A 56,552-nucleotide genomic window follows, 5' to 3' on the forward strand; every position below is an offset into this window, starting at 1 on the left:
GCGGATGTGATTGCCGGTGGCGCGAGTAAAATCTTTACCAATGTTCCGGCAGGAAGGGTGATCCTTGGCAGCCCGGCGGTGAAGATGGAGACCCAGATTGAGATCAATAAATCCCTCCGTCGTCTGCCGCGCTTTATGGCAAAGATGGAGGCACTCCATAAATCCCTCACCGCCAAAGCCCCGGAAGGCCCGGAGCAGGCATGACGGCTGAGGCGCGCATTCTGTCGATTGTGGCGGCCCAGTGCCGGCGGTCTGTCACGGAGTTGCGTCTCAGCGATACGCCCGAGACTCTGGGCCTCGACAGCATGGCGCTGGTGGAGATCCTCTTCGCGCTGGAGGAGGATTTCGGGCTTTCGCTGCCCTTTAACGCCAATACGCCCGAGGCCGGGGGGGTGGATTTCTCCACCCTCGCCGCGCTGATTTCCGGGGTTGAGGCGCATCTGGCAGAGGCTGCGCCGTGAGGCGGGTGGTCATCACCGGGGCAGGGACGGTCAATGCCCTGGCCCGCGATGTGAGGGGCACCTTTGAGGCCTTTCGCGCCGGGCGCTCGGGCATTGGCCCTTTGGAGCTGCCGGATCTTGAGCGGTTGCAGATCCGCATCGGCGCGCAGATCCGCGACTGGCAACCCGAGGCGCTGTTTGCAAAAGCAAAGCTCGCGCTTTACGACCGCTTCACCCAATTCGCTCTGGTGGCCGGGGCTGAGGCCATGGACCAGGCCGGTCTGGTGCTGAATGAGGCGCTTTCGCACCGCGCGGGGGTGATCCTCGGCTCGGCGGGCGGTGGGCTGACCACCTCGGATGCCGCCTACCGCGAGGTCTATCAGGAGGGGCGGGCGCGGGTGCATCCCTTTACCGTGCCGCGGCTGATGAACAGCGCGGCCGCCAGCCATCTCTCCATGGCCCAGGGGCTGAAGGGCCCGGTCTTCTCAGTGGCGAGCGCCTGTGCCGGCTCTAACCACGCCATGGGGCTGGCTTTTCAGCTGATCCGCGGCGGGGCGGCGGATGTCATGCTCTGCGGCGGTGCAGAGGCGATGCTGAGTTTCGGCGGGCTGAAAGCCTGGGAGGGGCTGCGCGTCATGTCCCCCACCGGCTGCCGCCCCTTCAGCGCGGATCGCGACGGCATGGTGATGGGTGAGGGGGCTGCGGTCTTCGTCTTTGAAGAGCTGGCGCATGCCCGGGCGCGGGGGGCGGAGATCCTGGCCGAAGTCGCAGGCTTTGGCATGACCGCCGATGCGGCCGAGATCGTGTTGCCCTCCGCCGAGGGGGCTGCGCGCGCGATGCGGGCCGCACTCCAGGACGCCGGACTGCGCCCCGATGAGATCGGCTATATTAACGCCCATGGCACCGCGACCCTGGCCAATGACCGCAGTGAATCCACGGCCATTCGTGAGGTCTTCGGGGACAGCCCGCCCCCGGTTTCCTCGACGAAATCCATGCATGGTCACGCCATGGGGGCCACGGGTGCGATTGAGCTGCTGGCCTGCCTGCTGGCGCTGCGCGAGGGGGTGCTGGCCCCGACACTGGGCCACAACGCCCCGGACGGGGAGTGCCTGGCCGATGTCGTCGCCAATCAGGCGCGTGTCGCAAAGCCCCGCGCCACGCTGTCCAACGCCTTTGCCTTCGGGGGCTTAAATGCGGTTCTGGCGCTGAAGGCCCTTTGAGCGAAAAAGGGCGGCGGCTCTGCAGCCACCGCCCCTTTCTGTCAGCACGTTCAGTGCCTTAGTTCTTCGGCGCGGCCTGGGCCTTGGCCGCTTCCTGAGCCGCTTTATCGGCCGCTTCATTGGCCTTGATCATCGCATCCCAGGCGGCCGTGAAGCCCTTGAGCGAGAGGGTGATATCCACCTGCTCATCGGGCAGCATCGCCGGGACGATGGTCACGGTGCCTTTATTGCCCTTGCGGAAGCTGTCCACTTCAGCGGCGGTAAAGCCCACGCGCGACACGCAGCCGATCGGCGCGCAAAGCGTGAAGGGGTAGCGCTTGGGCTGTGCGCTGTCGATGCGCACGGTGACCTGAGCGGTCAGCAGCGTCTCAAGCGGCGTCACGATGGAGGCACCGGCCACGGCCTGGCCACCGGGCGGCAGGTTGAAGAGATTAATCTCTGCCACCGAATTGCCTTCCGAGTCCTTCATCAGCTGATAGGCTTGGCAGGGATCAGCGCCGGTTTCCGTGCGGATGCAGTTCAGCTGCCAGTCGCCGAAAGTTTCTTTGACATATGTGGTGCCGTTCTGGGCGGTTTCTTCGCCCATCGACATGCCACCAGAGGCTGCCGGAGCAGCGGGGGGAGTGCCTTCCGCAGGCGCTTCAGCCGGAGCCTGAGCGGCCGGTGCCTCAGGGGCGGCCGGGGCTGCAGGCGCGGTCTGCGCTGCCAGAGGCGATGCCAGGGCCATGGAAAGGGCCAGGGCGAAGAACGTTTCGGTCGATTTCATGTCAATCCCGCAAACATTTGGATCTGCCTCGGGGGTATCACGCGGGTCAGGGTAAGTCAGTCCCCTAAGACGGGAGATGGCGTAATCCCGCCGGAACCCCCGCATTTGTGATCAGACCCCGGCGGCTGGTGAGTGCTGATAACGCTTTGTCTCAAATGCGGAAAAGGGCCGAGGGGCCCTTTTCCATGATCTTTTTGCTCCCTGTCGGACTGGCCGACTTATATGTCCTGACGCTAGGCGGCCTGCGACAATCCGTCAACAAAGATTTACAAAGTTCCTGCAACTAAAGGCTGTCACACTCCCGCAGAGGCTGTCTGCTGAGAAAAAAGGCCGCGCCATCGGGGCGCGGCCAGTCTGACAGGGAGGAGTGGCACCCCCAGGCAGACAGAGGGTGCCGAAACCCATAGTGGCGCGACAGGATTAAGAGAGTATGCTGCCAACCGGGGCGAAGACCCTGAAATGGTGACATTCCTTCGGCGGGGCACGGGGATCGGATGACAGATCGAATTTTTGCCGGTGGCGGCGGTGTGGATTATGCGGAGCCTCAGTCGCTTTTGCTGGGCTATGCCAACCGCCACGGGCTGATTGCGGGGGCAACGGGCACCGGAAAAACCGTCACGCTGCAGATCCTGGCCGAAGGGTTTTCGGCGGCCGGGGTGCCGGTGGTTCTGGCCGATGTGAAGGGCGACCTGTCGGGGCTGGCCAAGCCGGGCCTCGCCGAGGGCAAGCTGCATGAGGCCTTCGTGAAACGCGCTGAGATCATTGGCCTTGATCTTGAGTATAAAGCCTTTCCCGTCGCTTTCTGGGACATCTGGAGTGAGCAGGGCCACCCGCTCAGGGCCACTGTGGCCGAGATGGGGCCGGTCCTGATCGCGCGGATGCTGGAGCTGACCGAGCCGCAGGAGGGGGTCTTGAACATCGCCTTCCGTCTGGCGGACGAACAGGGCCTGCCGCTTCTGGATTTCAAGGATCTGACCGCCGTTCTCGCTTTTCTGGCGGAGAATGCAAAGTCGGTCAATCCGTCCTGGGGCTATGTCGCCCCGGCCTCAATCGGGGCCATTCAGCGCCGTCTTCTGGTGCTGGAGAACCAGGGCGGTGCCGCGATGTTCGGCGAGCCGGCGCTTGAGCTGTCGGACCTTCTGCGCAGCGATGCGCAGGGCCGGGGCGTGATCAACATCCTGGCGGCAGACCGGTTGATGAACACGCCCCGGCTTTATTCCATGGTGCTGCTCTGGATCCTTTCGGAGCTTTTTGAAGAGCTTCCGGAGGTCGGCAACCCGGAGAAGCCGAAGCTGGTCTTCTTCTTTGATGAGGCGCATCTGCTGTTTGACGGCGCGCCCAAAGCCCTGATCGACCGGATTGAGCAGGTGGCCCGGTTGATCCGCTCCAAAGGGGTCGGGGTCTATTTTGTCACGCAAAATCCGGCGGATGTCCCGGAGGTGGTCCTCGGCCAGCTGGGCAACCGGGTGCAGCACGCCCTGCGCGCCTTCACCGCCAAGGACCAGCGCGAGTTGCGGCAGGCGGCGCAGAACTACCGCGCCAATCCGCGCTTCAACATTGAAGATGCGATCCGCGAAGTCGGTACCGGTGAGGCCGTGACCTCTTTTCTGGAGGCAAAGGGCGTGCCGGGTGTGGCCGAGCGCACGCTGATCCGCCCGCCCTCGTCCTTTAACGGTCCGCTGACCCTGGCCGAGCGGCAGCAGGTCATCGCGGCCTCGCCGATTGCCGCGAAATATGCCCGCGGAATTGATCGCGATTCGGCCTTTGAGATGCTGGCGCGCCGTGCGGCCCAGGCCGCAGAGGAGGCCGCCGCTGCCCCGGAGGAGGCGGCCCCGGAGGCGGGCGGCGGCTATAATCGCGCGCGCCGCTATGATCCGACGCCGCGGTATAAAAAGCCGCAGGCTGAGGCGGCTGCGCCCAAACGCAGCAGCACCTCGTCGCGCTCTGATTCGGTGACGCAGACTTTCGCGAAAAGCTTTGCGCGACAGCTGGGTACGAAAAGCGGCCAGGCCCTGGTGCGCGGCATCCTCGGCACGCTTTTTCGGGGGAAATGAGGCTGGTCGGCCTGCAGCCCGCACGTCAGCCAAAAAGGCGCTCCCTCGGGAGCGCCTTTTCCTGATGTCCATCCGTTCGGCCTGATCAGAACCGCCCCGATGCTCCGCCACCTGAGGAGGAGCCCCCGCCAAAGCCGCCCCCACCCCCGCCACCGGCCTCCCGGTCAGACGGCCTGTCGCCCTCGCCGCCCGCAGTGTCATCGCGCCAGGCTTCCCAGCGGCAGGTGGTGCAGAAACGGCGCACCGAGCGTCCGGACTGCCCGGGGCGTCGGCGCTTTTCGGTGCGGATGGATGAGGTGCCGCACTGCGGACAGGGACGGCGACGGGCCAGCGCATCGCTGATCTCGCCCCGGTTTGAAGCCAGCGCAAAGATCCCGACGATCCCCGCGAAAGCAAGAAACATCGCCAGATCATGGGTTTGCTCTGCCGGGGCCTCTGGCATGCCTTCGGTGGCGTTGAAGCTGACGCCCTGGGAATAGGGCCGCGCGATATAATCGGCGATGCCGGTCACCCCGGCCTGCAGCCCATCAGCGTAGCGCTCATCGCGCAGCAGGGGCACCATCAGCGCGTCGATCACCCGCTGCGCGCGGTTGTCCCAGACCGGCTCATAGCCCGAGCCGAGCGCGATGCGGATCTCGCGGGTGTCGGTCGCCACCAGGATCAGAATACCGTCATGGCGCAGGCTGTCGCCGATCCCCCAGTCATTAAAAAGCGCGGTGGCAAAAGCAGGCAGGTCCTGCGGGCCGGTATAATCCGTGGGGCTTCGCAGGGTGGCCACCACCCCGTGGATCTGCGTCTCGTCCCGCAGGTTCAGAAGGCGGCGGCGGAGATCCTCTTCGGCCTCATCCGAGAGCACCTCTGCGAAGTCATTGACGTAGGTATCGGTTGCCGTCGGCAGATCGGCGAGGGCCGGAAAGGGCACAAGGCAGACCGCAAGCACAAAGCCGCGCAAACCCTGCCGAAGGCGGATCATCCCAAAAGCTCCGACAGGACCTGATGGACCATCATCACATCCTCTTCCGTGCAGTCAAACTGCCCGACCTGAACCCGGATCACCAGGCGGTTTTGGTGGCGGGTCTGCGTCAGATAGATCCGGCCGTCGTCATTGACCTTTGCCAGCAGCGCCTCGGTGGCGCTGTCGCCATCGCGATGCGCGAAGGTGAAAAGCGACAGCGCCGGGGCGGTGACGATCTCCAGATCCGGCAGTTCCGAGAGGGTGGCGCAGAGCTGGCGGCTCCAGTTGACGTGGTTGCGGATGCGGTTCCGCAGATCCTCAAGCCCATGGGCGCGCAGCAAAAACCACAGCTTCAGCGCACGGAAGCGGCGGCCCAGCGGCACCGTCCATTCGTTGAAATTGACCACCTCATCTTCGCCGGGGGTCTCAAGATAGCTCGGGCGCAGGCCAAGGGTTTTGATCTGCTCCTGCGGGTTGGCGATGAACTGCACCGCGCAGTCAAACTGCGCGCCCAGCCATTTATGCGGGTTGAAGACGATGGAATCCGCGCCCTCAATCCCTTCCCAGAGCAGGCGAAACTCGGGGCAGATCATCGCTGACCCGGCCCAGGCGGCATCGACGTGCACCGGAAGGCCCGCCTCTTTGGCCACGGCGATCAGTTCTGCCACATGATCAAACGCCCCGACCGAGGTGCCGCCGACGCAAAGGATCACACCCGCAGGCATCATGCCCGCCGCGCGATCCGCCGCAATCGCGGCCTCCAGCAGATCCGGGCGCATCGACAGGCTGTCGTCGGTCGGAATTTTCACCAGGTTCTGCTGGCCAAGGCCCGCCACCCGCGCGGCCTTATCGACGGATGAATGGGTCTCGCCGCTGGCATAAAGCCTGAGCACCGGCATGCCCGACAGCCCCGCCTGCAGCCCATGCCAGTTCAGCGCCCGCTCGCGCATCGTCAGCACCGCTGAAAGCGTCGCGGTGGTGGCGCTGTCGTGGATGGTGCCGGTGAAGCGATCAGACAGCCCGAGCGCCTCGCGCAGCCAGACCATCATGGCCTGTTCCACCTCTGTCGCTGCCGGAGAGGTCTGCCAGATCATGCCCTGACAGGCCATGGCATTGACCAGCTGCTCTGCCAGCATCGAGGCGGGAGCGGCATTGGCGGGGAAATAGGCAAAGAAGCGCGGGTGCTGCCAATGGGTCATGCCCTGGGGGATCAGCCGGTTAAAATCGGCCCAGATCTCCTCCATGCTTTCGGGAAGTTCAGGTGCCCGAACGGGCAGCGCGTCGCGGATTGCATTGCGCGGCGTGCGGGCCCGGACGGGGCGGTCGCGCAGATCCAGATGATAGTCATGCGCCCAGTCGGCCGCGATTTTGGACCAGTAGCGCAGCTCATCATGGTTCATACGGAGGTCTCCGGCGCGGTGAAAGCCAGACCGCGCACCGCTTCGGGCAACCCGGCAAAGCTGTCAAACTTCAAAGCAAAGGTGAGCCGCTCCTCGGGAAGATGGCAATAGCCCCCGGTGAAAAAGGCAAAGGGCAATGCGGCGCGGCGGGCGGTCTCTTCATCGACCTCACTGTCGCCGATATAAAGGAAGGGCGTGCCGCCAAGGGCTGCAAAAGCGGCCTGAAGGGGGGCGGAATCGGGCTTTTTGACCGCAAGGCTGTCGCCGCCGATCACCACCTCAAAAAACTCAGCCAGACCGCAGGCCGCCAGCACCTCATGGGTGGGGCCGAGGTTTTTATTGGTGCAAAGCCCCAGACGGTAGCCCCCGGCCTTCAGGCTGCTCAGCGCCTCGCGCACACCGGGGTAAAGCCGGGTCTGATCGTGGCGGTAGCAGCCCAGCATAGCGGCCAGCATGACCTCCTGGCGCGCATCTGAAAGGCCGTAATGCGTGCGCGCTTTGGCGATCAGCGCGGGGATACCATTGCCGATAAAGCCGATCACCTGGGCCAGGCTGAGGGGGGCAAGCCCCTCATCTTTCAGCACCTGATTGAGGGCGGCGGCGATATCGGGGGCGCTGTCGATCAGCGTTCCGTCAAGATCAAAAACGAGAGAAGGCATGGCAGAACTCCGGCGGACCTGCCCATGTTGTGCCCCCTCAGGCGGGGGGCGTAAAGTGAATTTGCCATGAAAAAACCGCGCCCTCCGGGGTGGGAGGGCGCGGTCTGTCTTCACCTGTGGCTGAGATCAGCCCTTTTTCAGGCAGCGTTTGCCCAGCACTTCAGCGATCTGAACCGCGTTCAGTGCCGCACCTTTGCGCAGGTTGTCCGAGACGCACCAGAAGTTCAGGCCGTTCTCAATGGTATTGTCCTGACGGATCCGCGAGACATAGGTGGCATCTTCGCCGGCCGCTTCGACCGGGGTCATGTAACCACCGGCTTCGCGCTTATCGATCACCAGAACGCCGGGCGCTTCGCGCAGGATCTCGGTGGCTTCTTCCCAGTCGAGGAAGTCTTCGGTCTCAATGTTGATCGATTCCGAATGGCCCACAAAGACCGGAACGCGCACGCAGGTGGCCGAGACCTTGATCGAAGAATCGAGGATTTTCTTGGTCTCAGCGACCATTTTCCACTCTTCTTTGGTATCGCCCGAGTCGAGGAAGACATCGATATGCGGGATCACGTTGAAGGCGATCTGCTTGGGATAAACGCTGGGTGCGACGTCCTGGCCGATGACGAAGAGGCCCTTGGTCTGGTTCCAAAGCTCATCCATCGCCTCTTTGCCGGTGCCCGAAACCGACTGATAGGTCGAGACGACAACGCGTTTGATCTTCGCGCGGTCATGCAGCGGCTTCAGCGCCACAACCATCTGCGCGGTCGAGCAGTTCGGGTTGGCGATGATCATGCGCTTTTTATAGCCGTCGACGGCCTCGGCGTTCACTTCCGGCACGACCAGCGGCACGTCGTGGTCATAGCGGTAGAGCGACGAGTTATCGATAACCACACAGCCCGAAGCGGCAGCCCTCGGCGCATAGATCTTCGTCGCATCCGAGCCGATCGCGAACAGCGCGATATCCCAGCCGGTGAAATCGAAAGTGTCGAGGTCCTTAGTCTTCAAAGTTCGGTCGCCGAAAGACAATTCGGTCCCGAGCGATTTGCGCGACGCCAGTGCCACGATCTCATCAACCGGGAATTCACGCTCAGCAAGGATCGAGAGCATTTCTTTGCCCACGTTCCCCGTAGCGCCCACGACAACGACTTTGTAGCCCATCATGGCCTCCTTAAAGACATAAGCCCCGCCGCACGATCGCCGGGGCAGGGAGGGGCTTAACCGAAGGGGACCCCGGGGGGAAGGGGAACTCCGGGAGAGCGTCTAACAAAATGACGAAAAACACAACATTTCGCCGGTTCGCTCGTCAGATCGCAGCAAAGCGCCGACAGGGGCTGCTTTGAGGCGGGATCTGCATAAAAATCAGGCGTTCTCTGCCGGGGAGGCCTGATCCTCGGCGGTTTCGGCCGCCTTGTCGTCGTCGATGGTGAAGTGAAATCCCTTGGGCAGGCGCTCTGAAAAGGCGATGTGATCGGGGATCACGCCTGGGCCTGCGGTGAAGACCGCACCGCCAAAATGCGGGGTCAGACGGGAGAGACGCTTCAGCCGCTCTCCCGTAAGGTCCTGGTAGAATTCCTCAAATTTCGCGGTCGCGCGCAGCTCTGCGATTTTGGCGCGGTGGGCGCGCACCGCATCTTCATGGGCGGCACGGGTTTCGGGATCGGCCATCAGCCGGTCCCATTCGGCCTGCAGCATCGGCAGGCGGCTGTGCAGGCTTTGGTCCTCAACCACATTGTGGTTCATCCGAAACCAATAATGCAGCCCCTGATCGCGGTCGACGTGGTTCACCCGGCCCCGGTCGCGTTTCACGAGAAAGCTTTCCGCCGAGCGGACGGCATAATGGTTCAGCTGCACCCAGTCATAGCCCCAGGTCTCATTGGTCGAGCGCCAGCCGTTGCGGTAAATCTCCTTTGGCATCCGTTTGCCCGAGCCGGTGAGCCAGGTGATGCGGTCCCAAAGATCCGGTCGCAGCCCCTTGGGGCGGTGGACGCCCAGCTTTTTGAAGATGTCGATATTGCGAAAGAGCGTCTTAAATCCCCAGGCCTGATGCGGCTTGCGGATCAGCTCCGGCGCGCAGAGCGGGAATTGCCCGACCATAAAGCGGTCCTCAAACTCTGCCACATCACCATTGCCAAACAGCCGCCAGGTCAGCGAGATCATATTCGCACCGGGGGCGGCCTCCTCCATCGCCGCAAAAAGCGTCGGCAGGCGGCCATCGCCGAGTTTGATATTGATGAATTCATCGACATCCATGCAGATCGCCCAATCCGCCTGACGGATCACCGGCTCACTTTCCGCAGCCTGAAGCGCGGCGTGCTGCGGCTTCAGCTCGCCGCCCGGCACCCAGGGATTGGCGCGGTGCTGCACCAGGCCCTTGCGCTGCAGCATCTCCAGCAGGCTATCGGTGCCGTCGGTGCAGTCGTTGGTATAGACCAGAAAATCCGTGACGCCGATGGCGCGGTGCCAGGCCAGCCATTCCAGAATGAAGGGCGCTTCATTCTTCATGGTGGTGACAATGGCGGTGCGCGGCTCACGGAGGGGCAGAAGGGCGGGGGGCTCAGAAACCGGGGGGCGCACGGGCTTATGGCCAAGACGTGCGGTCGAGATTTCCAGCAGCACCGGATCCTCAACCAGCGAGGTTTTGGGCGCCAGTTCGCCCGCGCCGCGGTCGGGGATGCGCAGGGCCATGGCGCGCAGGAAAGGCGCCACCAGGCTGCGGTCCGGCCGGGCATAGGCCACGCGCCGGATGCGCCAGGTTTTCTCCAGCCCCGCGCGTTCGGGGGCGACGGTCCAGCGCGCGACAGCGTGGCGGGTGTCAAACTGACGGCAGATGTGATCGCCAAAGACAGGCTCTGCCCCCGGACGGATGCGCCAGGGATAAATGCGCTGCCCGATCAGCAGGATGACGCCCTGCAGGGCCTCGGTGGTGCGGGTGAAAAGATCAGCCTCTCCCGCCGCGCGGGGGGGCAGGTAGTCGCAGGGATCCAGCAGCGCCACCGCCCGCGCCTGGCGCAGAAAGCGCCATTTCAGCGCCTCGGGCAGGGCCATTTCACCTAAGGGGGAACGGAAGGGGTCCGGCTCGGGGGGCGTCATACGGTCTTTGCCCGGCGCATCGGGGGCGAGGAACGGGTGGCTTTCAGGCCCGAGATCGGGCTTGCCGGTCGGAAAATCCGGCTCAACCAGCAGGATGCGCAGGGGGACACCCTGCAAAAGCGCCTCCAGCTCCGCGGCAAAGCGGTCAGTCTCGCTCCCCGGCGGGGCGCGGTTGACGATCAGCGCGCCGCTCAGCCCGTGATGCTCTGCGTGCCACAAAAGCCAGTCGCGGATCATGGTGGCGGTCTCGGCCACCCGAAAGCCCAGCACCACATTGCAGCCCGCAAGAACCCCGCGCTCATCGGGGCTGTCGCCGGGGGGCGCAGCCTCCAGATCGGCGAGCCAGCTTCCGGAGATCTCCCGCAACTCCTTCAGTTTCGCCGCCCCTGGCAGGGCCGCACGCACCTGATCTTCGGTGCTGCCGCGCCCGAAAATCAGCCGCAGCCGTCCTGGCTCCCTCGCATCCGCGATGCGGTCCAGCAGCACCGCCCCCGAGGGGCAGGGCTGCGCGCGCAGAGGGCGGCGCAGAAAGAGGGCGGGGTCAGGATTTTGAGGCATTGCGCAGCGTCCGGGCTCGTGTCTCACTCAGAGTTGCACCCGGAGCGTTAACGAACCAGTGCGAAAATCAGAACCTGAAGACAAATTCCTGCCGAAATCCGGCGATATCAGGTCAGAAATACAGGCGGAGGCAGGGAACGGATGGTCAGGGACTACAGAATCGGTGCGCTCTGGATCGGCGGCAATCTGAGCTATCTTGAGCAGCTTTGTCTGAAAAGCTTTATCGATGTCGGTCAGCATGTGGTGCTTTACACCTATGAAGGCATCACCAATGCCCCCGAAGGGGTTGAGATCCGCGATGCCGCGGAGATCCTGCCGCTGAACGGTTTTCTGCGTCATGGCCGCACCGGCTCGCCGGCCCCGCATGCGGATCTCTTCCGCTATCATATGCTGGCCAAACAGCACGATATGATCTGGGCGGATACCGATGCCTATTGTCTGCGGCCTTTCACCACAAACAACGGTCATTTCTACGCCTGGGAAAGCGATCATGGCCTGGCCAATGGCGTGCTGGGTCTGCCCCCCGACAGCGAGACCCTGCGCGGGCTGCTGGACTTCACCTCTGACGAATATGGCATCCCGCCCTGGTTCAGCGCGAAGGAGCAGGATCGTCTGCGCGCTTTGCGTGATGCGGGCACCCCGGTTCATGCGGCCGACCAGCCCTGGGGTGTCTGGGGTCCGGCGGCGCTGACGCATTTTCTGAAAGCAACGGGAGAGGTGAAATACGCCCTGCCGAGTGACGCGCTTTACCCGTTCCGCTACCGCGACCGGCGGCAGATGCTGAAGCCGGGGGTGCGGCTTGAGGATTATGTCACGGAAGAGTGTTTCTCGATCCATTTTTACGGGCGTCGAATGCGGTCGCGGATCTTGTCCGCAGAACCCGGAGGGGTGCCGAGGCCGCGCTCTGTCATCGGGCGACTGCTGAAGGCCCATGGCATTGACCCGGCGGCCGCCCCGCTGCGCCGACCAGAGGGCGATGCGCCCCCCGCAGAGAATGCCGCAGAGGCTGAGACCTCATGGCCGCCGCTCTGGTGGCCGGAGGCGGGACAGCGCTCTGTGGCATCGGTCGCGGATGTGACGGGCGTTGCCGTTCCGGAGCTTTTCGACCTTTGGCAGCAGTTTCGCTGTGACATCACGCTTCTCTCACCCGGGGCGGAGGGGCCGTTCACAGGCGCGGGCCCGGCAAAATCGGCGCGCAGAGAGCTGATCGCCCGCGGGGTGCCGCGCGAGAAGATCCAGATCCCCGCGCAGCCCGGCGATCTGCGTCCGGTCGATCTGGTGCTGAATATCGCGGGCTTCGGGGCGCGCTGGAAACGGCCCCTGCCGGAGAGCCTCTCGCGCTCGCTTTGCCACTCCGACACGCTGATGCTCAGTGATATCCGCAAAGGTTCGGGGGCCTGGGGCTGGCTGAAGGCGCTGGGACCGACCGAGGCGCTGGGCCCCCCGCAGGGAGAGATGACCCGGGTGCAGACGCGCATCGCCCCGCCTGCGGATCAGGCAGGCTGGGCCGGTCTTGCAAGGGAGCTGGCCGGAAGCGGGGGCTTCTTTGAGGATCTGGGCGAGCACAGCTTTCTTTACATCCCGCGCTCGCCCAAGGTGCTGGTTGTGACCTTCGACAATCTCGATATCGCGATGAACAAGCGGGAAGATCGCCGCCCCTGGGGGTTTGATTTCATCGAAAAGCAGGGCTGGGCGATGCTGGGGGTGATGGCCGGTGGCTGGACCTGGTATCGCGACGGCGCGGTCAGCGCCATGTTTGAGCGGCTCCGTGATGAGGGGTTCTTCAGCCGTTTTGAGCGGGTGGTGTTTTATGGCGCCTCGATGGGCGGTTATGCGGCAGCGGCGTTTTCCGGCGCGGCACCAGGGGCAGATGTTGTGGCGATCTCGCCGCAGTCGACCCTTGATCGCGGGCTTGTGCCCTGGGAGAGCCGCTATAAAACCGCCTGGCACCGCGATTTCTCGGGGCCCTTTGGCGATGCTGCCGAGGTCAGCGACAAGGCCGCCAGAATGGTGCTGCTTTACGATCCCTTTGAACCGCTGGACGCCCGCCATGCGGCGCGGTTCAGCGGCGATAATGTCATGCGGCTGCCTGCGCCGCTGATGGGGCACCGGCTTGGCTCGTCGCTTTTGCAGATGGGGGTGTTGACGGAGATCATTCTGGCAGCCCTTGACGGTACGCTGACGCCGCAGGCCTTCCGCACCACCCTGCGCGCGCGGCGGAGTTTCCCGCGCTATCAGCGCGAGTTGTTTGAGAAGGCCATGGCGAAGGGCCACCGCAAACTCGCCCTGCGCATGGCCGAGCGGGCGCTGCAGCTGACCGACAACCGCCCCCTGCGCGTGGCCCTGCGCCGCGCGCGCCGGGAGGGCGGGGGCGGAAGCGCCTGAAGGAAACGCGGGCAATGTCTTGCAAAGGCCAGCTCCGCAGGGCGCATCGGCCCGGCCCACAGGGCCGGGCGCTTGCCGGATCCTGCGCAGAGGACATGAAAAAACCGGCCCGCAGGGGCCGGTTTGGATGGCTCTGATGCCCTGTCAGCCGCCTGAGGCCGAGCGCAGGCTGTCGGCTGCCGAGGTCGCCCCTGTCAGCGCGCTGAGCGTTTTTTGCCACTGCACATAGGGCGCTTCGGTGACATAGACGGTGTCGCCGTCGCGCACCACGAAATCGCGGGCGTGGAACATCCCCATGGGCTGTGTGAGATCAAGCACATAGACCATGCGCTGGTCGCCCTGCAGATCGCTGCGGCCAAGGACCTTATTGGCGATGCCCGCCGGTTCATTGCGGAAGACGAAGACGCCGGTGGGATCGGCCAGATAGGTGTTGAGACCACCGACCTGCGCAATCGCTTCAATGGCCGAGAGGGTGCGGGTGTCAAAGGGCACGCGGGTCTGGGTGCCGGTGGCGCCCAGGGCCACATAGGCGCGGCGGTCCTCTTCGACGACGATTTTATCTCCCGCGCGCAAAGCGATATCGGCCTGCGGGTTTTCATAGATATCCTGCAGCCAGACCTTGCGGGTGGTCGCGCCGCGCGTCACCCGGACCTGAGCCACGGAGGGCTGAATGGCGACGCCCCCGGCGCGCGACAGCATCCCCAGCAGTGAGCGGGTCGGGCGCTCAATCGGATAGACGCCCTGGGCCGCCACGCCGCCTGAAACCGAAACGGTCGAGCCATCTCCTGCCGCGCGCGCGACCATGACCTGAGGATCCGGGGTCTGGCTTTCCAGCTCTTTGGTAATGGCCGTGCGCAACTGATCAGGGGTGCGCCCGGAGGCTTTCACCCGACCGGCATAGGGCACAAAGATATAGCCCTGATCGTCCACCTGCACATCGGTCAGCACCGAAAGACGCTCTCCCGCGACCGAGAGCAGCGGCTCATCTTTGACGTTCTCAAAGATACTGAGGCTCACCACATCGCCGGGATTAATGCGATCAGCGGTCACCCGTCCGGCCGCGGCAAAGCTTTGCGGAAAGCTCAGATCCGGCACGACGGCGGTGGCCCGGGTGACACGGTCATTGACCGAGACCACAAAGGCATCGCCCTGTTTCATCACGCTGCCGGCAAAAATTTCATTCTTACTTGGCCCTGAACGTGGCAGGCCGCAGCCTGCAAGGGCGATCACACAAAGGCTCAGCGCCAGAAAGCTGGCCCCGGATCTGACTTCTGATCTCACTGCTCGGTCTCCATCGCCGGACCTGTTTTATCTTTTGCGGATAACGCTAACCGCTTATGGCGTTTCGATCCAGCCCACAATGTCGCAGCCGGAGCCGCGCTCAGGTGATGAGATGCAACTGTTGCCCTGGTGCCGCGCAGCCGGTGAACCGGGTCTCACAGAGATCCTGCGGTGCGGGTATCCTGTCCACCAGCTGTCGCAGCAAAGCGGGCTGCCCGCGGGAGGAATGGCCGGGGCCGCCTTTCGGAGAAAGCGGCTGCCGCGCTCAGGTGATCAGGCGTAACTGCTGTCTTGGGGTCGCGCAGCCGGTGAGCAGGGCCTCATAGGGGTCCTGCGGTGCGAGCATCATATCCACCACCTGCCGCAGCACAGCGCGCCGCCCGCGGGAGGAGTAATAGCCCCCCACCAGCTGGCTCGTTTCCAGAAGAAAGCGGCGGTAATCGCGGTAGGCCTTCAGGTCGGGGCGGCGGGGGGCGTGAAAGAAGTCCGCCAGCGGCTGGTCGCTCAGAAACTCGGTCTTTTGATAGACCGCCCGGCCAAAGGCCTTCAGCGGCATGCCGCGCCAGAGCGCCTGCTGCGCGGCGGTGGAATTGACCGTCACTGCGGTACGGGCATGGTTCAAAAGCCGCGCAAGCTTACCGCCGCCAACGTAATGCACGCGTGCGGAAAGACCCAGACGGCTGGCCTCCCGGGTGATGGCCGCCTCAATACCGGCGCGGCCGTCTTCCAAGGGGTGGGCTTTGAACACCAGATGATGATGGAGCGGCGCGCCGGCGGCAAAGCCCTCCAGCACCAGGGTGATGAACTCGGACATCGAGGAGAAGGGCGAATGCATCCGGAAGCTTGAATCATGCTCAAGCTGCAGCAGCACCAGGTGATAGGGAAAGCCACCCTGACTGATCGCGCGTTCCGCCTGCCAGCGCCGCAGCCGGTGGACCGGCATCAGCACGAGGCGCTTGAGATAGAGGCGGAACTCCTCCAGCACGGTGATCGAGCGGTGCGGGCGGAAATTGCGGTAGCGCCCGTTCAGCGCCATGACAAAGAAATGATAGGCCGCGCCGTAAAAGATATGCTGGCGCAGATCGCCCCAGACGGCGGGCACCTCCGGGACCTCGTCCTCGGCCCGGGTCAGGGCCTGGCGCATCTCCTCAAGGCTGAGATCCATCAGGCGGGAATGGCCGTTCGAGCCCCCGCGCTCATAGGTGACCCAATAGGGACGCAGATAGCCTTCCTCAAAAATATGGATGGAAAGCCCGGCGCTGCGGGCGATCCCGATGGCCCGGGCATGGATCGGGCGGGTATCGCCATAAAGCACCAGATCGGTGATGCCCTTATCTTCGAGGATCTGCGCGAAAGCCGCAGGCCAGTCTTCCGGGCGGCCCAGCCAGGGGAGATAGCTTGCCTGGTCCGGCCAGAAGACCTGATCGCCGCGGTTGAACCCCACCCGCCAGACCTCGCAACCCGCGGCCTTCAGCTGCACTGCCAGCTTTGCAAAGAAGGGTCCGTGCGGGCCCTGAAGCAGAAGAAAGCGGCGGTGCTGCGCCGGAGCGCGGGGGAAATCAGACATCTTAAATACCACTCATACCCGGGAAATTCGGGAAGCCTGGGCCAGGCGGACGATTTTTCTGCAACGCGTCGGGAACAAACGGGTTGCGTGCTCACAGAGGGAAAGATCACAGCCCTGTGGCACGATCAAGGCAGGGTGATGGCAGGCTCCTTCCCTCAGCGCGGCGGATCGTTTAGGGAAAGGCATCATTTCCCAAGGCGGAGGCTGTCCATGTTCACGGGGATTATCACGGATATCGGTGAGGTCGTGTTGTCTGAGCAGCGCGGCGATCTGCGGGCGCGGATCGCAACGGCTTATGATCCGCAAACCATTGATCTGGGGGCTTCAATTTCCTCGGATGGGGTCTGCCTGACCGTCATTGCGCGCGGCACCGAAGCAGGTCGCAACTGGTATGACGTTGAGATCTCGGCCGAGACGGTCAGCAAGACCAATATCAGCCAGGACGGCTGGATGCCCGGCAAACGTCTGAACCTTGAGCGCGCGCTGAAGGTCGGGGACGAACTCGGCGGCCATATCGTCTCGGGCCACGTCGATGGGGTGGCAGAAGTCATTGCCATGCGTCCTGAGGGCGACAGCCTGCGCGTGACCTTCCGCGCCCCGCGGGATCTCGCGGGTTTTATCGCGCCGAAGGGCTCGGTCGCGCTGAACGGCACCTCGCTGACCGTCAATGAGGTGGATGGCACCGATTTTGGCATCAACTTCATCCCCCATACCCAGACGCAGACCACCTGGGGCACGGTGAAGGTCGGCGATAAGATCAACCTCGAGATCGATACCATGGCGCGCTATGTGGCGCGGCTGCGTGACTGGGCCGCGGCGGGCAACTGACGGATGCTGCCGGTCGCAAAGCTTGAACAGATCCTCTCGCGCTTCGATTTTCTTGAAGCGCAGCTTGCGGCCGGACCGCCGTCAAACCAGATCGCGCAGATCAGCCGCGATTATTCTGAGCTGAAGCCCGTGGTGGTTGAGATCAACCGCTGGCGGCAGATCCTGGACAGCATCTCTTCGGCTGAGGAGATGCTGTCGGATCCGGAGATGAAGGCGCTGGCGGAGGATGAGTTGAACGCCCTGCGCGAGGAGCTCCCGCAGGTGGAGCATGGTCTGCGGCTGGCGCTTTTGCCCAAAGATGCCGCCGATGCCCGTCCGGCGATTCTGGAGATCCGCCCCGGCACCGGGGGCGAGGAAGCCGCGCTTTTCGCGGGCGATCTTTTGCGGATGTACCAGCGCTTTTCCGAGAACGCGGGCTGGCAGTTCCAGCTTCTGGAGCTCAGCGAATCCGATCTGGGCGGCGTCAAAGAAGCCATGGCCCGGATCGCGGGCGAGGGGGTCTTTGCGCGGATGAAGTTCGAATCCGGTGTGCACCGCGTGCAAAGGGTGCCGACCACCGAATCGGGCGGACGTATTCACACCTCTGCCGCCACCGTCGCCGTTCTGCCTGAGGCGGAGGAGGTCGATATCGACATTCCCGCCCAGGACATCCGCATTGATACCATGCGCGCTTCGGGTGCGGGCGGGCAACACGTGAACACCACCGATTCGGCGGTGCGGATCACCCATATTCCCACCGGGATCATCGTGACCTCGTCTGAGAAATCGCAGCACCAGAACCGCGCCAATGCCATGGCGGTGCTGCGCGCGCGGCTTTACGACCTCGAGCGGCAAAGAAGCGATCAGGCCCGGGCGGCGGATCGTAAGACGCAGGTCGGCTCGGGTGATCGCTCTGAGCGCATCCGGACCTATAATTTCCCGCAGGGCCGTCTGACCGACCACCGCATCAACCTGACGCTTTATAAGCTGGATCAGGTGATGCAGGGCGATCTGAGCGAGGTCATCGACGCGCTGGTCGCCGAAGATCAGGCCGCCCGTTTGGCAGAGGCCTCACAATGAGCCACGCATCGCTCTCAGAGGCCATGGCAAAGACCCTGGCCCGCGCCCGTGATCTGTTGCCGGACGGTCCGGATCAGATGCTGGATGCGCGGATGCTGCTCGCCCATGCGGCGGGGCTGACGCGTGACAAATTGCACCGGCTGGAGCTTTCGGATTTCACCCCTGAGTTTGACGCCCGCTTTGCGGCGCTGCTGGCGCGGCGGGCAGGGGGGGAGCCGGTCTCAAAGATCCTCGGCCATCGCGACTTCTGGAACTACCGCTTTCACGTCACCCCCGATGTGCTGGACCCGCGTCCCGAAACCGAATGCCTGATCGCGCTGGCGCTGCAGGCGCCCTTCTCGCGCGTGCTCGATCTGGGCACCGGCAGCGGCGCTATTTTGCTGACGCTTCTGGCGGAGCGTCCGCAGGCGCGGGGGACGGGGGCGGATCTCTCGGCTGCCGCTTTGCAGGTGGCCGCGCGCAATGCCGAAGCGCTGGGCGTGTCGGACCGCGCCACGCTGATCACCTCGGACTGGTTTTCAGATGTGGAGGGCGAGTTTGATCTGATCGTCTCAAACCCGCCCTATATCGCTGCGGATGAAATGGCGGGGCTGTCGCGCGATGTGCTGGGCTATGATCCGCGCATGGCGCTGACCGATGAGGGCGACGGGCTGAGTGTTTATCGGCTGCTGGCGGCGCAGTCCGGGGCCCGCCTGCAGCGCGGCGGGCGGATCATCGTTGAGATCGGTCCAACCCAGGGCGAGGCCGTGCGCGGATTCTTTGCAGCGGCGGGATTCTCCGGCGTGCGTGTGCATCCCGATCTGGACGGGCGCGACCGCAATGTGAGCGCAATCAAAGGCTGACTTCCGCCCAAAGTTGAAAAATACGCCGGAGAATCCGTAAAAATCACCGGAATTTTCCAAAAACCGCTTGCGCCGACGGTTCTGGCGTGCTTTCACAACTTCAGCGCAGGCAGAGACCCTTCGGTCCTGTTGCGCGTTACAGCCCGCAAAGCGTCGACCCGATTGCCCGTTTACCGGGGCTCAGCTTCAGGACAGCCTGTGCAGTCCGGGTCAGCCATATCAAGGCCGGAATACAGGACACATGAGATCCTCCAAGTCCCGCTCGCGTTCGAAACAGAACCGCCCGCGTACTATTGGTAATATCGTCAACCGGGTGTTCGACAGTTCGGGCCCCGATGGGAAGGTGCGCGGCACCCCTCAGCAGATTATTGAGAAGTATCAGGCGCTTGCGCGTGATGCTCAGCTCTCGAATGACCGCGTTGCGGCCGAGAATTTCCTGCAGCACGCAGAGCATTACACCCGTATGCTCGGCGAAGCGATGCGCGAAATGGCGGCCGAACAGGAAGCCCGTCGTCAGTTCCAGGGCCAGAACGGCAATGGAAACGGCAATGGCAATGGTAATGGCGGTGGTCATTACCAGGGCGGCGGACATCAGGGCGGTGAACGCAGCTCCTGGCAGCCGCAGAATCGTCGCGAAGACCGCGTGCCGGATGAACAGCCCGAGATCGCTCCGGTTCCGGTATTCCCCTTCGAGGACGCCGAGAGCAGCACAGCCGATGTCGGTCTGGTTGAGACGCCGGAAGACCGTGCAGTGGTGCCGGCCGCCCCCGTCGCAGCCGCTGACGAGCCGCAGCCCCGCGAAACTCGCTCGGGTGAGCGTCAGCCGCGTGAACAGCGTGAGCCCCGGGAACAGCGTGAACCCCGTGAACCCCGCCCTGAAGGCCAGCGCCGTTCCGCCGCGCCCAAGCGCGAAGACGACCGCCGCGAACCCAAGCGCGATGGCCGCCGCAAGGAAGAGCGCCGCTCTGACGAGCGCAAGCCGCGTGAGACCGAAGCCCCTGCGGTCGAAGTGACCTCAGCAGAGGCCCCGGTCGCAGCGACAGAGAAGGCACCGCGCGCAGCACCCAAGCCGCGCCGCGCGCCCGCAACCCGCCGGGCCAAAGTGGCCGATGCGGATGCGGCACCGGTGTCCTCCACCGAAGAATAACGGCGGCGAAAGCCCCGCGCCAAAAAACGGGCCCCTTCGGGGCCCGTTTTGCGTCTCAGGCCTCAGCTTTTGACCAGGCGCAGATGCGGATGGGCCGCTGCGGCAGGCCGCGCCGCGCGGATCTCCTGAAACTCAGCCGCTTTCGCCTGCGGCGGATGTGCCGGGATCACGCCGCGTTCGGGCTGCGGGATCTCGCGAAGGCGGACCTGATCAAGCCCGAAGCGCAGCACCCGGCCCGCCGGGGGCGCATCGCTGATCATACAGGCCAGCGCGCGGTCACAGGCGCCGTCACGACCTGTCATCGGCAGCACCAGAAGCCGGGTTTGGACCGTCGGGCGCAGCAGACCGGCAGGGGCAGAGAGATCCATCTCCAGCACGGCGGGGCGGCGGAAAACCTCTTCCAGACGGGCGGCAACAGCGCCGCGGCTTTCCGGGCTGATCAGAGCTGTCAGCGGCATCCCCTCGGGGCTGAGCCCAAAAAGATCACCGACCGACTGCCCGGCCAGACGCACGCGGACCTGTCCCGGGGCGATACGCTCCAGCAGCATCAGGTTGTTGAGGATATCGGCGACGCCGCGCGGATCAAAGCGGCAGCGCTCGGGCAGCAGGCGGCCTTCCCCGCGCAGCGCCAGCCAATAGGCTTCGGTCTGCGCAAAAGCCCCTGCGCGCGGCACAGGCGCACCGCCCTGCAGCAGCGTGAAGGTCTGACCCGATCTGCCGGTAAATCCGCGCATGATAACTCTCCGGAACACGCGGCCCGACCGCAGAGGCGACAGGGCAGCACACTGATAAAACCTGCCCGCTGTGATGCTGCGGGTATGGATCAGATTATAGCCGGATTTCTCGAAAATTCTTCACAATTCCGAACCTTTGGTTAACCCCTGTGGCAGCGGGCAGAGCAGCAGGGGGCAGATGGCAGCCTGTCCCCGGACGGCGCCCCCTTGCTCTGGCCCGTGCGGCGGGCCTATCTGAGCGCAAAGGAGATCCGCCATGAGCCTTCAACTGACCCTTCATCTGCCCGATATGAGCTGCGGGCATTGCGCAACGGCTGTCACTCAGGCGCTGAAGGCGCTGGATGCGGCCGCTCTCGTTGCGGTGGATCTGACGCAGCGCCGTGTCACGGTGACCACCTCGGCGTCTGAGCAGGCGGTGATTGCAGGCCTTGACGGCATCGGCTTTGAGGCGCGGCCTGCGGTCTGAGACCGCTGCGCCAAAGCCTCCGTAACATGATCCGGTGCCGGTGTTGCAATCGGCATTTCCGAAATCTTGCGGGCAGGTTACCCCTGCGCGTCAGGAGAGCAAAATGACCGATTCGACCTCTGCCCGCCGCCCTGCGGATCGTGACGATCCGCGCGGCTTTGCCTTTGCGCTGGCCTGTTATGCCTTCTGGGGGCTGATGCCGCTTTATGTGGCGCTGCTGTCGCATATCCCTTCGCTGGAGGTGCTGGCGCATCGGGTGCTGTGGTCGCTGCCGCTGGCACTGGGGGCACTGGCGCTGATGGGCAAGCTGGGCGCGCTGGCTCAGGCGCTGCGCGAGCCGCGCACGGTGATCATGGCGGGTCTGGCCTCGGCGGTGGTGACGGTGAACTGGGGCGTCTATATCTACGCCATCCATATCGGCCAGGCCATGCAGGCGGCGCTTGGCTATTATATCAACCCGCTGTTTTCGATCCTGCTGGGCTATCTTTTGCTGGGAGAGCGGCTGAACCCGTTGAAATGGCTGGCGGTGGGCTTTGCCTTTGCCGCCGTCGTCGTGCTGGCGATCGATGAAGGAGAGCTGCCCTGGATTGCGCTTTTGCTGATGCTCAGCTGGGGGTTTTACGCCTATTTCAAGCGCTCGCTGCCGGTCGGCCCCAATGAGGGCTTCGCGCTGGAGGTGCTGCTGCTCTTTCCCTTCGCGCTGGCCTATCTGGGCTATGCGGAGGTGCAGGGCTGGGCGCTGTTCCCGCACAGCGGTTTTGGCGATTTCGCGCTTCTGTTTGGCATGGGGATGTGTACCGCGCTGCCGCTGATCCTTTATGCCAATGGCGCCAAGCTGCTGCGGCTCTCCACCATTGCGATCATGCAGTATATTTCGCCGACCTGTATCTTCCTCGTGGCGGTCTTTGTCTTTGGGGAACCCTTTGGCCGCGCCAAAGCGATTGCCTTCCCGCTGATCTGGGTGGCGATGATCCTTTATGTGGTGGCCCTGGTGGTCGAGGGCCGCGCCCGTCGCCGGGCGATCTGAGGCTCAGGGGCGGCTGATCTGTCCGCCGCCCACCGCCGCCGCAACCCCGGTCGTCCCGGGGGCCGAGGTGGCCAGGCCCCGCGCCACGCGCACCGCAAGGAAAGCGAAGGCCTGGGCCTCCAGCATATCGCCGTCAAAGCCCGCCGCCTCAACCGGCTGAACCGGGCAGGGCAGGCGGGCGTTCAACTCTGCCATCAGGACCGGGTTCAGCCGCCCGCCGCCCCCTGTCAGCACCCGGCACGGCGGCGTGGGCAGCAGATCCAGGCCTGCGGCGACAGCGGCGGCGGCGGCAGCCGTCAGCGTGCGGGCGGCATCGGCGTCGCTGAGACCCGCCACGCTGTCGCTGAGGCCCGCAAAGGCATCGCGGTCGAGCGATTTGGGGGCCATGCGGAAGAAGAAGGGATGCTGCAGGAACTCTGCGATCCGTTCCTCATCGGCGGTGCCGCCGGCGGCAAGGGCGCCGTTTTCATCACGGTCCAGCCCCAGTCGCTTTTGCATCAGATCATTGATCGGCGCATTGGCGGGGCCGGTGTCAAAGGCAAAGACCGCGCCCGGCGCCTCGGGGCCCGGGGCAGAGGGATCGGCCCAGGTCAGATTGCCGACGCCGCCAAGGTTGAGAAAGACCACCGGGTCACTCCCGAGACGGCGTGCGAGTGCAAAGTGGTAAAAGGGCGCCAGCGGCGCACCCTGACCCCCCATGCGCACATCATCTGAGCGAAAGTCCCAGACCACCGGAAGCCCGAGCGCTTCCGCCAGCAGGCCGCCATTTCCGGACTGATGCGTGCCGCGCCCGCCGGGGTCATGGGCCAGGGTCTGGCCGTGAAAGCCCACCAGCTCGGCGCCGTCAAAGCGCGACAAAAGCTCCGCATGGGCGGCCTCGGTCACCTCGGCGGCGGCGCGCACTTCGGGGCTTCCGGGCCAATGGCCGAGGGCGGCGCGCAGAACGGATTGCTCCTGCAAAGAATAGGGCCGGAAGGCCGTGGGGCCGAAGTCAAAGATCGTCTCGCCATCGGTCAGCAGCATGGCCGCATCGACCCCGTCGAGCGAGGTTCCCGACATCGCGCCAAGTGTCCAGACCGGCTTTGCCTTCAACATCTGCTTTCCCTTGTGGCTTTGGACGGCTATACCCTGCCGCACCCGAAATATGGATGATCTTGCCATGACCTACCATGCCAAATCCGAGTTCCTGCGCGTCCTGATTGAGCGCGGCTATGTGGCCGACTGCACCGATTATCAGGCGCTGGATGAAGCTCTCATGACAGGCGTGGTTCCGGCCTATATCGGCTATGATGCCACGGCGGCCTCGCTGCATGTCGGGCATCTTTTGAACATCATGATGCTGCGCTGGCTGCAAAAGACCGGCCATAAGCCGATCACCCTGATGGGCGGCGGCACCACCAAGGTGGGCGATCCCTCGTTCCGCGCTGATGAGCGTCCGCTGCTGACGCCGGAAAAGATCGACGAGAATATCGCCGGCATGGGCAAGGTCTTTGCGCGCTACCTCTCTTACGGAGAAGGGGCGGGCGATGCCATCATGCTCAACAATGCGGAATGGCTGGATCATCTGAACTATCTGGAGTTCCTGCGCGACATTGGCCGTCACTTCTCGGTCAACCGCATGCTGTCGTTTGAGAGCGTGAAATCGCGTCTCGACCGCGAGCAGTCGCTGTCCTTCCTTGAGTTCAACTATATGATCCTCCAGGCCTATGACTTCCTGGAATTGAACGCGCGCTATGGCTGTCTGCTGCAGATGGGCGGCTCGGATCAATGGGGCAATATCGTCAACGGGATCGATCTGACGCGCCGCGTGAATGACACTTCGATCTTCGGGCTGACCTCGCCGCTGCTGACCACCTCGGATGGCAAAAAGATGGGCAAATCGGCCAATGGCGCGATCTGGCTCAATGGCGATATGCTGAGCCCCTATGAGTTCTGGCAGTTCTGGCGCAATTCGACCGATGCCGATGTGGGGCGCTTCCTGAAGCTTTACACCGAGCTTCCGGTGGCGGAATGCGAGCGTCTGGGCGCGCTGCAGGGCTCGGAGATCAATACCGCCAAGATCATCCTCGCCAATGAGGTCACCACGCTGCTGCATGGCGCAGAGGCCGCAGCGGCCGCAGAGGCCACGGCGCGGGAGGTTTTTGAGAAGGGCGGCATCGGGGAGGATCTGCCGACCATCCTGATCCCGGCCTCAGAGGCCGCGGAGGGGATTTCGCTGGCGCAGCTTTTCGTGCGCGCCAAGCTGGCGCCCTCGGGCAAAGAAGTACGGCGTCTTTTCCAGGAGGGCGGGGCGCGGGTCAATGATGAGGCCGCGGCCGATGGTGGCCGGATGATCGGGGCGGAGGATCTGAAAGAGCCGCTGAAACTCTCGGCGGGCAAGAAACGCCACGCGCTGGTGATGCTCGGCTGAGGCGGGCTTTGGCTGTCATGAAGACCCCCGGCGCATCAGGATGCGCCGGGGGTTTTTTCGTATTGGCGGCCCGCCTGTCATCGGCGGTGAAAAGAGGAGTATTTAAGAAAAGCCAAAGACCGGCGCCGGGGGCAGGTCGCGGAGATCAGGATTCTGCGGCGAGTGTGGCTTTGGCCTCGGCCAGAAGGCTGGTCATGCGGTGGCGGATCGTGGCCTCATCGACGCGGCCGGCGAGATCGGCGTGGATTTTACGAAAGACGTCCTCGTCGCCGGCTTCCTGGAGATCGGAGCGGGCGACCTCCCGGGCATAGGCCTGAGCGTCGGGGCCGGTTTTGCCAAGGACCCCGGCGGCCCATTCTGCCAGCAGCCGGTTTCGCCGCGCGCCGGCGCGAAACAGCATCTCGGCATCATGGGCAAATTTGCTTTCAAAGGCCCGTTCGCGATCGTCAAATGTGGTCATGATTGCCACCTCCTGAGACTTCACGTTTTAAATATGAGAAGCCTGCCGCCCTGCTGCAAGGGGCCGTGCCTTGCAGCAGGGCGGCATCTGCACTATGAGGGCGCAAAAGGGGGGATCCACTTCCCGGGTCCGAGGTTTTATGGCACGTCGCAAAAAAGTCTACGAAGGCAAGACGAAGATCCTTTATGAGGGGCCGGAGCCGGGCACCCTTATTCAGTATTTCAAGGATGATGCTGCCGTTCAGACCTCGAGCCGGCCGGCCCCTGCGGACGGGCGCGGAGTGCTGAACAACCGCCTGTCGGAATTCTTTATGAACGGCTTGAATACGGTCGGGATCCCGACCCATTTCATGCGCCGTCTGAATATGCGCGAGCAGCTGATCCGCATGGCGGAGATCATCCCGGTGGTGATCACGGTCCGCAATTATGCGGCGGGCGATCTGTCGACGCGTCTGGGCATCCCGGAAGGGGCGGCGCTGCCGCGTCCGATCGTGGAGTTCAACTTTAAAGACGACAAGCTGGGCGATCCGCTGGTGACCGAAGAGCATATCATTGCTTTTGGCTGGGCGGCGCAGCAGGACCTCGATGATATGGTGGCGCTGGCGCTCAGGGTGAACGACTTCCTGTCGGGCGCCATGCTGGCGGCGGGCATTCGTCTTGCGGACTTCCGTCTGGAAGCGGGCCGCGTCTGGGAGGGGGATTTCATGCGTCTTGTGGTCGCCGATGAGATCAGCCCCGACAGCTGCCGCCTGTGGGATCTGCGCCAGGGCGATACCGACCGCGACGGCAATGTGCGCGAGCCGGGGCCGCTGGCCGATGTTTATACTGAACTGGCGCGGCGGCTGGGGGTTATGCCCTCCAACGTCACCCATACGACCAAACCTACGCTCATTAACTGAAAGGCCCGCGGCGATGTCCCTGAAAGCCACCGTTCATGTCATGCTGAAAGACGGCGTCCTCGATCCGCAGGGTGAGGCTGTGCGCCACGCGCTCGGCACCCTTGGTTTTGCCGGTGTTGATGCCGTGCGTCAGGGCAAGGTGATCGAGCTGGATCTGACCGCGACCGATGCGGCGGCCGCTGAGGCTGAGGTCAAAGCGATGTGCGAAAAGCTGCTCGCGAACACCGTGATCGAGAAATACACCGTCACCATCCGCTGAGGCGGTAAAGGACGCGAAGATCCGGGGCGGCAGGGCAACAACCTGCCGCCTCTTTGCGTTTGGCGTTCCGCGGGGCCTCAGCGAAGTTTCGGGGGGGCGTCTTTGTTGAAGTTGACGCAGAGAAGGCCGGTGTCGCAGGCGGCCAGCACCCTCGACATACAGGCGCAGAAGGCACTTTGTGGTGCGCCCTCAAAGTGGCGGCAGTCGTGGCAGGTGCCAAATGAAGGCGCCTCGCGCAGGGCGGCAAGAGTGCTGACCAGCTTTGGCAGCGCCTGGCCGAGGCAGTCACGGGTCGTCTCATCAAGGCCCGCGACGGCGCGGATCAGATCGCGCAGCGGATCGGCGGAGAGAAGGCTGCGGCCCTCTTCGGTCAGGTCATAGCAGACGGCGCGGCCGTCACTGAGCCCCGCTCCGCGGCAGATCAGGGCCTTGCCTTCCAGGGCTTTCAGCGTCTGGGTGGCGGTGCCGCGGGTGGTGGCGTGAAAGCTTGCGAAGGCCGAGGGAGTGCGCGAGGCCGTATTGGCGCGCGACAGATAGCGCAGCGCCGTCCACTGTGCGGGCGTCAGCTGGGCATTCTGATCCTCCGCGCGGGCAGCACGTCCAAGATGGATCAACAGTTCGGAGATTTCTTCAGGGCTCACCATGCGAAAGTAGTAGCGTTTCGAAACTGGTTTGACAATCTGATTTAAGATGATAGTTTCGATTCGAAATCAAATGGTGTCTGAGATGAACCGCCCAATCCTGCCGAACCGTCATCTGAACTCTGCCTCTCCTGTCCGCGCGGCGCCCAAGCGCCGCAGCGGGGGCTTTACTGCGGAATTTCTGGATGCCGAGACAGAAGCACGGCTGGCGCGGGCCTGGCGCGACACGGGTGACACCCGGGCGCGGGACCGGATGATTCTGGCGCACCGGGCGCTGGCCTATAAGGCGGCCGCACGGATGACCCGTGGGGGTGGGCGGCCGGATGAGGATCTGATCCAGCAGGCCAATATCGGGCTTCTGAAAGCGGCAGACCGCTTTGATCCGGAAATGGGTTTTCGTTTCTCGACCTATGCCGCCTGGTGGGTGCGCGCCGAGATCCAGGATTACGCCTATAGCGACTGGTCGCTGATCCGGATGCCCGGCTCGTCGGTGCTGCGGCGGATGTTCTTTGGTCTGCGCCGCGCAGAGGGTGAGTTGAAGGCGGAAGGCGTCGCGCCGGAAGATCTGGATGCCGCACTGGCAAAGCGCTTTGACGTCGATGTTGACCGCGTTCAGATGGTGCGGGACCGTCTCGCGGCGCGGGATCTGTCGCTGAACCAGCAGATGGGCGATGCCGAGGGAAGCGCTGAATGGCAGGATCTGCTGGCCGATCCGGATCCGATGTCTGACCCGGAGATCCGGGTGGGCGAGGCGCGGGAGGCGGAGACCATGGCGGAGCTTCTGAGCCGCCACCTCGCCCGTCTGCCAGAGCGCGACCGCCGCATCCTCGCGGCCACCGTTATGGAAGATGACAATCGCACCCTGGCGCAGATGGGTGAAGAATTCCACATCTCGCGGGAGCGGGTGCGTCAGATCCGTGAACGCGCGCTTCTGGCGCTCAAGCGTTCGGTGCAGGGGGATGAGGTTACCAGAAGGATCGTGGAAGATCAGGGGATTGCGGTTCTTTCCTGATGTAGTTTGTGACGAAGGTTTAAGCCGTCAAAAAGCGCCCGTCGGACAGCCCCGGCGGGCGCTTTTTGACGGCTTGTGGCCTCTGCAGGCTAAGGCGCGTCAGGCTGCCGAACAGAAAAACGCCCGCCTTATGGGGCGGGCGTCTCTCATGACAGAATGGCCTGGGCTTTAATCTGCGGTCAGCAGCGGCGGGCGGGCCGTGGCGATCCGGGGGCGACCCGGCTCTTCGATCTGCAGGTCGAGCGCGTCGCCTTTGACCGAAACGCGGACCGTGCCGCCCTTGATCAGACGCCCGAAGAGCAGCTCTTCTGCCAGCGGCTTTTTCAGATGCTCCTGGATCACGCGGCCCAGCGGACGCGCGCCCATCTTCTCGTCATAGCCCTTTTCGCCCAGCCAGTCGGCGGCTTCCGGGGTCAGTTCGATCTGCACGCCGCGGTCGATCAGCTGTGCTTCCAGCTGCATGACGAATTTCTCAACCACTTTATGGATCGTTGCCTTGCCCAGGGGGGCGAAGGAGACGACGGCATCCAGACGGTTGCGGAACTCCGGCGTGAAGGTGCGCTCAATCGCAGCGGTGTCTTCGCCGGTGCGGGTGGTGCGGCCAAAGCCGATGGCGGTCTTCGCCAGCTCCGAGGCCCCGGCGTTGGAGGTCATGATCAGGATCACATTGCGGAAATCCACCTGACGGCCGTTGTGATCCGTCAGTTTGCCGTGGTCCATGACCTGCAGCAGGATGTTGAAGACATCCGGGTGGGCCTTTTCGATTTCATCGAGCAGCAGAACCGAATGCGGGTGCTGATCGATGCCATCGGTCAGCAGACCACCCTGGTCAAAGCCGACATAGCCCGGAGGCGCCCCGATCAGGCGCGAAACGGCGTGCTTCTCCATGTATTCCGACATGTCAAAGCGCAGCAGTTCCACCCCGAGCGAGGAGGCCAGCTGTTTGGCCACTTCGGTTTTACCGACGCCGGTCGGACCGGCGAAGAGGTAGTTACCGATGGGCTTTTCAGGCTCGCGCAGACCGGCGCGGGCAAGCTTGATCGCTGAGGACAGCGCCTCAATCGCCTGATCCTGACCGAAGACCATGCGCTTGAGCGTGGCTTCCAGATCGCGCAGCACTTCGGCATCGCCTTTCGAGACGGTTTTCGGCGGGATGCGGGCGATTTTCGCCACCACGGCCTCAATCTCTTTCGGGCCGATGGTCTTGCGACGTTTTGATCCGGGCAGCAGATGCTGCGCCGCGCCGGCTTCATCGATCACATCGATGGCCTTATCGGGCAGCTTGCGGTCGTGGATATAGCGCGCCGACAGCTCCACCGCGAGGCGGATGGCGTCTTTGGTATAGGCCAGATCGTGATGTTCTTCGAAATGGGGTTTGAGGCCCATCAGAATCTTCACGCTGTCTTCAACCGTCGGCTCATTCACGTCGATCTTCTGGAAGCGACGCGAGAGGGCGCGGTCTTTTTCAAAGTGCTGGCGGAACTCTTTATAGGTGGTTGAGCCCATGCAGCGCAGTTTGCCGCCCTGAAGCGCGGGCTTCAGCAGGTTTGAGGCATCCATGGCACCGCCCGAAGTGGCACCGGCACCGATGACGGTGTGGATCTCATCAATAAAGAGGATCGCATCGGGGTGATCTTCCAGCTCTTTGACGACCTGTTTCAGGCGCTCTTCAAAGTCACCGCGGTAGCGGGTGCCCGCCAGCAGCGAGCCCATATCCAGCGAGAAGATCGTCGCACCCGAGAGGATCTCCGGGGTTTCGCCCCGGGTGATCTTCAGCGCAAGCCCTTCGGCAATCGCGGTTTTACCCACGCCCGGATCCCCCACCAGCAGCGGGTTGTTCTTGCGGCGGCGGCAGAGCACCTGGATGCAGCGCTCCACCTCAGGCTCGCGGCCGATCAGCGGATCGACATCGCCTTTGCGGGCCTTCACGTTCAGATCGACGCAATATTTTGACAGCGCCGAATCCTTGGCCTCACCGGCCTCGGCCTTCAGCGTCTCACCCGGCTCATCCGCGCCCTGAACGGGGCGGGCCTCGCCATAGGCGGGGTTTTTGGCGACGCCATGGGCGATGAAATTCACCGCATCATAGCGCGTCATATCCTGATCCTGCAGGAAGAAGGCCGCATTCGATTCGCGCTCGGCAAAGATCGCGACCAGCACATTGGCCCCGGTCACTTCCGAGCGGCCCGAAGACTGCACATGGATCGCCGCGCGCTGGATCACGCGCTGGAAGGCGGCCGTGGGCACGGCTTCCGAGCCTTCGGTTTCGGTGATCAGATTGGCCAGATCATCGTCGATAAACTCGGTGAGCGCGCGGCGCAGCTCATCGAGGTCGACAGAGCAGGCTTTCATAACACGCGCGGCATCAGGCTCATCGATCAGGGCGAGCAGAAGATGTTCGAGCGTAGCGAGTTCATGATGACGCGCATTCGCCTGAGCGAGTGCGCCATGAATGGCCTGTTCGAGCGTAGTGGTGAACGACGGCACTTCGGTGCTCCTTGTCCTGCGGGCGGGGCCTGACGGCTTTCAGGCCTTACCCTCGCCTCTTACGATTAAACTTCGGTTTTATTTGCCGTTCTTCAAGGGCAATTTTCTGTGCGCCGCTGAGGTTCCTGCTGCAAAACCGAAAATGTGATCGGTCAGCCGGTCAGAGGGGATCAGAAACGGTCCTTTCGGGCGCGGATCTCGGCGAAAACTTCCCCGTCGGAGGAGGCTTCCATCCCCAGAGCAGCCCGGACGGACGGCTCAGAGACGCGCAGGAACGGGTTGGTGCTGCATTCGGTGGCGAGCAGGACCGGCAGGGTCGGCTCTCCGGCGGCACGGGCGGCTTCAATCTCAGCGGCCCGTGCGGATAAGGTGGGATTCGATGGCTCAATCGTCAAGGCGAAGCGGGCATTTGAGAGACTGTATTCATGGCCCGAATAAATCATCGTCTCACCGGGCAGGGCTTTCAGCCGCGACAGCGTCTGCCACATCTGCGCGGCCGTCCCCTCAAACAGCCGGCCGCAGCCAAAGGCCATCAGGCTGTCGCCGGTGAAGGCGGCCTTCGCCTCAGGGATATAATAGGCGATATGGCCGATGGTGTGGCCGGGCGCGTCCATCACCTGAACCGTCAGGCCGCCCAGAGTGAAGCGCTCTGCGGCATAAACGCTGCGGTCAAGGGCGGGCAGGCGGTGGATGTCGACCGCAGCCCCCGTCACCTTCGCGCCGGTTGCGGCGCGCAGATCCGCCACGCCCTGAATGTGGTCATCGTGGTGATGGGTCAGCAGGATGTCTGTCAGCGTCCAGCCACGGTCTGCAAGAGCCGCTTTGACCGGCGCGGCATCGGGAACATCGACGCAGAGCGTGATGCCGCTTGCGGCGTCATGGAGCACCCAGGCGTAGTTATCCTGAAGGCAGGGGATGCGAAGGATCTCAGCGGCCATGGTGTTTTCTCCCGGTCAGGCTATTCTGCGGCTCTGAGTTTCCCCTGTAAGGACCCCCGGGGCAATGCATCTTGATGTGCTTGATCTGCGAAACTTCTACTACCGCACCCGGCTGGGCCGGGCGGCGCAAAAGGCGATCCGGGATCAGCTGGTCAGTCTCTGGCCGCCGCGTGCGGGAGAGACCATCGCGGGCTTTGGCTTTGCGGTGCCGCTTTTGCGGCCCTGGCTTGGGACGGCGGCGCGGGTGATCGGGCTGATGCCGGGGCCGCAGGGGGTGATGCCCTGGCCCGCGGGGATGCCCAATGTCTCGGTCTTAAGCGAAGAAAACTCCTGGCCGCTGCCTTCGGAAAGTGTCGATCGTCTGGTGGTGATGCACGGGCTTGAGACCTCGGACAACCCGGCAGGTGTGTTGCAGGAATGCGTGCGGGTGCTGCGCCCGGAGGGGCGGATGATGATCATCGTGCCGAACCGGGCAGGGCTCTGGTGCCGCGCCGACAGCACGCCCTTTGGCTATGGCAGGCCCTATTCTGCGGGCCAGCTGGAAGCGCAGCTGAAGGCCTGGGATCTGCTGCCGGAGCGCACCACCTCGGCGCTTTATATGCCGCCCAGCGACGCCGCCTTCTGGCTGCGCACCGCCGATGTCTGGGAACGCTATGCCGCCTTCACCCCCTGGCGCTCGGGCGGGGTGATTATGGTTGAGGCTTCACGGCAGGTCTGGAACCCCCGGCGGGGTGGTCTGGGGGCGGTGGTGCGTCGTCCGCTGCGCGTTCTGGAAGGCGCCGCACTGCCCGTGGCCGAGCCGGGAAGTGCCATCCGTCCCTCGCCGCGGCGGATGTGATGAATATTCACGCAGAGCGCGAAGCGGCAGCTGGTGAATCAGCCCCGGGCCTTTGCGCGTGATCCGGCGTCAAAGGCCGCTCAACAGGGCCGCAAAACCCTGCGACACTGTGCCGGATCCGGATTTAAGGCGCACATCGTCAAGAAAGTCCTGATGTTTGCGTCTTTCAAAGGAATTCGCAGCCACCCGAAAGGTTGCGACATGAAAATTCCTCTGCTAGACGCATCGCAAAGTATGACGCAGGCCCCCGGTCTGCGCCACGGGTGGACCTTGACCCGGCGTCCGGCAGTCACGCCGGAAGCTGGCCAGGGCAAAGACAACGGAAGGGTCGACGTGTCCGAACCAGCTTCGATTTCCCTCGGCATTGCCTCGCGCTACGCACGGGCTCTGTTTGATCTGGCGGCCGAAGGCGGCGCGCTGCAGGCGCTGGAAGCCGACGTGGACGCTCTGGAGGCGGCTCTTGCTGCCAGTGCGGATCTTCGTGAAGTCATCACCTCGCCGGTGCTGACCCGTGAAGATCAGGGCCGCGCAATCGCAGCCGTTGCTGCGAAACTGAATTTCTCGGAACTGACGGTTCATACGCTCGCGCTGATGGCGCAGAAGCGTCGTCTGTTCACGCTGCCGCAGCTGGTCCTCGACCTGCGGGCGCGCATCGCGGACGCCAAGGGTGAAGTCACCGCTGAGGTGGCCTCTGCTGTGGCTCTGACCGCTGAGCAGTCGGCTCAGCTGGCAGAGGTGCTGCAAACCACCGTTGGCAAAACCGTGAAACTGAAAACGACCGTTGATGAGGCCCTCATCGGTGGTCTCGTCGTAAAGGTTGGCTCGAAAATGATCGATACTTCGATCCGCTCGAAGCTCGCCGCACTTCAAAATGCCATGAAAGAGGTTGGGTGATGGGAATCCAGGCTGCTGAGATCTCTGCGATCCTCAAAGAGCAGATCAAAAACTTCGGCAAAGACGCCGAAGTGGCCGAAGTTGGCCGTGTGCTGTCCGTGGGCGATGGGATCGCCCGTGTGCACGGGCTGGACAACGTTCAGGCCGGCGAAATGGTGGAATTCCCCGGCGGTATCCGCGGGATGGCACTGAACCTCGAAACCGACAACGTCGGTATCGTGATCTTCGGTGATGACCGCTCGATCAAAGAAGGCGATACCGTCAAGCGCACCAAGTCGATCGTGGACGTGCCGGCCGGCGACGCTCTGCTCGGCCGCGTTGTCGACGGTCTGGGCAACCCGATCGACGGCAAAGGCCCGATCGCTTCGACCGAGCGCCGCGTAGCTGACGTCAAAGCGCCTGGCATCATTCCGCGTAAATCGGTTCACGAGCCGATGGCGACCGGCATCAAAGCGATCGACGCAATGATCCCCGTTGGCCGTGGCCAGCGCGAACTGATCATCGGCGACCGTCAGACCGGTAAAACCGCTGTGGCGCTCGACACCATTCTGAACCAGAAGTCCTACAATGAGGCTGCTGGCGACGACGAGTCGAAGAAACTCTACTGCATCTATGTGGCAATCGGTCAAAAGCGTTCGACCGTTGCCCAGCTGGTGAAAAAGCTCGAAGAAACCGGCGCAATGGAATACACCATTGTTGTCGCTGCGACCGCTTCGGACCCGGCTCCGCTGCAGTATCTCGCGCCCTATTCGGCCACCGCGATGGCAGAATTCTTCCGCGACAACGGCCGTCACGCCCTGATCATCTATGATGATCTGTCGAAACAGGCTGTGTCCTACCGTCAGATGTCGCTGCTGCTGCGCCGTCCGCCGGGCCGTGAAGCTTACCCGGGCGACGTGTTCTATCTCCACTCCCGCCTGCTTGAGCGTTCGGCGAAACTCGGCGACGATTTCGGCAATGGCTCGCTGACCGCACTGCCGGTTATTGAGACCCAGGCCGGCGACGTTTCAGCTTATATTCCGACCAACGTGATCTCGATCACCGACGGTCAGATCTTCCTTGAGACCGAACTCTTCTACCAGGGCATCCGCCCGGCAGTGAACACCGGTCTGTCGGTGTCGCGCGTGGGCTCGTCGGCTCAGACCAACTCGATGAAAACCGTGGCCGGCCCGGTGAAACTGTCGCTCGCTCAGTACCGCGAGATGGCTGCTTTCGCACAGTTCGGTTCGGACCTCGACGCGTCGACCCAGGCCCTGCTGAACCGTGGTGCCCGTCTGACTGAGCTGATGAAGCAACCGCAGTACTCGCCGCTCACCAACGCTGAAATCGTTGCTGTGATCTATGCGGGCACCGCAGGCTTCCTCGACAAAGTTGCCGTGAAAGACGTCGGCCGTTTTGAAGCAGGTCTGCTGACCTTCCTGCGCACCAAGCGTAAGGACATCCTCGACTGGATCACCAACTCCGATCCCAAGATCAAGGGTGCAGACGAGCAGAAGCTGAAAGACGCAATCGCCGAATTCTCCCGCGACTTTGCTTAATCGGACTGAAAGGACAGGGATATGCCCAGCCTTAAAGCCCTAAAAAACCGGATCGGAAGCGTTAAGAACACGCGGAAGATCACGAAGGCGATGCAAATGGTCGCTGCCGCGAAACTGCGCCGTGCGCAGGAAGCGGCAGAGGCTTCGCGCCCCTATGCCGAGCGCATGACCGCCGTAATGGCCGGTCTTGCCGCTTCGGTCGGCACCTCTGACAGCGCGCCCCGGCTTCTCGCCGGGACGGGCTCGGATCAGGTTCACCTGCTGGTGGTCATGACCTCCGAACGTGGTCTGTGCGGTGGCTTCAACACCACCATCGTGCGTCTGGCACGGGCACATGCGCAAAAGCTGCTGGCAGCCGGCAAAACGGTGAAAATTCTCACCGTTGGCAAAAAAGGCCGCGAGCAGCTGAAACGCGATCTCGAGGCTCATTTCGTGGGCCATGTCGATCTGAGCGAAGTCAAAAAGCTTGGCTATGCCAATGCCCAGGACATCGCCCAGCAGATCTTCGCCCGCTATGACGGCGGCGAATTCGATGTGGCGACGATCTTCTACAACCGCTTCCAGTCGGTGATCGCTCAGATCCCGACGGCACAGCAGATCATCCCGGCTCAGATCGAGACCGATGCGGCAGCTGCCTCGTCGCTTTACGAGTATGAACCGTCGGAAGAGGCGATCCTCGCTGACCTGCTGCCGCGTTCGGTTGCCACGCAGATCTTCACGGCCCTTCTTGAGAACGGCGCCTCGGAGCAGGGTGCGCGGATGTCCGCAATGGACAACGCAACCCGCAACGCCGGCGACATGATCAACAAGCTGACGATCCAGTACAACCGGAGCCGTCAGGCCGCGATCACCACGGAACTTATCGAAATCATCGCGGGCGCTGAGGCGCTCTGACGACCGGAACGGAGAAAACCAATGGCACAAGCTACGGCTAACGGTAAGGTGACCCAGGTCATCGGCGCCGTCGTCGACGTGCAGTTCGAAGGCACCCTGCCTGCGATTCTGAACGCGCTGGAAACCACCAACAACGGCAAGCGTCTGGTCCTCGAAGTGGCTCAGCACCTTGGCGAAAACACTGTCCGCACCATCGCAATGGACGCGACCGAAGGTCTCGTCCGCGGCGCAGCGGTGTCGGATCTCGGCAAAGCGATCTCGGTTCCGGTGGGTGACGCAACCCTCGGCCGCATCCTGAACGTCATCGGCGAGCCGATCGACGAAAAGGGTCCGGTTATGGCAACCGAAACCCGCGCGATCCACCAGCCGGCTCCGGACTTTGCCTCGCAGGCAACCGAGTCGCTGATCCTCGTGACCGGCATCAAAGTGATCGACCTTCTCGCCCCCTACTCCAAAGGTGGTAAGATCGGTCTGTTCGGTGGTGCGGGCGTGGGTAAAACCGTTCTCATCATGGAACTCATCAACAACATCGCAAAAGTGCACTCGGGCTACTCGGTGTTCGCAGGCGTTGGTGAGCGGACCCGTGAAGGCAACGACCTTTACCACGAGATGATCGAATCGGGCGTTATCAAGCCGGACAACCTGGGCGAGTCGAAAGTGGCCCTGGTCTATGGTCAGATGAACGAACCGCCGGGCGCACGTGCACGTATCGCGCTGACCGGTCTGACCCTGGCAGAGCAGTTCCGTGACCAGTCGGGTACCGACGTTCTGTTCTTCGTCGACAACATCTTCCGCTTCACCCAGGCGGGTTCGGAAGTGTCGGCACTGCTGGGTCGTATCCCGTCCGCAGTGGGCTACCAGCCGACGCTGGCAACCGACATGGGCGCGATGCAGGAACGCATCACCTCGACGAAAAACGGCTCGATCACCTCGATCCAGGCCGTCTACGTTCCGGCAGATGACCTTACCGACCCGGCACCGGCGACCACCTTCGCCCACCTTGACGCAACCACCGTTCTGTCGCGTGCGATCTCGGAACTGGGTATCTACCCGGCCGTTGACCCGCTCGACTCGAACTCGCGTCTGCTCGATCCGAAAGTCATCGGCGAAGAGCACTACAACGTGGCACGTGAAGTCCAGGGTATCCTGCAGAAGTACAAATCGCTGCAGGACATCATCGCCATCCTCGGCATGGACGAGCTGTCGGAAGACGATAAGATCACCGTGGCCCGTGCCCGTAAGATCCAGCGCTTCCTGTCGCAGCCCTTCGACGTGGCAAAAGTGTTCACCGGCTCGGACGGTGTACAGGTTCCGCTCGACGTGACCATCCGCTCGTTCAAAGCAGTGGTCAACGGCGAATACGATCACCTTCCGGAAGGCGCCTTCTACATGGTTGGCGGCATCGAGGACGTGATCGCCAAAGCCGAAAAGATGGCAGCGAACGCCTGAGGGGGTAACTGATGGCCAATACGGTGCAATTCGACCTGGTGTCGCCGGAACGGAAGCTTGCTTCCGTTGCGGCCACCGAGGTGCAGATCCCCGGCGCCGAGGGCGATCTGACGGCGGGTGCGGGCCACGCACCCCTTATCACCACCCTGCGTCCGGGCGTGCTGAAAGCGGTTTCCGCTGAAGGCACCAAAGCCTTCGCAGTGACCGGCGGCTTCGCCGAGATCAATGCGGGCTCGATCTCGGTGCTCGCAGAGCAGGCGATCCCGGTTGCCGAAGCCTCGGCAGCCGTGCTTGACGCGCTGATCGACGCGGCTCGCGCCCGCGCCGCTTCGGCCGCTGATCGCGCAGTCGCTGACAAATATGTCAACGACCTGATCGCGCTGAAAGCAGCCATCGGCGTCTGATATTTTCGGCCTGAAAATCACTCTGAGCCCCCGAGGACATCTTCGGGGGCTCTTTGCATTTCCGCGGCGATACTGTTCGGGGGGGTGTGGGGGCAGGTTCAGAGCGTGCAGGTTTAAAAAATGAGTATTTAAGAAAAGCCAAAGTACCAGCGCCGCGCCCGCTGTTTTGGCTTTTCTTAAATACTCATTCTTTCTTTGTTCTGCTCCTTCGCGCGCGGAACTCCGCTGGAAGGCAAAGGTTGTTTGCGGAAGGAATTGGCGCTACACCCCCCGAAACTCAACGGAGGACTTATGTTCGACCTTACCGGTAAAACGGCGCTGGTGACCGGCGCTTCGGGTGGCATTGGCGCCGCCGTGGCGCGGGCCCTGCACGGGGCGGGCGCTGTTGTGACGCTCTCGGGCACCCGCGAGACCCCTTTGCAGGCGCTGGCCGCTGAACTTGGCGAGCGGGCTTTTGTTGCAACTGCGAACCTTTCGGATGGCGCCTCGGTCGACGCGCTGCCCAAAGCGGCCGCCGATCTGATGGGCGGGCGCGTGGATATTCTGGTGAACAACGCCGGGATTACGCGTGACAATCTTTTCATGCGAATGTCGGATGAAGAGTTTGAGTCGGTCATCGACGTGAACCTGACCGCCAGCTTCCGCCTGATGCGCGGCTGTCTGCGCGGCATGATGAAGGCGCGCTATGGCCGCATCGTTTCCGTCACCTCGGTGGTCGGCGCGATCGGCAATCCGGGGCAGGGGAATTACGCTGCGTCGAAGGCCGGAATCGTCGGGATGTCGAAGGCGCTGGCTCAGGAAGTCGCCAGCCGCGGCATTACGGTGAACTGCATCGCGCCGGGCTTTATTGCCACCGCGATGACGGAAAAACTGAACGACGAACAAAAGGCGGCGCTGCTGCCGAAGATCCCGGCGGGTCGGATGGGCTCCCCGGAAGACATTGCGGCTGCTGCACTTTATCTCTCGAGTGCCGAGGCTGGTTATGTCACCGGTGCCACACTTCACGTCAACGGTGGCATGGCGATGCTGTGATTGCCGCAGGTGTGGCGGAAACAGTTTGCCACGCCTGATTAACATGCTATAGCCCGCCTCGGATCGCATGGACTTTGCCGCAGTGGCAGAGGGCTTTGCGAACGATATGGGACAGACTGCGGGCTCTTCCCGCTTCAGAAAAGGTAGTACCATGAGCGATATCGCAGACCGCGTGAAGAAGATCGTTGTCGAGCACCTCGGCGTTGAAGAAGACAAAGTCCTCGAAAACGCTTCGTTCATCGACGATCTCGGTGCGGACAGCCTCGACACCGTCGAGCTCGTGATGGCATTTGAAGAAGAGTTCGGCATCGAGATCCCGGACGATGCAGCCGAGACCATCCAGTCCTTCGGCGATGCAGTGAAATTCATCACCGAAGCATCGGTCTGAGAATTTCCGGCCACTGGCTGAGAGAGGCGCCTTCCCATGCGGAGGGCGCCTTTTTCGTTGCGCGGCCCGGATCCGGCCGCCACTCTTCCTGAAAGGCAGGGGGAGGGAGGTCGGATGACACGCTGGCGATGGAAGCTCCTGCAACTGAGCCGCAGGCTCTGGGTGCGGGCGGTGCTGCTGGGGCTTTTGGGTCTTTTCGCTGCCCTGGCCTCTGTTTTCGCCGAGGCCTGGCTGCCCTGGCAATTCCCGGTGGAGATCTCTGCGGCGGCGGTCGAATCGCTTTTGGCGATCATCGCCTCCTCCATGCTGGCGGTGACGACCTTTTCGCTGTCGACCATGCTGGGGGCCTTTGGTGCGGCCACCAATAATGTGACGCCCCGCGCCACGCCGCTGCTGCTGGAGGATCGTCTGGCGCAGAATGTGCTGTCGAGCTTTGTCGGTTCTTTCATCTTTTCGATCGTCGGGCTGGTGGTGCTGAAAACCGGCGCTTATGGCGATCGCGGGCGGTTCATCCTGTTTCTGGTGACCATTGCGGTCATTGTGCTGATCGTGGTGATGTTGCTGCGCTGGATTAACCATCTGCTGCTGCTCGGGCGCATGGGGGAGACGACGGGCAGGGTCGAGCGCGCGGCGACCCTGGCACTGCAGGCGCGGCTGGCGCAGCCCTGGCTGGGGGGCGTGGCGCTTGCACCCGCGGAGGCTGTACCCCCTGAGGGCTCGGTTGTGCTGCGCGCGGGCGATGTGGGCTATCTGCAGCACATCGATCTGCCGGGGCTTTCCGATCTTGCGGAGGCGCTGGAGACGCAGATCCGCATCCCCGTCAATCCGGGCAAGTTTCTTTATGCCGACAGCATTCTGGCCTGGCATGACGGTGCGGAGGAAAAGATGGAGGAGTTTCGCGCCGCCTTCACCACCGGCATTGCCCGCACCTTTGATCAGGACCCGCGCTTTGGCGTTATGGTCATGGCGGAGATCGGCTCGCGGGGGCTGTCACCGGCCACCAATGGTGCCGGCACGGCGATTGATGTGCTGGGCCGTCTGGCGCGGCTGATGACGCTCTGGGGCGAGGGGACGGCTGAGCTGCAGGCCGGGGCGCCGGAGCCGGTCTATCCGCGCCTGCGGGTGGCGCCACTGCGCGATTCGGATCTCTTTGAGGATGCCTTCATGATGATGGCGCGGGACGGCGCGGGCCTTGTGGAAATTCAGGTGCGGCTGAAAAAGACGCTGGCCGCGCTGAGCCGGATCGGAGCGCCTGGATTTCGTGCCGCCGCGGAGCGTCAGGCGGAGATTGCCGCCAGTCGCGCGGCTGAGGCGCTGACCCAGCCGCATGACCTGGCGCGGCTGCGGGATTAAGCGGCGCCTGTAGAAAAGGCCGGGGAAATCCCCGGCCCTGATCTCAGTTGTAGTCGTCGCGGCCTGTCTGCCACTCGCGGGCCAGGTTGCCGAAGCGGGTGAACTTGCCCTCAAAGCTCAGCTCCACCGTGCCGATCGGCCCGTGACGCTGCTTGCCAAGGATGACCTCGGCTTTGCCGTGGGCCTGCTCCATGACCTGCTGCCAGGCGGCCATCTTTTCCAGCTCATGATCGCCGGGCTTTTCGCGCTCTTTGTAGTATTCGTCACGGTAGACGAACATCACCACATCGGCGTCCTGCTCAATCGAGCCCGATTCGCGCAGGTCCGACAGCTGCGGGCGTTTGTCTTCGCGGCTTTCCACCTGACGGGAGAGCTGCGAGAGGGCGATCACGGGGATGTTGAGCTCCTTCGCGATGGCCTTCAGCCCCTGGGTGATCTCTGAGACTTCCTGGACGCGGTTGTCTTTCGAGGTGCCCTTCAGCAGCTGAAGATAGTCCACCATCAGCACGTCAAGCCCATGGGTCCGCTTCAGGCGGCGCGCCCGGGCGGCGACCTGGGAAATTGGCAGCGCCGGGGTGTCATCAATGTAAAGCGGGCAGGTTTCCAGCGCTTTGGCGGCTTCGACAAAGCGGCGGAATTCGCCTTCGGTCATATCACCGCGGCGGATCTGCTCTGAGGGGATCTCAGCCGCTTCCGACAGGATCCGGGCTGCAAGCTGGTCGGCAGACATCTCCAGCGAGAAGAAGCCGACGACGCCGCCTTCTACCGCACCTTCAGAGCCATCCGGACGGCGGCCCTTTTTATAGGCCTTGGCGACATTGAAGGCGATATTGGTCGCAAGCGAGGTTTTCCCCATCGAGGGGCGACCGGCAAGAATGATGAGGTCGGACGGATGCAAACCGCCAAGCTTCTTATCCAGATCAATCAGTTGCGTCGGAATGCCTGACAGGCCGCCACCGCGCTGATAGGCGGCATTTGCGGTGTCGACGGCGGTGGTGACGGCGCGCAGGAAGCTTTGGAAGCCGCGCTCAACCACACCCTGTTCGCCCAGCTTATAGAGGCGCTGTTCGGCCTCGGTGATCTGCTCTTTCGGCTCAGAGGCGATATCGACCTTGGCGGCGCGGTCAACGATGTCTTTGCCAAGGGCGATCAGCTCGCGGCGCACCGCGAGATCATAGATCATCTGCGCATAATCGCGCGCCGCAAAGGCCGAGATGGCGGCCCCGGCAAGGCGCACCAGATAGGCAGGACCGCCCAGCTCTTTCAGGCCCGCATCGTCGTCCAGAAAGGCCTTCAGCGTCACCGGAGAGGCGAGGGCGTTTTTCTGAATGCGCGAGGCGGCGATCTGAAAGATGCGCTGGTGGACGGGGTCGTAGAAATGCTCGGCCTTCACCAAAGCGGCGATGCGGTCGTAGACATCGTTATTGGTCAGGATCGCGCCCAGAAGCTGTTGTTCGGCCTCAATGTTATGCGGCAGCACCTCGGCGGCGCTGTCGGCGGCGGGCAGGGGGGCGGCAGGGCGAAGCGGCGTAATCTCGGTCATAACCGTCTTTTCAGGGCTGTTCGGCAGGGTCTCTTTGTTTAGGGCATGGCGGTCTCAGGGTCGAGGGCATAAGCCGGGCGCCGCCTCGCGCAGTCTGGCGCGTCCGGCGGGCTTTGTCACCATGTCTTGCGTGGGCGCGGGATCTGACCGCGAGATGATGTGGAAAAGACAAAGGCCGGGGTCTCCCCCGGCCTGAAATTATTTTCAGATCATCTTTGCGTGGCTCAGGCGGTGGGCAGACCGCGGCTTTCGCGCCAGGCATCGGGGCTGGTGAGGAAGGCTTCGACCTCAGAGAGGGTTGCCTCATCAAAGGCCTTCCGCTCACGCGCGACGGCGAGCACATCCCACCAGGTGCAGAGATAATGCAGCTCAACGCCATGCTCGCGCAGCTTCGGCACGGTGTCTTTGAAGATGTCGTAGTAGAAAATCACCGCCGTATGGCCGCAGTCCGCGCCGGTTTCGCGGATCGCATCGACGAAGGACAGCTTCGAAAAGCCATTGGTGGTCATATCTTCGACCAGCAGCACGCGCTGGCCTTCGGTCATCACGCCTTCGATACGGGCGTTGCGGCCATAGCCTTTGGGCTTTTTGCGCACATAGGTCATCGGCAGCGCCATACGCTCGGCCACCAGGGCCGCAAAGGGGATCCCTGCGGTCTCGCCACCGGCGATATTGTCGAAGGCCTCAAGGCCTGCGTTGCGCATCACGGTGCAGGTCAGGAAATCCATCAGCGCCGAGCGGATGCGCGGATATGAGATCAGCTTGCGGCAGTCGACATAGGTCGGCCCCTTGAGGCCCGAGGCATATTGGAAGGGCTCTGCGGCGTTGAAATGGACCGCTTTGATATCCAGAAGCATACCGGCCGAGAGGCGGGCAATTTCTTCGCGGGAGGGGAAGCTGGACGGGATCATGACGCGCTCCTTCAGGCTGACGCGGCGGCTTTGCCACTGCGGGGGCTGAATTGCAACCGCCCGCCGCGTGAAAGCAGCCAGAGCACGATGCCGATATTGGCCGCGTTCCAGACAATGCCATTGAGGAAAGCCGCCGTATAGCTGCCGGTCCAGTCATGGATCGCGCCCGAGAGCCAGCCACCAAGCGCCATGCCGAGGATGGTGGCCATCATCACGATCCCCACATTCGCACCCGCAACGGAAGCGGGCATATATTCGCGCACGATGACCGCATAGGCCGGAACAATCCCGCCCTGGCTCAGCCCGAAGATCAGGCTGACCACATAAAGCGAAATCAGCCCATCGAAGGGCAGATAAAGGAAAAGCGCGCACATCTGCAGCGCTCCAAACAGCAGCAGCGTCGCAAGGCCACCGATCCGGTCGCTGATCACCCCGCCGATCAGCCGCGAGACCACGCCTCCGGCCAGCATCAGCGACAGCATCTCCGCCCCCACCGCCGGGCCAAAACCCAGATCCATGCAAAGTGCTACGATATGAACCTGCGGCATCGACATCGCCACGCAGCAGGCGACACCCGCAAGGCTCAGCATCAGAAGGAGGGTCTTTTGCGGGATCTGCAGCGACCGCCCGCCCGCAGTGGCGGCGTCACCGGCGCGAGCCTCCGCGGGCAGGGGGTGGCGCAGCACCCAGATCAGACCGGGCAGCAGCGCCAGGACCAGCACGCCGGTCAGCGCATAGGCCTGGCCCCAGCCCATCACCGGGATCCAGAGGTTCAACAGCAAAGGCCAGACGATCCCGGCCAGATAATTGGCCGAAGCCGCGATCGAGACCGCAATGCCACGGCGCCTGCGAAACCAATGCGAGATATCGGCCATCAGCGGCGCAAAACAGCCCGCCGTCCCAAGCCCCACCGCCACCTGCGCCCCGCCCGCCACCCAGGCGTTCGGCGCAAATCCGGTGACGATATGGCCAAGCCCGGTCAGCAGCCCCGCCAGCAACAGCGTGGGCACCAGGCCCTGACGGTCGAGCATCCGCCCGGTCAGCACATTGCCGATGGCAAAGCCGATCATGGTGGCCGCAAAAAGCGCCGAGGACTGCGCCCGCTCCAGCCCGAAATCGGCCGCCATCATCGGCAGGGCGACGATCACGCTCCACATGCCGACATTGCCGACCGTGCCTGCCAGCACCGTCACCCCCAGCCGCCCCCAGGCGGCCCGGCTGTCGTGAATTGTCAGGCTCATTCTGTCTCTCCCCCGCGGCAGTTCCGACTGTCCGCGCGCGGGAACAGAAAGGCAAGCGGGGAGCGCAGGGCAGGTGGCCGGCGAAGTCGGGAAGTCGGGCGCTGCCTGCACTCCCCCGGGGGGCCGGGAGACACGGGCTCAGTTGCGGATATCCCGCGCTGCGGTTTCAGTGGCAGGCACCACGGCGAAGAGATCGATCCGCTGCATGGATCACCCCTGCGCGGCCCCGAAGAGGAGGGCGTGACCGGGCGTGTCTGGGGGGCAACGACACAGGGCCACCCCTTGGGGTGGCCCTGTAACATCGCTGCAGTCCTGGATCAGACCAGATCACCCTCAGCCGAGATGCGGGTTTTGCCGCCGAGATAGGGGTGCAGAACCGCCGGAAGTTCGACCGAGCCGTCTTCCTGCTGGCCGTTTTCCAGCACCGCGATCAGCGTGCGCCCCACTGCGAGGCCCGAGCCGTTCAGCGTGGCTACAAACTCAGGCTTGCCGCTTTCCGGGCGGAAGCGCGCGTTCATGCGGCGGGCCTGGAACTGACCACAGGTCGAGCAGGACGAGATCTCGCGGTATTTGCCCTGACCCGGCACCCAGACTTCGATGTCATGGGTCTTCTGGCTGCCAAAGCCCATGTCGCCGGTGCAAAGAACGACCGTGCGGTAGGGCAGGTTCAGCTTTTGCAGGATCGCTTCGGCGCAGGCGGTCATGCGGTCATGCTCGGCAATGGCCTGATCAGGCTCGCAGATGGTGACCATCTCAACCTTTTCAAACTGGTGCTGGCGCAGCATCCCGGTGGTGTCTTTGCCCGCCGAGCCCGCTTCTGAGCGGAAGCAGTGGGTATGAGCGGTCATCCGGATCGGCAGTTGTGCCTGCTCGACGATCTCACCGGCGACAAAGTTCGTCAGCGTGACTTCGGCCGTCGGGATCAGCCACCAGCCATTGGTGGTCTGATAGCTGTCTTCCGAGAATTTCGGCAGATTGCCGGTGCCGAACATCGGCTCATCTTTTACCAGAACAGGGGTCCAGCATTCGGTGAGGCCATGCTCTTCGACATGGGTGTCGACCATGAACTGGCCAAGCGCGCGGTGGACGCGGGTCACGGCACCCTTCAGCACCATGAAGCGCGAGCCCGAAAGCTTGGCGGCGGTCTCAAAGTCCATCCCCGGTTTGACGCCTTTGATCTCAAAGTGCTCAACCGGCTGGAACGAAAACTCACGCGGGGTGCCCCAGGTGCGGATCTCGACGTTATCGGCCTCATCGCGGCCGTCCGGCACCTCATCGAGGGGCAGGTTGGGGATGGTCATCAGCATGTCGCGCAGCTGCGCATCCTCGGCCGAGGCCTCAGCGTTCAGGCGGGCGATCTCGGCCTTTTTCTCGGCGACGAGCGCGCGCAGGCGTTCAAACTCTTCGTTGTCGCCGCGGGCTTTGGCAGCGCCTACCTCTTTCGAGGCGCGGTTCTGCTCAGCCTGGGCGGTCTCGGCGGCCTGAATTTTGCCGCGACGGTCTTCATCAAGGGCCAGGATCTGCGACGACAGGGCCGCGAGGCCACGGCGGCCAAGCGCGCGGTCGAAAGCTTCGGGGGTCTCGCGGATGAAGCGAATGTCGTGCATGGATCGGCTCCGGATGGGTCTGGGCAGTCTGGCCCGGTTCCTTCGGCAATACCAGGCCCCCCGCCCTCAGGCAAGGCCGCAGCAGAGGCGACGATGACGCGGGTTCCCCGGCAGCCAATTCATGCAGAGCGTGATTTCGCCGGTGTCACGGGCATAAACCGGCTGATTTTCGCGCCCGGGGGGCGGTTTTCCGCCCGGTGTGGGAGCCGGAGCGGCGGAATGCCGTTGTTTCAACATCACTGAAGGCGATGCCGCAGAAGCCCGGTCCGCCTGACAGATCGGTCCGGAGGTCCGGTCAGACTGACAAGGAAATGATGGAGAAGATGATGAACAAGACCCCGATTGCCGCTCTGATCACCACTGTCGCTCTGCTTGCGCCGCCCGCCTTTGCGCAGCAGGGAACTGCACCTGACGGGGCCGCGACCACGATCCCGCCGGGGCTTCCGCCCCATACCGCGCCCACCGCGCCGGACGGGACCTCGCCCACCACGTCGCCCACGGGTCAGGTGGATGTGCAGACCAAGCCCGATCTGGGGGATACCGCACCCGCTCCGGCACAGAGCGCGGATCCTGGCACCCCGACGGCGCCCTCTGACACGCCTGCAGCCCCTGGCGCTGCCACGACGATGCCCGCCGCACCGGGGGCCGCAACCGATACCCCGGCAGCGCCTGGCGCGGCGACCACGGCGCCTGCGGCTCCGGTCACGCCGCCTGCTGCCGATACGCCCGCAATGGCCACGGGGCTGCTGGCCCCCGAAGGCTATAGCCAGGTCTCGGATTTTGCTGTCGTGACCGCAGAACAGCTGAAAGGCGCAGAGCTGCGCAGTGCCGAGGGCAAAGATATCGGTAAAATTACCGAGCTTCGGACCACTGCTGCCGGCGCACCCGAGGCGCTGATCGCAGATATCGGTGGCTTCCTCGGCCTTGGTGCGCATACCGTGCAGCTGACCCCGGATCAGATCGGGATCTTTAAAAATGACTCCGACAGCGTGATCGTTGTCTCGAGCCTGACGGAAGACGTGCTGAAGTCGCTTCCCGCCTGGGAAGCCCCGGCACAATAACTCCGCGAGCCGGCGCGTCCGGAGGTGAGGAGGAGGGCGGATGACCCGCCATGACACGCCGTCCCCCGGCAGAACCGGGGGGCGGTTTTTTATTGCCTTTTATTGCCTGAGGCATGTGCACTCGTGCGGCACCAACTGGCAAAAAGGTCAGGCGTGACGCGATAGCGCCCACCGGACACCCCGCTGCGGTCTTGCAGGGCGCTTCGGGGTGCTTCCTCAGCCCGGGACCTCGGGCTCTCATCATTAGCGAGCAAGGATGCGGCGTGCTGAGCAGTCCTGCGGCTGTGCCTCTATGCCGCGGGTTTAAGGCTGCGCCAGGGTCCGGAGTGTCTTGACGCTGACTCGAGGTCCCCGCCCGAGGTGATTCGCGGCGCAGTGTTGACACTCTCCCTGAAGTTGCAAGGGCTGTGATTTTGCGGCCCGGGCGTGAGGTGACCGTGGGAAGGAAGCCGATATTTCTGTCACATCAGTTAACGGGGCTCTTCAATCCCGGATTGATCCGGTTGTTTCCCTTTGTACATCAATGCGGAAAGCTGACCCGGCCTGCCGGTCAGAAGGGGGGGATTTCCCGACCTTGTGGGGGGCGATCCTCAGGCGAAACAGGTTAAGGGAGAAACAATAGGCATTTGGTCGCCCCTTACGCGCACGCGCAGAGCGTGTTTCGCGCTGCCTTCATTAAGGCTCTTTTGCCGGGATTTTGCTTTATTTCAACCTAAATCTAAGTCTAATGATGATCGAACCGGTCGCCGTCCCCATTGGCGGGGCAGAACCGGGATGACGTTTCGCAGGGGCGGAATGATTAACATTACAGAGCGTTTCACCGCCCTTTGCAGCAGGCCTGCTGCGCGAAGGGAGAGGTTGTATTTGCCCGAAGTTGCGGGCCCGCAGCGTTGAGTGGCCTGGCCAACGCCGGAAGATGAGGTTAGAGAAATGCCGGTTTTTGCCTATTACGATTTTAACGATCCCGACCACCAGCTGCGCGACAGTGCCCTCGGCAACGGCGCTCAGGAAGGCATGTATATGGGAGGCGCTGTCGCCTCTGACGGTCGCCTTCAGCTCGACGGAAATTCGGCATTCGCTAAGATTTACGCCGCTCCGATGTTCCAGGACAGCCGCGGCACCGTGGCGCTTGAATTCAGCATGAAATCGCATTCGGGCGAAGGTCCCGATACGATTTTGTCGCGCGACAACAGCGCAGATGGCAGCGGTTTTCGTGTCGACGTGATGCCCGATGGAGCGATCCGTATCAGCCATGACAGCGCTGAGGGCCCGACCGTTTTCACCACGGATCCTGGTTTTGCAAATCCGGATGATACGATTGAGCTGAGCTATTCCTGGAACCAGGGCGGGGAGACGCCCGGAAAAGTGGTCATCACCAATTCCACCACCGGCGCGACATTTGAGGATGACGTCCCCACGCATCTGTCGATGGAGATGCCGACCCCGGATGTGCAGTGGAAGATTGGCGTCAGCGCGGCTGACACCACGGATCCCTGGGGCCTCACGCCGCTGAATGATTTCTTCAACGGCAGCGTGGGCTATCTGTCGTTCTCTGATACCGTCGACAATACGGTCAAAAACCAGGATCCTGACGCCCGCGACGACAGTGCCAGCACCGCAGTTGGCCGCTCGGTCGTCATTCCGGTTCTCGCCAATGACAGCGATCCGGACGGCGACAGCCTGACGGTTATCTCTGCCACTGTGCCTGTCGGCGAGGTTGTGATCAATCCCGACGGCACCCTGACCTATACCCCGCCCGCAGGCTATCTGGGCGATGTGACGATTTCCTATACCGTCTCGGACGGTCGCGGCGGCGAGGATACCGCCAATGTGGTGGTCAATGTCTCGAGCGGTGACAACACGGGCGGTATCCGTGACGGCATCGTCTGGGGGACCGGCGCAGGCGATCTGATCGACGTGGGCTATACCGGCGATAACGACGGTGACTTCGTCGATAATGATGACGCACTTCTGCCCGGCCATGTGCAGAATGACGATTATATCATCGCGGGTGCGGGCGATGACACCGTCTATGCCGGTCTGGGCGATGATGTGGTTTTCGGCGGCACCGGCGACGACCTGGTCTATGGCGGCGCGGGCAATGACACCCTGCTTGGTGAGACGGGACGCGATACCCTCATCGGTGGCGATGGCGATGATCTGATCGACGGCGGTGCGGGCGATGATGTCCTGCACGGCGACGCCGGCGATGACACCCTTCTGGGTGGCGCGGGCAATGACTTTCTGGACGGCGGCACCGGGGACGATCTGATCGTCGGTGGCGTGGGGGCTGATACCATCCGGGGCGGCGAGGGGGCGGATACCCTGCTTGGCGGCGACGACCGCGATCTCTTCCTTGGCGCTACGGTGGGGGATCTGATCGACGGCGGCTCGGGAGGGGATGACTGGGATACCCTTGATCTGACCGGCATGGGCCCGCTGCGGGTCTGGCGCGATCCGGAGAATATCGAGAACGGCCATATCACCTTCTTCGATGCTGAGGGCAATGAGACCGGCCGGGCGCATTTCTTCGACATCGAGCAGATCATTCCCTGCTTCACGCCGGGCACGCTGATCGCGACCCCGAAGGGTCCGGTTCCGGTGCAGGATCTGCAGGTTGGTGACCGGGTGATGACCCGTGACAACGGCATCCAGGAGATCCGCTGGACCGGTGCGCGCCGCCTCTCGGCGGGCGAGCTGGCGATGGCTTCGCATCTGCAGCCGGTGATGATCCGCCGCGGCGCGCTTGGGAACGGCCTGCCGGAGCGCGATATGATGGTCAGCCCGAACCACCGGGTGCTGGTCGCCAATGACCGCACGGCGCTTTACTTCGATGAGCATGAGGTGCTGGTCGCGGCCAAGCATCTGGTCGGCACGGAAGGCATCACCTCGCTGGTCAGCGCAGGCACCACCTATCTGCACTTCATGTGCGACCGCCACGAAGTGGTGCTGTCTGACGGCGCCTGGACCGAGACCTTCCAGCCCGGCGATCAGACCCTGCAGGGCATGGGCAACGCGCAGCGCAGCGAGATCTTTGAGATCTTCCCGGACCTGCAGGAAGCCCGCGGCATTGAGAATTACGTCGCCGCGCGCAAAACCCTGAAGAAGCACGAGGCGCTGCTTCTGCGCCGCTGAGATCCGGCGCAGGCGGATGAACATTTTAAAGACCGGCGGCTCATCCCGCCGGTCTTTTTCGTTCAGGGGCAGGGCAGCGGGTCCGGTTCCGCCTTTTCGTTGATAAACTGCTGCCGCGCTGTCGGCTGCCTTAATCCGGCTCTGGGGCGTGGAAGGGGGGCCGGGGCCTGCCTCGTAAAGAACGCCTCTGCACGGGCAGCGTCATATCCGTGGTTGCAACGCTCTCACCCCGCAATGCTGCTGCCAGAGATACAGGGCCTCTGGAACCGGAGGCTGTGGTCCGGAGGCTGGTCGGGTCTTGGAATCTGCGGGCGGCAGTCTTGGGCTTAACGGCAGCGCTGCGCGATTGTTGTGGCATGGGTCTGACGATGCGTAAGCTCTGATCCCGCCTGAGAGAACCCGGGCTCCGGGGGGGGGCAGGCCATGAGGGCGCCCGTCTTTCCTGGTCGCCGATGCCGGACCCTTTGGTGCGCCCCCCGTCACCTGGAGCCTGGATTGAGCGGATGGGCCGGGCACGGTCGGGTGTAACAGCATGGGTGAGACGGTTTGAACGCCAGATCCTGGCCAGAGGTCACGCCCCGGCGGGGCAGGCCGGGATCGCAATGCGGCACAGATCATAGCGCGGTGTCAGGGCAGCAGTCTGTCGGGGAAAGAGGCCGAAGGCTGGCGACAGGCCGAAATCTGCGGGTCGGACAGGGTGAACCCGCCCGCCCGCCCGTCCCGCCCGCGCATCGGCATAGCCCGCCTGCGACGGCGGATGCGAAGCCGCCTCAGCCGCTGGTGCTGCCGGCCGGGGTCCGCTGCGCCCGCCAGGCCTCCCAGGCCTCGGGGGTGTCGAGGTCGGTGAGGGCATGGGTCCCGGGCAGCGGGTGGAGGGTGATCCGCGCGGGATGGGCCTGAAGCAGGGGCTTTGCACCCTGATCGCCTGTCAGTCGCAGCGCCTCGGGGAGGAGGTCGGCGGGCAGGATCACCGGATGGCCAGGGCGCAGATCCGCCGAGGCGCCGCGGTGGATGCGGGAGGGATCCGCGACAAAGGCTGCCAGAAGCCGCTGCAGATCGGGCAGGGTCAGTTCGGGCATATCGGCGGGCAGCACCATAAGCGCCAGCCCGCGCCCCGCCGCCTCAGCGGCACCTGCGCGTAAAGAGGCAGACATCCCGTCCCGCACCCCCTCAGGGAAAACGACATCCACCGCCAGCCCGCTCAGGGCGTCAAGCCGGGCAGGGCGATCCGGCGGCAGGGTGACCAGCACCGGCAGGCCGGTGGCCAGCGCCAGACGCGCGCGGTTGCGCAGCAAAGGCTCTCCGTCGAGATCCTCGGTCAGCTTGTCGCGCGAAGGTCCCATCCGGCTGGAAGATCCGGCCGCGGGCAGAAGGATCAGCAGGGGGGCGGCGGGCATGGCGCGAAACCTTTGGGCGGCGGGCAATACAGCCCCTCTTTGTGCTTGTCATCTGAACGCCCGCAGGCTACATGCGCAGCACTTCACAGGCGAAGGCGGGCTTTGACAGGGAGACATCCTGTCAGGTCCACCGGTTGGGGGAAACCCTGAAACCTTCGCTCAGGTATAAACCGGAAAGGATAAGAGATGGCTCTTCCTGATTTCTCGATGCGTCAGCTGCTTGAAGCAGGCGTTCACTATGGTCACCAGACTCAGCGCTGGAACCCGCGTATGGCCGAGTATATCTACGGCGATCGCAACGGCATCCACATCCTTGACCTTACTCAGACCGTTCCGATGCTGGATCAGGCTCTGAAAATCGTGCGCGACACCGTCGCACGCGGCGGTCGCGTTCTCTTCGTCGGCACCAAGCGCCAGGCTTCGAAAGCCGTTGCTGATGCTGCTGAGAAATGCGCACAATACTACATGAACCACCGCTGGCTCGGCGGCACTCTGACCAACTGGAAAACTGTTTCGCAGTCGATCCAGCGTCTGAAAGCCATCGACGAGCAACTCGCTTCCGGTGCAGAAGGCCTCACCAAAAAAGAGCGCCTGAACATGGAACGTGAGCAGGCCAAACTGACCGCCTCGCTCGGCGGCATCCGTGACATGGGCGGCGTTCCGGACCTGCTGTTCGTGATCGATGTTGGTAAAGAAGACCTCGCAGTCCTCGAAGCCAACAAACTGGGCATCCCGGTTGTCGCAGTGGTTGACACCAACTGCTCGCCCAAAGGCATCACCCACGTGATCCCGGGCAACGACGACGCGGCCCGCGCTATCGCTCTCTACTGCGACCTGGTTGCACGTGCAGCTCTCGACGGCATGTCGGCTCAGATGGGTGCAGCAGGCATCGACCTGGGCGAACTGGAAGAAGCTCCGGCTGAAGAAGTGATCACGGAAGCCGAAGCCTGATTTCAGGCCCGCTACCGGATTGTTATACCGGGCGGGGAATGCATGTTCCCCGCCTGATTCCGTTCAAATTCCAAGGAGAAGTCGCATGAGCATTACTGCTGCGATGGTAAAAGAGCTGCGCGAGACCTCGGGCGCCGGCATGATGGACGCGAAAAAAGCGCTGGTTGAGAACAACGGCGACATGGAAGCTGCGATCGACTGGCTGCGCACCAAAGGCCTCGCGAAAGCTGCAAAAAAAGCTGACCGCGTTGCTGCGGAAGGTCTGATCGGTGTGGCCGTTGCCGGTGGCAAAGGCGTGGCCGTCGAGATCAACTCGGAAACCGACTTCGTTGCGAAAAACGCTGATTTCCAGGCTCTGGTCTCGGGTATCGCTGCTGTCGCTCTCGAAGTTGGCCAGTCGGTTGACGCTGTGAAAGCGGCAACTCTGAACGGCAAAACCGTTGAAGAGACCCTGAACGGCGCGATCGCTGTCATCGGCGAAAACATGACCTTCCGCCGTCTGGAAATCCTCGAAGGCGAGACCGTTGTGTCCTATGTGCACAACGCGGCCGCTGAAGGCATGGGCAAAATCGGCGTTCTGGTCGCTCTGAGCGGCGACGCTGAGAAAGCTGCCGTCATCGGCAAGCAGTTCGCAATGCACATCGCTGCAACGAACCCGCTGTCGCTGTCGGAAGCCACCCTTGATCCGTCCGTGGTTGAGCGTGAGCTGGCTGTTCAGACCGCAAAAGCTCTCGAAGAGAACGCCTCTTCGGGCAAGCCGAAGCCCGAGCAGGTGATCCACAACAACATCATCCCGGGCCGTATGAAGAAATTCCTCGCAGAGAACACCCTTCTCGGCCAGGCTTTCGTCATCAACCCGGATCTGACCGTTGAAGCGGCTGCTCAGGAAGCTGGCGTTGTCATCACCGGTTTCGCCCGCGTCGCTTGCGGCGAAGGCATTGAGAAAAAAGAAGAAGATTTTGCTGCAGAAGTCGCAAAGACTCTGAAAGGCTGATCTTTCACCCGCTCCGCCTTTCGGGGCAGAGCGGGAGATCACAGAGAAAGCGCCCTTCGGGGCGCTTTTTTTATGGGTGGCAGGGGTGAGCTGACGGGAGATGCCGGGCCGGTTCGTCCGGTTCCAGCGTCACTCGCCGCAGGATGCCATGTTTACGGGGGCCGCCTCCCGAGGCAAAGCTGTGGCCTCAGCGAGGTCCCTGATCCGCCTGAGCAGAGCTCAGCGTTTCGCCTCACCCGAGGGGGTGGTGTAGAGATGGTTAAACATCGCGGCCTTGGCCACGGCCTGGGCTGTGGTGTCAACATCCAGGCATTCGCGGGCCAGCCGCAGATGCTTTTCGACCATGCCGGCACTGATGCCCATGATGATCGCGATGTCCTGACTGGTCTTGCCTTCCGCCACCCATTCCAGCGCTTCGCGCTGGCGGGGGGAGAGCGCACGGCGGTGCACCTTCAGCGGCATCGACTGGATCTTGAGATGCATGGTCTGGGCCAGAATCATGATCTCATCGCCTTTGAGCGCCCACATGGCGTCAAGGCTGTCCTGGGTCTGCTCCGGCGCGCCGATCATGCTTAAGGCAGCGGCGCGGCGCGATCCGGGTTCCTCAAAGGAAATCACATAGCCGACGCAGAGGCCACTTTTGCGGGCAATATCGCGGGCTACGACTTCATCGGGGGTCAGAAGGCCCGCGGCGAGCTGCTCTTCGGTCCAGCGCCAGGAGCTGGCACCGGCATGGGTCATCACCCAGCGAAACATCGGCGTGCGGATGAAGAAGCTGACGTCCTCGCGGCCGCGCCCGGGTTGCCGGGTCAGGGTGGTAAAGGTGACGACATCCTGAATATCGCCGACAGATCCCTCACGGCGGTTGCTGGTCGCGCCATAAAGCATCCGGTCGAAGCCATAGGGCTTCAACGCGGCAGCAAGCTCAGTCCAGACGGCGTCCGGTGTCCGGGCGCTGACGATCCGGCGGATCTGTGAGAGCGCATCAGTCAAACTGTCGACCTTCTTTGTCGTCCTGGCCCACCGAATGGGGCCTTGCTCAAATTCTTTGTTTTCATTCTATTCCCGGTATTACAAGGCCACACAAGGTCTTTCCAACCTGTTTGAACGGAGTCGGCGGTGACGCAAAACTTTGATGTGGTGCTGATTGGCGGGGCTGTTTCGGGGGCATCTGCGGCCTTCTGGCTGACGCGGATGCAACCGGAGCTGCGGGTGGCGGTGATTGAACGCGATCCGGGCTATTCGCGTTCCGCGACGGCGCTTTCAGTGGCCTCGGTGCGCAGCCAGTTCAGCAATCCGGTCAATGTGCAGATCTCGCGCTTTGGCGTGGAGTTTATCCGCAGCTTCGGAGCGGAGCTGGCGCTGGAGCCGGGGCAGGGCGATCTGGGGCTGAAGGAGAACGGCTATCTGTTTCTGGGCGCCTCGCCCGAAGCGCCGGGGCTGCTGGAGGAGCTGGCAGCGATGCAGCGCGGGTTTGGCGCGGCGACCGAAGTGCTGGACCCTGAGGCCCTGGGCGTGCGGTTCCCCTGGATGAAGACCGAGGATCTGAGCGCGGGGTCTTTCGGGCACCGCGATGAGGGCTGGTTTGATAATATGGGACTTTTGGGCGGGTTTCGCACGGCTGCCCGCCGGCAGGGTGTGAGCTTCCTGAAGGATGAGGCCATCGGGCTGGAGCTGGAGGGCGCACGGATCACCGGGGTCAGGCTGGCCTCCGGGGTCACGATCGGCTGTGGCGCGCTGGTCAATGCCGCGGGCACGCGGGCGTCTCAGGTGATGGAATGGGCCGGGCTGTCGCTGCCGGTGGAGCCGCGCAAACGCACGGTCTTTGTGATTGATGCGCCCAATGCCCGTCATCCGGAGGCGCCGCTGATCATTGATTATCAGGGCTATTACATGCGGCCCGAGCATCAGGGCTGGATCACCGCCACGGTGCCGGAAAATGACGGCCCCTGCGCGGTGGATGATTTTGAGCCGGATGCGCATCTCTTTGAGGAGGTGATCTGGCCGATGCTTTATAACCGTTCTGAGGGCTTTGATGCCTGCCGGGTGCAGCGGCTTTGGGTTGGGCATTATGATTATAATACCCTCGATCAGAATGCGATTCTGGGCGTCCATCCGGCGCGGGAGAATCTTTATCTGATGAACGGCTTTTCCGGTCATGGGCTGCAGCAGTCGCCCGCCACCGGGCGCGGGATTGCCGAGCTGATTCTGACCGGGCGTTATCAGAGCCTTGATCTGAGCGATCTGGGGGTGGAGCGCGTGCTGGAGGGGCGGCCGTTTTTGGAAATGGCCATCGTCTGAAAGGCGGGCGGGGGAGGCGGGGCGCTGCCCCGCACCCCGTCGGGAGGGGCAGCGCCCCTCCCGATCCCTCCCCGATCCCTTGTCCCGGAAATCAGGCGCGGGAGCGCTTTTCAAACCGCGGCAGCATGGCGGAGAAATCCATGCCTTTGCCGTCTTCCGTCTCGACGAATTGTGTATAGAGGGCGGCGGCCAGCTGACCCATCGGGGTATCGGCATCCGCGGCCTCGGCGGCCTGTTGCGACAGGCGCAGGTCTTTGAGCATGAGTTCTGCGGCAAAGCCCGGTTTATAGCCATTGTCTGCGGGGCTTTGCGGGCCGACGCCGGGGGCCGGGCAATAGGCATTCATGCTCCAGCTGTAGCCCGAAGAGGTCGAGACCACATCGAACATTTTCTGCCGGTCGAGGCCGAGTTTATCGGCGAGGGCAAAGGCCTCGCAGGTGGCGATCATGGTGACGCCGAGGATCATATTGTTGCAGATCTTCGCAGCCTGTCCGGCCCCGGCCTCGCCGCAGTGCACGGCCTTCTGGCCCATGATGTCAAAGAGCGGCTTCACGGTGGCGAAGCTGCCCTCTGAGCCGCCGACCATGAAGGTCAGCGTGCCGGCAGAGGCGCCACCGATGCCGCCCGAGACCGGCGCATCCAGCGCGCCAAGGTCTGCGGCTGCGGCTTTATCGGCCACAGCGCGGGCGCTTTGCACATCGACGGTGGAGCAGTCGCAGAGCACCGCGCCGGGTTTCATCGCCGGGATCACCTCTGCGGCCACCGCCTGCAGGATCGCGCCATTGGGGAGCATGGTGATGACCACATCGGCCCCGGCTGCGGCCTCGGCCGCCGAGGCGGCGCGGGTCGCCCCTTCGGGCGGCGCGGTGACGAGGTCAAAGCCCGTCACCTCATGGCCTGCTTTCACCAGATTGGCGGCCATGGGTCCGCCCATATTGCCAAGGCCGATAAACCCGATCTTCATTGGTCTTCCTCCCATTCGTCTGCGCCAAGGGGCGCGAGCATTGCGGCCACATCCTCTGCCGTCACCGCAGCGGCGGAGGCATG

Annotated in this window: 50 protein-coding genes and 1 pseudogene (2 of these 51 running past the window's edge); 29 read left to right on the forward strand and 22 right to left on the reverse strand. The window is 63.4% G+C overall.

Annotated features, from left to right (window positions below):
- The 3 genes in view from EG244_RS09650 to EG244_RS09660 are tightly spaced (each overlapping or abutting the next) and all read left to right on the forward strand, a layout consistent with a single transcriptional unit that may run on beyond the window.
- Window positions 1-204, forward strand: the end of a protein-coding gene (locus EG244_RS09650; protein ID WP_124964803.1) for a UDP-3-O-(3-hydroxymyristoyl)glucosamine N-acyltransferase. The gene continues 909 nt to the left of window position 1, outside the view; 204 of the gene's 1,113 nt are visible here — the last part of the coding sequence; its start codon lies beyond the left edge, outside the window; its stop codon occupies window positions 202-204.
- Window positions 201-461, forward strand: coding sequence for an acyl carrier protein (locus tag EG244_RS09655; protein WP_124964804.1), 261 nt, complete (start codon window positions 201-203; stop codon window positions 459-461). Before EG244_RS09650 ends, EG244_RS09655 begins: the two co-directional genes overlap by 4 nt.
- Window positions 458-1,660 carry a beta-ketoacyl-[acyl-carrier-protein] synthase family protein gene (locus EG244_RS09660; protein WP_124964805.1) on the forward strand — a complete coding sequence of 401 codons (1,203 nt, stop codon included), beginning with the start codon at window positions 458-460 and terminating at the stop codon, window positions 1,658-1,660. The genes EG244_RS09655 and EG244_RS09660 overlap by 4 nt, the downstream gene beginning before the upstream one ends.
- 58 nt (window positions 1,661-1,718) lie before the next feature.
- Here the strand turns inward: EG244_RS09660 and EG244_RS09665 are convergent, their stop codons facing one another.
- The gene (locus EG244_RS09665; protein WP_407644043.1) at window positions 1,719-2,432 is read right to left on the reverse strand and encodes an invasion associated locus B family protein; all 714 of its coding nucleotides are present in this window, start codon (window positions 2,430-2,432) and stop codon (window positions 1,719-1,721) included.
- Between the two features lie 488 nt (window positions 2,433-2,920).
- Between EG244_RS09665 and EG244_RS09670 the strand changes: the two genes are divergently transcribed.
- A complete protein-coding gene (locus EG244_RS09670; RefSeq protein ID WP_124964807.1) occupies window positions 2,921-4,480 on the forward strand; it encodes a helicase HerA-like domain-containing protein in 1,560 nt (519 codons plus the stop codon).
- 85 nt (window positions 4,481-4,565) lie between these two features.
- Here EG244_RS09670 and EG244_RS09675 read toward each other — a convergent pair whose 3' ends face one another.
- The 5 genes from EG244_RS09675 to EG244_RS09695 form a co-directional block, all read right to left on the reverse strand.
- Window positions 4,566-5,453 carry a TPM domain-containing protein gene (locus EG244_RS09675; RefSeq protein ID WP_124964808.1) on the reverse strand — a complete coding sequence of 296 codons (888 nt, stop codon included), beginning with the start codon at window positions 5,451-5,453 and terminating at the stop codon, window positions 4,566-4,568.
- The gene (locus EG244_RS09680) at window positions 5,450-6,835 is read right to left on the reverse strand and encodes a pyridoxal phosphate-dependent decarboxylase family protein (RefSeq protein ID WP_124964809.1); all 1,386 of its coding nucleotides are present in this window, start codon (window positions 6,833-6,835) and stop codon (window positions 5,450-5,452) included. Before EG244_RS09680 ends, EG244_RS09675 begins: the two co-directional genes overlap by 4 nt.
- On the reverse strand, window positions 6,832-7,494 hold the full coding sequence (locus EG244_RS09685) for an HAD-IA family hydrolase (RefSeq protein ID WP_124964810.1): 663 nt from the start codon (window positions 7,492-7,494) through the stop codon (window positions 6,832-6,834). Before EG244_RS09685 ends, EG244_RS09680 begins: the two co-directional genes overlap by 4 nt.
- Window positions 7,495-7,620: 126 nt before the next feature.
- Window positions 7,621-8,643: an aspartate-semialdehyde dehydrogenase gene (locus tag EG244_RS09690; protein WP_124964811.1), complete on the reverse strand. Its 1,023-nt coding sequence runs from the start codon at window positions 8,641-8,643 to the stop codon at window positions 7,621-7,623.
- Window positions 8,644-8,844: 201 nt separating this feature from the next.
- The gene (locus EG244_RS09695; protein ID WP_124964812.1) at window positions 8,845-11,133 is read right to left on the reverse strand and encodes a glycosyltransferase family 2 protein; all 2,289 of its coding nucleotides are present in this window, start codon (window positions 11,131-11,133) and stop codon (window positions 8,845-8,847) included.
- Window positions 11,134-11,274: 141 nt separating this feature from the next.
- Between EG244_RS09695 and EG244_RS20665 the strand changes: the two genes are divergently transcribed.
- Window positions 11,275-13,518 carry a glycosyltransferase family 32 protein gene (locus EG244_RS20665; protein WP_199737917.1) on the forward strand — a complete coding sequence of 748 codons (2,244 nt, stop codon included), beginning with the start codon at window positions 11,275-11,277 and terminating at the stop codon, window positions 13,516-13,518.
- A gap of 144 nt (window positions 13,519-13,662) precedes the next feature.
- Here EG244_RS20665 and EG244_RS09710 read toward each other — a convergent pair whose 3' ends face one another.
- Both EG244_RS09710 and EG244_RS09715 read right to left on the reverse strand, forming a co-directional pair.
- Window positions 13,663-14,799 (reverse strand): polysaccharide biosynthesis/export family protein, encoded by a 1,137-nt coding sequence (locus tag EG244_RS09710; protein ID WP_456071333.1) that lies wholly within the window; start codon window positions 14,797-14,799, stop codon window positions 13,663-13,665.
- 265 nt (window positions 14,800-15,064) lie between these two features.
- Window positions 15,065-16,366 carry a capsule biosynthesis protein gene (locus EG244_RS09715; RefSeq protein WP_124964814.1) on the reverse strand — a complete coding sequence of 434 codons (1,302 nt, stop codon included), beginning with the start codon at window positions 16,364-16,366 and terminating at the stop codon, window positions 15,065-15,067.
- A gap of 210 nt (window positions 16,367-16,576) precedes the next feature.
- Here EG244_RS09715 and EG244_RS09720 point away from each other — a divergent pair, with 210 nt between their 5' ends.
- The 4 genes and pseudogenes from EG244_RS09720 to EG244_RS21475 all read left to right on the forward strand — a co-directional run.
- Window positions 16,577-17,194, forward strand: a complete 618-nt coding sequence (locus EG244_RS09720; protein WP_124964815.1) for a riboflavin synthase — start codon at window positions 16,577-16,579, stop codon at window positions 17,192-17,194.
- Window positions 17,195-17,197: 3 nt separating this feature from the next.
- Entirely contained in the window at window positions 17,198-18,253 is a 1,056-nt protein-coding gene (gene prfA, locus EG244_RS09725; protein WP_124964816.1) for a peptide chain release factor 1, read from the forward strand.
- The gene (prmC, locus tag EG244_RS09730; RefSeq protein ID WP_233588969.1) at window positions 18,250-19,095 is read left to right on the forward strand and encodes a peptide chain release factor N(5)-glutamine methyltransferase; all 846 of its coding nucleotides are present in this window, start codon (window positions 18,250-18,252) and stop codon (window positions 19,093-19,095) included. Before prfA ends, prmC begins: the two co-directional genes overlap by 4 nt.
- A 241-nt stretch (window positions 19,096-19,336) precedes the next feature.
- Window positions 19,337-19,583, forward strand: a pseudogene (locus EG244_RS21475) (DUF4167 domain-containing protein); the annotation flags it as partial.
- A gap of 721 nt (window positions 19,584-20,304) precedes the next feature.
- Here EG244_RS21475 and EG244_RS09740 read toward each other — a convergent pair.
- On the reverse strand, window positions 20,305-20,976 hold the full coding sequence (locus EG244_RS09740; protein WP_124964818.1) for a PAS domain-containing protein: 672 nt from the start codon (window positions 20,974-20,976) through the stop codon (window positions 20,305-20,307).
- 256 nt (window positions 20,977-21,232) lie between these two features.
- On the opposite strand from EG244_RS09740, the gene EG244_RS09745 reads away from it, so the two are divergent.
- Together EG244_RS09745 and rarD are read left to right on the forward strand one after the other, a co-directional pair.
- Window positions 21,233-21,442, forward strand: coding sequence for a heavy-metal-associated domain-containing protein (locus EG244_RS09745; RefSeq protein ID WP_124964819.1), 210 nt, complete (start codon window positions 21,233-21,235; stop codon window positions 21,440-21,442).
- A 103-nt stretch (window positions 21,443-21,545) separates the two neighbouring features.
- A complete protein-coding gene (gene rarD / locus EG244_RS09750; RefSeq protein ID WP_124964820.1) occupies window positions 21,546-22,469 on the forward strand; it encodes an EamA family transporter RarD in 924 nt (307 codons plus the stop codon).
- A 3-nt stretch (window positions 22,470-22,472) separates the two neighbouring features.
- On the opposite strand, the gene EG244_RS09755 is transcribed toward rarD, so the two are convergent.
- Window positions 22,473-23,564 carry an anhydro-N-acetylmuramic acid kinase gene (locus EG244_RS09755; protein ID WP_124964821.1) on the reverse strand — a complete coding sequence of 364 codons (1,092 nt, stop codon included), beginning with the start codon at window positions 23,562-23,564 and terminating at the stop codon, window positions 22,473-22,475.
- Between the two features lie 64 nt (window positions 23,565-23,628).
- Between EG244_RS09755 and tyrS the strand changes: the two genes are divergently transcribed.
- Window positions 23,629-24,879 (forward strand): tyrosine--tRNA ligase, encoded by a 1,251-nt coding sequence (gene tyrS / locus EG244_RS09760; RefSeq protein WP_124964822.1) that lies wholly within the window; start codon window positions 23,629-23,631, stop codon window positions 24,877-24,879.
- A 145-nt stretch (window positions 24,880-25,024) separates the two neighbouring features.
- Here the strand turns inward: tyrS and EG244_RS09765 are convergent, their stop codons facing one another.
- Entirely contained in the window at window positions 25,025-25,339 is a 315-nt protein-coding gene (locus EG244_RS09765) for a DUF1476 domain-containing protein (protein ID WP_124964823.1), read from the reverse strand.
- Between the two features lie 139 nt (window positions 25,340-25,478).
- Here EG244_RS09765 and EG244_RS09770 point away from each other — a divergent pair, with 139 nt between their 5' ends.
- Window positions 25,479-26,237 (forward strand): phosphoribosylaminoimidazolesuccinocarboxamide synthase, encoded by a 759-nt coding sequence (locus tag EG244_RS09770; RefSeq protein ID WP_124964824.1) that lies wholly within the window; start codon window positions 25,479-25,481, stop codon window positions 26,235-26,237.
- A 19-nt stretch (window positions 26,238-26,256) separates the two neighbouring features.
- On the forward strand, window positions 26,257-26,496 hold the full coding sequence (gene purS / locus EG244_RS09775; protein WP_124964872.1) for a phosphoribosylformylglycinamidine synthase subunit PurS: 240 nt from the start codon (window positions 26,257-26,259) through the stop codon (window positions 26,494-26,496).
- A 77-nt stretch (window positions 26,497-26,573) separates the two neighbouring features.
- Here purS and EG244_RS09780 read toward each other — a convergent pair whose 3' ends face one another.
- On the reverse strand, window positions 26,574-27,110 hold the full coding sequence (locus EG244_RS09780; RefSeq protein WP_233588970.1) for a MarR family winged helix-turn-helix transcriptional regulator: 537 nt from the start codon (window positions 27,108-27,110) through the stop codon (window positions 26,574-26,576).
- A gap of 112 nt (window positions 27,111-27,222) precedes the next feature.
- Here EG244_RS09780 and EG244_RS09785 point away from each other — a divergent pair, with 112 nt between their 5' ends.
- The gene (locus EG244_RS09785; RefSeq protein WP_124964826.1) at window positions 27,223-28,149 is read left to right on the forward strand and encodes a sigma-70 family RNA polymerase sigma factor; all 927 of its coding nucleotides are present in this window, start codon (window positions 27,223-27,225) and stop codon (window positions 28,147-28,149) included.
- A 168-nt stretch (window positions 28,150-28,317) separates the two neighbouring features.
- Here EG244_RS09785 and clpA read toward each other — a convergent pair whose 3' ends face one another.
- Both clpA and gloB read right to left on the reverse strand, forming a co-directional pair.
- Window positions 28,318-30,636 (reverse strand): ATP-dependent Clp protease ATP-binding subunit ClpA, encoded by a 2,319-nt coding sequence (gene clpA / locus EG244_RS09790; protein WP_124964827.1) that lies wholly within the window; start codon window positions 30,634-30,636, stop codon window positions 28,318-28,320.
- Window positions 30,637-30,806: 170 nt separating this feature from the next.
- Window positions 30,807-31,574, reverse strand: coding sequence for a hydroxyacylglutathione hydrolase (gene gloB, locus EG244_RS09795; protein ID WP_124964828.1), 768 nt, complete (start codon window positions 31,572-31,574; stop codon window positions 30,807-30,809).
- A 64-nt stretch (window positions 31,575-31,638) separates the two neighbouring features.
- Here gloB and EG244_RS09800 point away from each other — a divergent pair, with 64 nt between their 5' ends.
- The 9 genes from EG244_RS09800 to EG244_RS09840 all read left to right on the forward strand — a co-directional run bounded on the left by EG244_RS09800 (window position 31,639) and on the right by EG244_RS09840 (window position 40,364).
- A complete protein-coding gene (locus tag EG244_RS09800; RefSeq protein ID WP_124964829.1) occupies window positions 31,639-32,412 on the forward strand; it encodes a class I SAM-dependent methyltransferase in 774 nt (257 codons plus the stop codon).
- 333 nt (window positions 32,413-32,745) lie between these two features.
- Window positions 32,746-33,306 carry a F0F1 ATP synthase subunit delta gene (locus EG244_RS09805; protein WP_124964830.1) on the forward strand — a complete coding sequence of 187 codons (561 nt, stop codon included), beginning with the start codon at window positions 32,746-32,748 and terminating at the stop codon, window positions 33,304-33,306.
- Entirely contained in the window at window positions 33,306-34,844 is a 1,539-nt protein-coding gene (gene atpA, locus EG244_RS09810) for a F0F1 ATP synthase subunit alpha (protein WP_124964831.1), read from the forward strand. The genes EG244_RS09805 and atpA overlap by 1 nt, the downstream gene beginning before the upstream one ends.
- A 21-nt stretch (window positions 34,845-34,865) precedes the next feature.
- The gene (locus tag EG244_RS09815) at window positions 34,866-35,738 is read left to right on the forward strand and encodes a F0F1 ATP synthase subunit gamma (RefSeq protein ID WP_124964832.1); all 873 of its coding nucleotides are present in this window, start codon (window positions 34,866-34,868) and stop codon (window positions 35,736-35,738) included.
- 21 nt (window positions 35,739-35,759) lie between these two features.
- On the forward strand, window positions 35,760-37,187 hold the full coding sequence (gene atpD, locus EG244_RS09820; protein ID WP_124964833.1) for a F0F1 ATP synthase subunit beta: 1,428 nt from the start codon (window positions 35,760-35,762) through the stop codon (window positions 37,185-37,187).
- Between the two features lie 11 nt (window positions 37,188-37,198).
- Window positions 37,199-37,591: a F0F1 ATP synthase subunit epsilon gene (locus EG244_RS09825; RefSeq protein ID WP_124964834.1), complete on the forward strand. Its 393-nt coding sequence runs from the start codon at window positions 37,199-37,201 to the stop codon at window positions 37,589-37,591.
- Between the two features lie 291 nt (window positions 37,592-37,882).
- Window positions 37,883-38,623 (forward strand): 3-oxoacyl-[acyl-carrier-protein] reductase, encoded by a 741-nt coding sequence (gene fabG, locus EG244_RS09830; RefSeq protein WP_124964835.1) that lies wholly within the window; start codon window positions 37,883-37,885, stop codon window positions 38,621-38,623.
- A 151-nt stretch (window positions 38,624-38,774) separates the two neighbouring features.
- Window positions 38,775-39,011, forward strand: coding sequence for an acyl carrier protein (locus tag EG244_RS09835; RefSeq protein ID WP_124964836.1), 237 nt, complete (start codon window positions 38,775-38,777; stop codon window positions 39,009-39,011).
- A 114-nt stretch (window positions 39,012-39,125) separates the two neighbouring features.
- Window positions 39,126-40,364 (forward strand): DUF2254 domain-containing protein, encoded by a 1,239-nt coding sequence (locus EG244_RS09840; protein ID WP_124964837.1) that lies wholly within the window; start codon window positions 39,126-39,128, stop codon window positions 40,362-40,364.
- A gap of 43 nt (window positions 40,365-40,407) precedes the next feature.
- Here EG244_RS09840 and EG244_RS09845 read toward each other — a convergent pair whose 3' ends face one another.
- The 4 genes from EG244_RS09845 to serS form a co-directional block, all read right to left on the reverse strand.
- The gene (locus EG244_RS09845; RefSeq protein ID WP_124964838.1) at window positions 40,408-41,907 is read right to left on the reverse strand and encodes a replicative DNA helicase; all 1,500 of its coding nucleotides are present in this window, start codon (window positions 41,905-41,907) and stop codon (window positions 40,408-40,410) included.
- Between the two features lie 224 nt (window positions 41,908-42,131).
- On the reverse strand, window positions 42,132-42,818 hold the full coding sequence (locus EG244_RS09850; RefSeq protein WP_124964839.1) for an orotate phosphoribosyltransferase: 687 nt from the start codon (window positions 42,816-42,818) through the stop codon (window positions 42,132-42,134).
- Between the two features lie 11 nt (window positions 42,819-42,829).
- Window positions 42,830-44,059 carry an MFS transporter gene (locus tag EG244_RS09855; protein ID WP_124964840.1) on the reverse strand — a complete coding sequence of 410 codons (1,230 nt, stop codon included), beginning with the start codon at window positions 44,057-44,059 and terminating at the stop codon, window positions 42,830-42,832.
- Between the two features lie 317 nt (window positions 44,060-44,376).
- Entirely contained in the window at window positions 44,377-45,666 is a 1,290-nt protein-coding gene (gene serS / locus EG244_RS09860) for a serine--tRNA ligase (protein ID WP_124964841.1), read from the reverse strand.
- Between the two features lie 326 nt (window positions 45,667-45,992).
- On the opposite strand from serS, the gene EG244_RS09865 reads away from it, so the two are divergent.
- Together EG244_RS09865 and EG244_RS09870 are read left to right on the forward strand one after the other, a co-directional pair.
- On the forward strand, window positions 45,993-46,727 hold the full coding sequence (locus EG244_RS09865; RefSeq protein ID WP_124964842.1) for a PRC-barrel domain-containing protein: 735 nt from the start codon (window positions 45,993-45,995) through the stop codon (window positions 46,725-46,727).
- 894 nt (window positions 46,728-47,621) lie between these two features.
- A complete protein-coding gene (locus tag EG244_RS09870; protein WP_233588971.1) occupies window positions 47,622-49,862 on the forward strand; it encodes a Hint domain-containing protein in 2,241 nt (746 codons plus the stop codon).
- 770 nt (window positions 49,863-50,632) lie between these two features.
- On the opposite strand, the gene EG244_RS09875 is transcribed toward EG244_RS09870, so the two are convergent.
- Entirely contained in the window at window positions 50,633-51,259 is a 627-nt protein-coding gene (locus tag EG244_RS09875; protein ID WP_124964844.1) for a nucleotidyltransferase family protein, read from the reverse strand.
- Window positions 51,260-51,445: 186 nt separating this feature from the next.
- On the opposite strand from EG244_RS09875, the gene rpsB reads away from it, so the two are divergent.
- Both rpsB and tsf read left to right on the forward strand, forming a co-directional pair.
- Window positions 51,446-52,210 (forward strand): 30S ribosomal protein S2, encoded by a 765-nt coding sequence (rpsB, locus tag EG244_RS09880; RefSeq protein ID WP_124964845.1) that lies wholly within the window; start codon window positions 51,446-51,448, stop codon window positions 52,208-52,210.
- A gap of 85 nt (window positions 52,211-52,295) precedes the next feature.
- On the forward strand, window positions 52,296-53,204 hold the full coding sequence (gene tsf, locus EG244_RS09885; RefSeq protein WP_124964846.1) for a translation elongation factor Ts: 909 nt from the start codon (window positions 52,296-52,298) through the stop codon (window positions 53,202-53,204).
- Between the two features lie 219 nt (window positions 53,205-53,423).
- Here tsf and EG244_RS09890 read toward each other — a convergent pair whose 3' ends face one another.
- Window positions 53,424-54,197 carry a helix-turn-helix transcriptional regulator gene (locus EG244_RS09890; protein WP_124964847.1) on the reverse strand — a complete coding sequence of 258 codons (774 nt, stop codon included), beginning with the start codon at window positions 54,195-54,197 and terminating at the stop codon, window positions 53,424-53,426.
- 126 nt (window positions 54,198-54,323) lie between these two features.
- On the opposite strand from EG244_RS09890, the gene EG244_RS09895 reads away from it, so the two are divergent.
- On the forward strand, window positions 54,324-55,505 hold the full coding sequence (locus tag EG244_RS09895; RefSeq protein ID WP_124964848.1) for an NAD(P)/FAD-dependent oxidoreductase: 1,182 nt from the start codon (window positions 54,324-54,326) through the stop codon (window positions 55,503-55,505).
- A gap of 91 nt (window positions 55,506-55,596) precedes the next feature.
- On the opposite strand, the gene mmsB is transcribed toward EG244_RS09895, so the two are convergent.
- Window positions 55,597-56,469, reverse strand: coding sequence for a 3-hydroxyisobutyrate dehydrogenase (gene mmsB / locus EG244_RS09900; RefSeq protein WP_124964849.1), 873 nt, complete (start codon window positions 56,467-56,469; stop codon window positions 55,597-55,599).
- A protein-coding gene (locus EG244_RS09905; protein WP_124964850.1) for an enoyl-CoA hydratase/isomerase family protein crosses the window boundary here: on the reverse strand, window positions 56,466-56,552 show its 3' end. The gene runs 936 nt beyond the window's last position; 87 of the gene's 1,023 nt are visible here — the last part of the coding sequence; the start codon falls outside the window, past its right edge; it ends in the stop codon at window positions 56,466-56,468. The genes mmsB and EG244_RS09905 overlap by 4 nt, the downstream gene beginning before the upstream one ends.

The sequence above is a fragment of the Falsigemmobacter faecalis genome, from assembly GCF_003863335.1.
GTDB classification, from domain to species: Bacteria; Pseudomonadota; Alphaproteobacteria; order Rhodobacterales; family Rhodobacteraceae; genus Wagnerdoeblera; species Wagnerdoeblera faecalis.

Bases quoted from the DNA above. Each gene is read 5' to 3' on its own strand.
- EG244_RS09655 (WP_124964804.1), top strand. From the start codon at position 201: ATGACGGCTGAGGCGCGCATTCTGTCGATTGTGGCGGCCCAGTGCCGG.
- EG244_RS09670 (WP_124964807.1), top strand. From the start codon at position 2,921: ATGACAGATCGAATTTTTGCCGGTGGCGGCGGTGTGGATTATGCGGAG.
- EG244_RS09675 (WP_124964808.1), bottom strand. From the start codon at position 5,453: ATGATCCGCCTTCGGCAGGGTTTGCGCGGCTTTGTGCTTGCGGTCTGC.
- EG244_RS09680 (WP_124964809.1), bottom strand. From the start codon at position 6,835: ATGAACCATGATGAGCTGCGCTACTGGTCCAAAATCGCGGCCGACTGG.
- EG244_RS09685 (WP_124964810.1), bottom strand. From the start codon at position 7,494: ATGCCTTCTCTCGTTTTTGATCTTGACGGAACGCTGATCGACAGCGCC.
- EG244_RS09690 (WP_124964811.1), bottom strand. From the start codon at position 8,643: ATGGGCTACAAAGTCGTTGTCGTGGGCGCTACGGGGAACGTGGGCAAA.
- EG244_RS09695 (WP_124964812.1), bottom strand. From the start codon at position 11,133: ATGCCTCAAAATCCTGACCCCGCCCTCTTTCTGCGCCGCCCTCTGCGC.
- EG244_RS20665 (WP_199737917.1), top strand. From the start codon at position 11,275: ATGGTCAGGGACTACAGAATCGGTGCGCTCTGGATCGGCGGCAATCTG.
- EG244_RS09715 (WP_124964814.1), bottom strand. From the start codon at position 16,366: ATGTCTGATTTCCCCCGCGCTCCGGCGCAGCACCGCCGCTTTCTTCTG.
- EG244_RS09720 (WP_124964815.1), top strand. From the start codon at position 16,577: ATGTTCACGGGGATTATCACGGATATCGGTGAGGTCGTGTTGTCTGAG.
- prfA (WP_124964816.1), top strand. From the start codon at position 17,198: ATGCTGCCGGTCGCAAAGCTTGAACAGATCCTCTCGCGCTTCGATTTT.
- prmC (WP_233588969.1), top strand. From the start codon at position 18,250: ATGAGCCACGCATCGCTCTCAGAGGCCATGGCAAAGACCCTGGCCCGC.
- EG244_RS09740 (WP_124964818.1), bottom strand. From the start codon at position 20,976: ATGCGCGGATTTACCGGCAGATCGGGTCAGACCTTCACGCTGCTGCAG.
- EG244_RS09745 (WP_124964819.1), top strand. From the start codon at position 21,233: ATGAGCCTTCAACTGACCCTTCATCTGCCCGATATGAGCTGCGGGCAT.
- rarD (WP_124964820.1), top strand. From the start codon at position 21,546: ATGACCGATTCGACCTCTGCCCGCCGCCCTGCGGATCGTGACGATCCG.
- EG244_RS09755 (WP_124964821.1), bottom strand. From the start codon at position 23,564: ATGTTGAAGGCAAAGCCGGTCTGGACACTTGGCGCGATGTCGGGAACC.
- tyrS (WP_124964822.1), top strand. From the start codon at position 23,629: ATGACCTACCATGCCAAATCCGAGTTCCTGCGCGTCCTGATTGAGCGC.
- EG244_RS09765 (WP_124964823.1), bottom strand. From the start codon at position 25,339: ATGACCACATTTGACGATCGCGAACGGGCCTTTGAAAGCAAATTTGCC.
- EG244_RS09770 (WP_124964824.1), top strand. From the start codon at position 25,479: ATGGCACGTCGCAAAAAAGTCTACGAAGGCAAGACGAAGATCCTTTAT.
- EG244_RS09785 (WP_124964826.1), top strand. From the start codon at position 27,223: ATGAACCGCCCAATCCTGCCGAACCGTCATCTGAACTCTGCCTCTCCT.
- gloB (WP_124964828.1), bottom strand. From the start codon at position 31,574: ATGGCCGCTGAGATCCTTCGCATCCCCTGCCTTCAGGATAACTACGCC.
- EG244_RS09800 (WP_124964829.1), top strand. From the start codon at position 31,639: ATGCATCTTGATGTGCTTGATCTGCGAAACTTCTACTACCGCACCCGG.
- atpA (WP_124964831.1), top strand. From the start codon at position 33,306: ATGGGAATCCAGGCTGCTGAGATCTCTGCGATCCTCAAAGAGCAGATC.
- EG244_RS09815 (WP_124964832.1), top strand. From the start codon at position 34,866: ATGCCCAGCCTTAAAGCCCTAAAAAACCGGATCGGAAGCGTTAAGAAC.
- atpD (WP_124964833.1), top strand. From the start codon at position 35,760: ATGGCACAAGCTACGGCTAACGGTAAGGTGACCCAGGTCATCGGCGCC.
- EG244_RS09825 (WP_124964834.1), top strand. From the start codon at position 37,199: ATGGCCAATACGGTGCAATTCGACCTGGTGTCGCCGGAACGGAAGCTT.
- fabG (WP_124964835.1), top strand. From the start codon at position 37,883: ATGTTCGACCTTACCGGTAAAACGGCGCTGGTGACCGGCGCTTCGGGT.
- EG244_RS09835 (WP_124964836.1), top strand. From the start codon at position 38,775: ATGAGCGATATCGCAGACCGCGTGAAGAAGATCGTTGTCGAGCACCTC.
- EG244_RS09840 (WP_124964837.1), top strand. From the start codon at position 39,126: ATGACACGCTGGCGATGGAAGCTCCTGCAACTGAGCCGCAGGCTCTGG.
- EG244_RS09845 (WP_124964838.1), bottom strand. From the start codon at position 41,907: ATGACCGAGATTACGCCGCTTCGCCCTGCCGCCCCCCTGCCCGCCGCC.
- EG244_RS09850 (WP_124964839.1), bottom strand. From the start codon at position 42,818: ATGATCCCGTCCAGCTTCCCCTCCCGCGAAGAAATTGCCCGCCTCTCG.
- EG244_RS09855 (WP_124964840.1), bottom strand. From the start codon at position 44,059: ATGAGCCTGACAATTCACGACAGCCGGGCCGCCTGGGGGCGGCTGGGG.
- serS (WP_124964841.1), bottom strand. From the start codon at position 45,666: ATGCACGACATTCGCTTCATCCGCGAGACCCCCGAAGCTTTCGACCGC.
- EG244_RS09865 (WP_124964842.1), top strand. From the start codon at position 45,993: ATGAACAAGACCCCGATTGCCGCTCTGATCACCACTGTCGCTCTGCTT.
- EG244_RS09875 (WP_124964844.1), bottom strand. From the start codon at position 51,259: ATGCCCGCCGCCCCCCTGCTGATCCTTCTGCCCGCGGCCGGATCTTCC.
- rpsB (WP_124964845.1), top strand. From the start codon at position 51,446: ATGGCTCTTCCTGATTTCTCGATGCGTCAGCTGCTTGAAGCAGGCGTT.
- tsf (WP_124964846.1), top strand. From the start codon at position 52,296: ATGAGCATTACTGCTGCGATGGTAAAAGAGCTGCGCGAGACCTCGGGC.
- mmsB (WP_124964849.1), bottom strand. From the start codon at position 56,469: ATGAAGATCGGGTTTATCGGCCTTGGCAATATGGGCGGACCCATGGCC.